At 69.2% G+C, this 55,159-nt stretch carries 53 protein-coding genes (2 of these 53 running past the window's edge); 24 read left to right on the top strand and 29 right to left on the bottom strand.

Annotated features, from left to right (window positions below; genetic code table 11):
* Both lolB and AC1DGW_RS15540 read right to left on the bottom strand, forming a co-directional pair.
* Positions 1-329, bottom strand: the 5' portion of a protein-coding gene (gene lolB, locus AC1DGW_RS15545; protein ID WP_478024721.1) for a lipoprotein insertase outer membrane protein LolB. Its footprint begins 322 nt before the window's first position; only the first 329 of its 651 coding nucleotides appear in the window; its start codon is at positions 327-329; its stop codon lies beyond the left edge, outside the window.
* Positions 326-2,014 carry a tetratricopeptide repeat protein gene (locus tag AC1DGW_RS15540; protein WP_478024719.1) on the bottom strand — a complete coding sequence of 563 codons (1,689 nt, stop codon included), beginning with the start codon at positions 2,012-2,014 and terminating at the stop codon, positions 326-328. The genes lolB and AC1DGW_RS15540 overlap by 4 nt, the downstream gene beginning before the upstream one ends.
* A 68-nt stretch (positions 2,015-2,082) precedes the next feature.
* Between AC1DGW_RS15540 and hemA the strand changes: the two genes are divergently transcribed.
* Both hemA and prfA read left to right on the top strand, forming a co-directional pair.
* Complete coding sequence (hemA, locus tag AC1DGW_RS15535; protein WP_478024717.1) at positions 2,083-3,366, top strand: glutamyl-tRNA reductase; 1,284 nt, start codon at positions 2,083-2,085, stop codon at positions 3,364-3,366.
* Entirely contained in the window at positions 3,344-4,429 is a 1,086-nt protein-coding gene (gene prfA, locus AC1DGW_RS15530; protein WP_478024715.1) for a peptide chain release factor 1, read from the top strand. Before hemA ends, prfA begins: the two co-directional genes overlap by 23 nt.
* A 62-nt stretch (positions 4,430-4,491) precedes the next feature.
* Here prfA and AC1DGW_RS15525 read toward each other — a convergent pair whose 3' ends face one another.
* Positions 4,492-5,235 carry a hemerythrin domain-containing protein gene (locus tag AC1DGW_RS15525; RefSeq protein WP_478024713.1) on the bottom strand — a complete coding sequence of 248 codons (744 nt, stop codon included), beginning with the start codon at positions 5,233-5,235 and terminating at the stop codon, positions 4,492-4,494.
* 119 nt (positions 5,236-5,354) lie between these two features.
* On the bottom strand, positions 5,355-6,425 hold the full coding sequence (locus AC1DGW_RS15520) for a hypothetical protein (protein ID WP_478024710.1): 1,071 nt from the start codon (positions 6,423-6,425) through the stop codon (positions 5,355-5,357).
* A 136-nt stretch (positions 6,426-6,561) separates the two neighbouring features.
* On the opposite strand from AC1DGW_RS15520, the gene AC1DGW_RS15515 reads away from it, so the two are divergent.
* A complete protein-coding gene (locus AC1DGW_RS15515; RefSeq protein WP_478024708.1) occupies positions 6,562-8,262 on the top strand; it encodes an O-linked N-acetylglucosamine transferase, SPINDLY family protein in 1,701 nt (566 codons plus the stop codon).
* 33 nt (positions 8,263-8,295) lie between these two features.
* On the opposite strand, the gene AC1DGW_RS15510 is transcribed toward AC1DGW_RS15515, so the two are convergent.
* The 3 genes from AC1DGW_RS15510 to AC1DGW_RS15500 are packed head-to-tail and all read right to left on the bottom strand — an operon-like array spanning position 8,296 to position 11,051.
* A complete protein-coding gene (locus tag AC1DGW_RS15510) occupies positions 8,296-8,544 on the bottom strand; it encodes a hypothetical protein (RefSeq protein WP_478024706.1) in 249 nt (82 codons plus the stop codon).
* On the bottom strand, positions 8,541-9,890 hold the full coding sequence (locus AC1DGW_RS15505; RefSeq protein WP_478024704.1) for a TFIIB-type zinc ribbon-containing protein: 1,350 nt from the start codon (positions 9,888-9,890) through the stop codon (positions 8,541-8,543). Before AC1DGW_RS15505 ends, AC1DGW_RS15510 begins: the two co-directional genes overlap by 4 nt.
* A 21-nt stretch (positions 9,891-9,911) precedes the next feature.
* Positions 9,912-11,051, bottom strand: coding sequence for an SPFH domain-containing protein (locus tag AC1DGW_RS15500; protein ID WP_478024702.1), 1,140 nt, complete (start codon positions 11,049-11,051; stop codon positions 9,912-9,914).
* A 160-nt stretch (positions 11,052-11,211) separates the two neighbouring features.
* On the opposite strand from AC1DGW_RS15500, the gene ppk2 reads away from it, so the two are divergent.
* A complete protein-coding gene (ppk2, locus tag AC1DGW_RS15495; protein ID WP_478024700.1) occupies positions 11,212-11,991 on the top strand; it encodes a polyphosphate kinase 2 in 780 nt (259 codons plus the stop codon).
* A gap of 160 nt (positions 11,992-12,151) precedes the next feature.
* Here the strand turns inward: ppk2 and AC1DGW_RS15490 are convergent, their stop codons facing one another.
* Positions 12,152-12,715 (bottom strand): TlpA family protein disulfide reductase, encoded by a 564-nt coding sequence (locus tag AC1DGW_RS15490; protein ID WP_478024698.1) that lies wholly within the window; start codon positions 12,713-12,715, stop codon positions 12,152-12,154.
* A complete protein-coding gene (locus tag AC1DGW_RS15485; RefSeq protein ID WP_478024696.1) occupies positions 12,712-13,986 on the bottom strand; it encodes a YihY family inner membrane protein in 1,275 nt (424 codons plus the stop codon). Before AC1DGW_RS15485 ends, AC1DGW_RS15490 begins: the two co-directional genes overlap by 4 nt.
* A gap of 77 nt (positions 13,987-14,063) precedes the next feature.
* Between AC1DGW_RS15485 and wrbA the strand changes: the two genes are divergently transcribed.
* The 4 genes from wrbA (at position 14,064) to ybaK (ending at position 16,067) form a co-directional block, all read left to right on the top strand.
* Positions 14,064-14,657 carry an NAD(P)H:quinone oxidoreductase gene (gene wrbA / locus AC1DGW_RS15480; RefSeq protein WP_478024694.1) on the top strand — a complete coding sequence of 198 codons (594 nt, stop codon included), beginning with the start codon at positions 14,064-14,066 and terminating at the stop codon, positions 14,655-14,657.
* A complete protein-coding gene (locus tag AC1DGW_RS15475; protein ID WP_478024692.1) occupies positions 14,654-14,998 on the top strand; it encodes a DUF2069 domain-containing protein in 345 nt (114 codons plus the stop codon). Before wrbA ends, AC1DGW_RS15475 begins: the two co-directional genes overlap by 4 nt.
* 109 nt (positions 14,999-15,107) lie before the next feature.
* Positions 15,108-15,593, top strand: coding sequence for an asparaginase domain-containing protein (locus AC1DGW_RS15470; RefSeq protein WP_055772617.1), 486 nt, complete (start codon positions 15,108-15,110; stop codon positions 15,591-15,593).
* Positions 15,594-16,067 carry a Cys-tRNA(Pro) deacylase gene (gene ybaK, locus AC1DGW_RS15465; protein WP_478024690.1) on the top strand — a complete coding sequence of 158 codons (474 nt, stop codon included), beginning with the start codon at positions 15,594-15,596 and terminating at the stop codon, positions 16,065-16,067. It begins immediately after the preceding gene.
* Between the two features lie 149 nt (positions 16,068-16,216).
* Here ybaK and AC1DGW_RS15460 read toward each other — a convergent pair whose 3' ends face one another.
* A complete protein-coding gene (locus AC1DGW_RS15460; protein WP_478024688.1) occupies positions 16,217-17,314 on the bottom strand; it encodes a branched-chain amino acid aminotransferase in 1,098 nt (365 codons plus the stop codon).
* A 66-nt stretch (positions 17,315-17,380) separates the two neighbouring features.
* Positions 17,381-17,932, bottom strand: coding sequence for a putative Fe-S cluster assembly protein SufT (sufT, locus tag AC1DGW_RS15455; RefSeq protein ID WP_478024686.1), 552 nt, complete (start codon positions 17,930-17,932; stop codon positions 17,381-17,383).
* A 107-nt stretch (positions 17,933-18,039) separates the two neighbouring features.
* On the opposite strand from sufT, the gene AC1DGW_RS15450 reads away from it, so the two are divergent.
* Entirely contained in the window at positions 18,040-18,462 is a 423-nt protein-coding gene (locus AC1DGW_RS15450; RefSeq protein ID WP_478024684.1) for a hypothetical protein, read from the top strand.
* 33 nt (positions 18,463-18,495) lie between these two features.
* On the opposite strand, the gene AC1DGW_RS15445 is transcribed toward AC1DGW_RS15450, so the two are convergent.
* Genes AC1DGW_RS15445 through AC1DGW_RS15435 form a run of 3 tightly spaced genes read right to left on the bottom strand, consistent with a single transcriptional unit; the run spans position 18,496 to position 20,706 of the window.
* The gene (locus tag AC1DGW_RS15445; RefSeq protein ID WP_478024682.1) at positions 18,496-19,935 is read right to left on the bottom strand and encodes an NAD(P)(+) transhydrogenase (Re/Si-specific) subunit beta; all 1,440 of its coding nucleotides are present in this window, start codon (positions 19,933-19,935) and stop codon (positions 18,496-18,498) included.
* Positions 19,932-20,387, bottom strand: coding sequence for a hypothetical protein (locus AC1DGW_RS15440; RefSeq protein WP_478024680.1), 456 nt, complete (start codon positions 20,385-20,387; stop codon positions 19,932-19,934). Before AC1DGW_RS15440 ends, AC1DGW_RS15445 begins: the two co-directional genes overlap by 4 nt.
* A 16-nt stretch (positions 20,388-20,403) precedes the next feature.
* Positions 20,404-20,706, bottom strand: a complete 303-nt coding sequence (locus tag AC1DGW_RS15435) for an NAD(P) transhydrogenase subunit alpha part 2 (protein WP_433853745.1) — start codon at positions 20,704-20,706, stop codon at positions 20,404-20,406.
* Between the two features lie 134 nt (positions 20,707-20,840).
* On the opposite strand from AC1DGW_RS15435, the gene AC1DGW_RS15430 reads away from it, so the two are divergent.
* From AC1DGW_RS15430 to AC1DGW_RS15420, 3 genes are read left to right on the top strand one after another with little or no spacing between them, the layout of a single operon-like run.
* Complete coding sequence (locus AC1DGW_RS15430) at positions 20,841-21,383, top strand: RNA polymerase sigma factor (protein WP_478024749.1); 543 nt, start codon at positions 20,841-20,843, stop codon at positions 21,381-21,383.
* 5 nt (positions 21,384-21,388) lie between these two features.
* A complete protein-coding gene (locus AC1DGW_RS15425; RefSeq protein ID WP_478024747.1) occupies positions 21,389-21,736 on the top strand; it encodes a hypothetical protein in 348 nt (115 codons plus the stop codon).
* A gap of 5 nt (positions 21,737-21,741) precedes the next feature.
* Positions 21,742-22,155 (top strand): DUF3106 domain-containing protein, encoded by a 414-nt coding sequence (locus AC1DGW_RS15420; RefSeq protein WP_478024678.1) that lies wholly within the window; start codon positions 21,742-21,744, stop codon positions 22,153-22,155.
* Positions 22,156-22,375: 220 nt separating this feature from the next.
* Here the strand turns inward: AC1DGW_RS15420 and AC1DGW_RS15415 are convergent, their stop codons facing one another.
* The 3 genes from AC1DGW_RS15415 to AC1DGW_RS15405 are packed head-to-tail and all read right to left on the bottom strand — an operon-like array spanning position 22,376 to position 26,201.
* Complete coding sequence (locus AC1DGW_RS15415) at positions 22,376-22,714, bottom strand: hypothetical protein (RefSeq protein ID WP_478024676.1); 339 nt, start codon at positions 22,712-22,714, stop codon at positions 22,376-22,378.
* Positions 22,715-22,718: 4 nt separating this feature from the next.
* Entirely contained in the window at positions 22,719-23,822 is a 1,104-nt protein-coding gene (locus AC1DGW_RS15410) for an NAD(P) transhydrogenase subunit alpha (protein WP_478024674.1), read from the bottom strand.
* Positions 23,823-23,879: 57 nt separating this feature from the next.
* Positions 23,880-26,201 carry a DUF1631 domain-containing protein gene (locus tag AC1DGW_RS15405; protein ID WP_478024672.1) on the bottom strand — a complete coding sequence of 774 codons (2,322 nt, stop codon included), beginning with the start codon at positions 26,199-26,201 and terminating at the stop codon, positions 23,880-23,882.
* 312 nt (positions 26,202-26,513) lie between these two features.
* On the opposite strand from AC1DGW_RS15405, the gene AC1DGW_RS15400 reads away from it, so the two are divergent.
* Genes AC1DGW_RS15400 through AC1DGW_RS15385 form a run of 4 tightly spaced genes read left to right on the top strand, consistent with a single transcriptional unit; the run spans position 26,514 to position 29,378 of the window.
* A complete protein-coding gene (locus AC1DGW_RS15400; protein WP_478024670.1) occupies positions 26,514-27,089 on the top strand; it encodes a nitroreductase family protein in 576 nt (191 codons plus the stop codon).
* A 5-nt stretch (positions 27,090-27,094) separates the two neighbouring features.
* Positions 27,095-28,024 carry a 5'-3' exonuclease gene (locus AC1DGW_RS15395; protein WP_478024745.1) on the top strand — a complete coding sequence of 310 codons (930 nt, stop codon included), beginning with the start codon at positions 27,095-27,097 and terminating at the stop codon, positions 28,022-28,024.
* A complete protein-coding gene (locus tag AC1DGW_RS15390) occupies positions 28,021-28,569 on the top strand; it encodes an NUDIX hydrolase (RefSeq protein ID WP_478024668.1) in 549 nt (182 codons plus the stop codon). The genes AC1DGW_RS15395 and AC1DGW_RS15390 overlap by 4 nt, the downstream gene beginning before the upstream one ends.
* Positions 28,566-29,378 (top strand): N-formylglutamate amidohydrolase, encoded by an 813-nt coding sequence (locus tag AC1DGW_RS15385; RefSeq protein ID WP_478024666.1) that lies wholly within the window; start codon positions 28,566-28,568, stop codon positions 29,376-29,378. The genes AC1DGW_RS15390 and AC1DGW_RS15385 overlap by 4 nt, the downstream gene beginning before the upstream one ends.
* Before the next feature lie 153 nt (positions 29,379-29,531).
* Here AC1DGW_RS15385 and pip read toward each other — a convergent pair whose 3' ends face one another.
* From pip to AC1DGW_RS15365, 4 genes are all read right to left on the bottom strand, one after another.
* A complete protein-coding gene (gene pip, locus AC1DGW_RS15380) occupies positions 29,532-30,473 on the bottom strand; it encodes a prolyl aminopeptidase (RefSeq protein WP_478024663.1) in 942 nt (313 codons plus the stop codon).
* An 80-nt stretch (positions 30,474-30,553) separates the two neighbouring features.
* Complete coding sequence (locus AC1DGW_RS15375) at positions 30,554-33,487, bottom strand: diguanylate cyclase (RefSeq protein WP_478024661.1); 2,934 nt, start codon at positions 33,485-33,487, stop codon at positions 30,554-30,556.
* 158 nt (positions 33,488-33,645) lie between these two features.
* A complete protein-coding gene (locus AC1DGW_RS15370) occupies positions 33,646-36,807 on the bottom strand; it encodes an efflux RND transporter permease subunit (RefSeq protein ID WP_478024658.1) in 3,162 nt (1,053 codons plus the stop codon).
* A 3-nt stretch (positions 36,808-36,810) separates the two neighbouring features.
* Entirely contained in the window at positions 36,811-37,926 is a 1,116-nt protein-coding gene (locus AC1DGW_RS15365) for an efflux RND transporter periplasmic adaptor subunit (protein WP_478024655.1), read from the bottom strand.
* A 102-nt stretch (positions 37,927-38,028) separates the two neighbouring features.
* Between AC1DGW_RS15365 and AC1DGW_RS15360 the strand changes: the two genes are divergently transcribed.
* The 3 genes from AC1DGW_RS15360 (at position 38,029) to AC1DGW_RS15350 (ending at position 40,855) form a co-directional block, all read left to right on the top strand.
* A complete protein-coding gene (locus AC1DGW_RS15360; RefSeq protein WP_478024653.1) occupies positions 38,029-38,694 on the top strand; it encodes a TetR/AcrR family transcriptional regulator in 666 nt (221 codons plus the stop codon).
* Between the two features lie 130 nt (positions 38,695-38,824).
* Positions 38,825-39,472 carry a protein-L-isoaspartate O-methyltransferase family protein gene (locus tag AC1DGW_RS15355; RefSeq protein WP_478024651.1) on the top strand — a complete coding sequence of 216 codons (648 nt, stop codon included), beginning with the start codon at positions 38,825-38,827 and terminating at the stop codon, positions 39,470-39,472.
* A gap of 24 nt (positions 39,473-39,496) precedes the next feature.
* Positions 39,497-40,855 carry a TolC family outer membrane protein gene (locus tag AC1DGW_RS15350; protein WP_478024649.1) on the top strand — a complete coding sequence of 453 codons (1,359 nt, stop codon included), beginning with the start codon at positions 39,497-39,499 and terminating at the stop codon, positions 40,853-40,855.
* Positions 40,856-41,147: 292 nt separating this feature from the next.
* On the opposite strand, the gene waaA is transcribed toward AC1DGW_RS15350, so the two are convergent.
* The gene (gene waaA / locus AC1DGW_RS15345) at positions 41,148-42,443 is read right to left on the bottom strand and encodes a lipid IV(A) 3-deoxy-D-manno-octulosonic acid transferase (RefSeq protein WP_478024647.1); all 1,296 of its coding nucleotides are present in this window, start codon (positions 42,441-42,443) and stop codon (positions 41,148-41,150) included.
* A 129-nt stretch (positions 42,444-42,572) separates the two neighbouring features.
* On the opposite strand from waaA, the gene AC1DGW_RS15340 reads away from it, so the two are divergent.
* Positions 42,573-43,499 (top strand): LpxL/LpxP family Kdo(2)-lipid IV(A) lauroyl/palmitoleoyl acyltransferase, encoded by a 927-nt coding sequence (locus AC1DGW_RS15340; RefSeq protein WP_478024645.1) that lies wholly within the window; start codon positions 42,573-42,575, stop codon positions 43,497-43,499.
* Here AC1DGW_RS15340 and AC1DGW_RS15335 read toward each other — a convergent pair.
* Genes AC1DGW_RS15335 through AC1DGW_RS15325 form a run of 3 tightly spaced genes read right to left on the bottom strand, consistent with a single transcriptional unit; the run spans position 43,484 to position 46,129 of the window.
* Positions 43,484-44,830, bottom strand: a complete 1,347-nt coding sequence (locus tag AC1DGW_RS15335; protein ID WP_478024643.1) for an O-antigen ligase family protein — start codon at positions 44,828-44,830, stop codon at positions 43,484-43,486. The genes AC1DGW_RS15340 and AC1DGW_RS15335 overlap by 16 nt on opposite strands.
* On the bottom strand, positions 44,811-45,923 hold the full coding sequence (locus AC1DGW_RS15330; RefSeq protein WP_478024641.1) for a glycosyltransferase: 1,113 nt from the start codon (positions 45,921-45,923) through the stop codon (positions 44,811-44,813). The genes AC1DGW_RS15335 and AC1DGW_RS15330 overlap by 20 nt, the downstream gene beginning before the upstream one ends.
* Positions 45,924-45,931: 8 nt before the next feature.
* Positions 45,932-46,129 carry a zinc-finger domain-containing protein gene (locus AC1DGW_RS15325; RefSeq protein WP_055772105.1) on the bottom strand — a complete coding sequence of 66 codons (198 nt, stop codon included), beginning with the start codon at positions 46,127-46,129 and terminating at the stop codon, positions 45,932-45,934.
* A 173-nt stretch (positions 46,130-46,302) separates the two neighbouring features.
* Here AC1DGW_RS15325 and AC1DGW_RS15320 point away from each other — a divergent pair, with 173 nt between their 5' ends.
* The gene (locus tag AC1DGW_RS15320; RefSeq protein ID WP_478024639.1) at positions 46,303-47,910 is read left to right on the top strand and encodes an N-acyl-D-amino-acid deacylase family protein; all 1,608 of its coding nucleotides are present in this window, start codon (positions 46,303-46,305) and stop codon (positions 47,908-47,910) included.
* Between the two features lie 162 nt (positions 47,911-48,072).
* Here the strand turns inward: AC1DGW_RS15320 and AC1DGW_RS15315 are convergent, their stop codons facing one another.
* The 3 genes from AC1DGW_RS15315 to AC1DGW_RS15305 form a co-directional block, all read right to left on the bottom strand.
* Positions 48,073-48,207, bottom strand: a complete 135-nt coding sequence (locus AC1DGW_RS15315; RefSeq protein WP_478024637.1) for a hypothetical protein — start codon at positions 48,205-48,207, stop codon at positions 48,073-48,075.
* Positions 48,208-48,405: 198 nt separating this feature from the next.
* Complete coding sequence (locus AC1DGW_RS15310; RefSeq protein WP_478024635.1) at positions 48,406-49,008, bottom strand: acyl-homoserine-lactone synthase; 603 nt, start codon at positions 49,006-49,008, stop codon at positions 48,406-48,408.
* Positions 49,009-49,177: 169 nt separating this feature from the next.
* Positions 49,178-49,555 carry a DUF4902 domain-containing protein gene (locus tag AC1DGW_RS15305; protein ID WP_478024633.1) on the bottom strand — a complete coding sequence of 126 codons (378 nt, stop codon included), beginning with the start codon at positions 49,553-49,555 and terminating at the stop codon, positions 49,178-49,180.
* Positions 49,556-49,697: 142 nt separating this feature from the next.
* Here AC1DGW_RS15305 and AC1DGW_RS15300 point away from each other — a divergent pair, with 142 nt between their 5' ends.
* Complete coding sequence (locus tag AC1DGW_RS15300) at positions 49,698-50,417, top strand: autoinducer binding domain-containing protein (protein WP_478024631.1); 720 nt, start codon at positions 49,698-49,700, stop codon at positions 50,415-50,417.
* A 96-nt stretch (positions 50,418-50,513) separates the two neighbouring features.
* Here AC1DGW_RS15300 and AC1DGW_RS15295 read toward each other — a convergent pair whose 3' ends face one another.
* Positions 50,514-52,805: an NADP-dependent malic enzyme gene (locus AC1DGW_RS15295; RefSeq protein ID WP_478024629.1), complete on the bottom strand. Its 2,292-nt coding sequence runs from the start codon at positions 52,803-52,805 to the stop codon at positions 50,514-50,516.
* Positions 52,806-53,046: 241 nt separating this feature from the next.
* Here AC1DGW_RS15295 and AC1DGW_RS15290 point away from each other — a divergent pair, with 241 nt between their 5' ends.
* Both AC1DGW_RS15290 and AC1DGW_RS15285 read left to right on the top strand, forming a co-directional pair.
* A complete protein-coding gene (locus AC1DGW_RS15290) occupies positions 53,047-54,282 on the top strand; it encodes an amino acid deaminase (protein ID WP_478024627.1) in 1,236 nt (411 codons plus the stop codon).
* A 24-nt stretch (positions 54,283-54,306) separates the two neighbouring features.
* Positions 54,307-55,159, top strand: the 5' portion of a protein-coding gene (locus AC1DGW_RS15285) for a GntT/GntP/DsdX family permease (protein WP_478024625.1). 503 nt of this gene lie beyond the right edge of the window; only the first 853 of its 1,356 coding nucleotides appear in the window; it begins with the start codon at positions 54,307-54,309; its stop codon lies off the right edge, out of view.

Below are 55,159 nucleotides of genomic sequence, written 5' to 3'. Positions count from 1 at the left end.
AGACGCACCGGCTGCCCGGCGCCACCGCTCAACTGCCAGCTCTGCCGCGTCACCGGCGCGGCCAGGCCGACCTGGTAGGCCCCGCCCCGCTGCTGCCAGTCGATGCGGCCATTGCCACCATTGCGACCCTTGCTGATGGCGACCCGGCCCTGGAACGACCACGCCGGCAAGGTATCCAGCACGGCCAGCCGCGCCGTTTCGAGGGCCGGCTCCACGGTCGTATGCACCTGTGCGGCCGGCGGTGCCTGCCGCGTCGCCATGGAACCGCACCCCACCAGCGCGCCGGCCAGCAGCAACGCCGCCATCCACCGCCACATCGTCGCCGTCATACGCCGAGCGCCTCGCTCGCACGCTGCAGCGCGCGGTTGTCCGGTTCCAGCCTGCGCGCCTCGTCGAAGAAGCGCTGCGCCTCCTCCCTCTGCCCGAGCATCCACAGCACCTCGCCGACATGCACGGCGATTTCCGGGTCCTTGTTCAGGCTCCAGGCGCGGCGCAGCTGCACCAGCGCCTCCTCATTGCGGCCCAGCCGGTACAGCACCCAGCCGTAGCTGTCGACGATGGCGGCATTGTCCGGCTCGGCCACGCGGGCGCGGTCGATCAGTTCCAGCGCTTCCTGGTAGCGCCGCGTGCGGTCGGCCAGGGTGTAGCCCAGCGCGTTGAGCGCGGCCACGTTTTCCGGCTCGGCGACCAGGATCTTGCGCAGGTCGGCCTCGGCACGCGGAATATCGTCGCGTCGCTCCCAGGCCAGCGCGCGCGCATAGAGCAGCGCGCTGTCGTCCGGGTAGGCGGCCAGGCCGCGGGTCAGGATGTCGACCTCGGCCTCGTCGCGCTGGTCGCGCTGCTGCAGCTCGGCCTCCAGCAGGTAGGCGTCGCGGCGCACGTCATCGTCCACCGAGGCATCGGCCTGGATGGCATGGACCTCGTCGGCCGCCTGCGCCTTCTCGCCCAGTTCGTACAGGGCATTGACCGCACGCAACCGCGCCTCGCTGCGCTGTGGGCCGCCGGGCACGCCGTAGTACCAGCCCACCGCTTCGCGGTAGCGCTTGAGGTATTCGGCGATCCGCCCCAGCAGCAGGCGCTGGTCCGGGTCGGGCTTGCCGGCCTTGGCCGAGATGTCCTGGTAGAGCGCCAGCAGCCCCGCGTCGTCCTTCTGCTTGGCCAGCAGCGAGGCGCGCATGCCCCAGGTCTGCACGTTCTGCTCGCCGATGGAGAGCACCTGCTCGGCGGCATTCGGCTCGCCGAATGCGTCGTAGGCGAAGGCCAGCGCGTTGCGCAGTTCTTCATCGCCCGCGGCCTTGGGCTCGACGCCCTTCAACAGCGCCAGCGCCTCGTCCTTCTTGCCAGCCTGGTTGAGCTGGGAGGCATGCAGCAGGGCCACCCGCGGTTCATCGGGGAAGCGCTTGACCACCTCGCCGACCATGCGCCGCGCCAGCTCCGGGCGCTCCATGCGCAGCGCCAGGCGGCCGAACTCCTGCCAGGCCTCCAGATCGTCGGGGATCGCACCGGCATCGACCAGTTCGTCCAGCACCTTCGCCGGCGCAGCCGGATCGCGGCCACCGGTAGCCAGCGCCAGCACGGCATAGCGCCAGGCCCGCGGCTCACGCGAACGCAGCACCGCCAGCAGCTCCTTGCGGGCCAGCCGGGTGTCGCCCTGGCGCAGCGCCAGCGAGGCGCGGGTGCCGCGTACCGCCAGCGAACCCGGGTCGCGCTGCGCCCACAGCGCCAGGGCCTCGGCGGCGCTGGCCTCGTCGTCGGCCAGCATGGCGATGCGGGTGGCCCGCTCGGCCAGACCGACGTCGCCGGCGCCTTCGCGCGCGGCCTGCAGATACCAGTGCGCGGCATCGGCCAGCTTGCCTGCCTGGAGGGAGAACTCCCCGGCCAGCACCGGCGTCAGCGACGCGGCCGCGGCCCGCTCCGCCGGCTGCGGCGAGGCCGCCAGCAGGGGCGAGGACGACAGGAAAAGCAGCAGGACGCTGCATGTGCGATTGAGCCGGGTTGGTCTGGAAATGGGCATCTGCGGCAATCGGGCCGTAAAATGGCGGCCATCAACAGCCAGCAGCTTATCGCAAGCAACTGAACAGAATGACCCTGTGGGTGCTCGGACTGAACCATCAGACCGCGCCGGTGGAACTGCGCGAACGCGCGGCCTTCGGCGGCGACGCGCTGTCGCGCGCGATGGCCTCGCTGCGCCAGTCGCCGCAGCTGGCCGAAGCCGTGCTGCTGTCCACCTGCAACCGCACCGAACTGTATGCCGTGGCCGAGGACAGCCAGCATCTTTCGCGCTGGCTGGAAAGCCATGCCGGCGACCTGCAGGGTTATCTGTACGAGCACCGCGACGACGACGCCGTGCGCCATCTGTTCCGCGTCGCCACCGGCCTGGATTCGATGGTGCTGGGCGAACCGCAGATCCTGGGCCAGGTGAAGGACGCCTGGTCGCTTGCGCACGACAGCGGCGCGATCGGCAACCATCTGGACCGGCTGTTCCAGCAGACCTTCTCGGTGGCCAAGCGTGCCCGCACCGACACCCGCGTCGGCGCCAATCCCATCTCCGTGGCATCGACCGCGGTGCGGCTGGCGCAGGATTCGTTCGCGCGGCTGGACGACTCCACCGTGCTGCTGGTCGGCGCCGGCGAGACCATCGAACTGGCCGCCAGGCATCTGGGCGAAGCGCGGGTGAAGCGGCTGCTGATCGCCAACCGCACCCTCGCCCACGCGCAGGAACTGGCCAGCCGCCATGGCGGCGTGGCGCTGCCGCTGACCGAACTGGAACGCCACCTGGCCGAGGCCGACGTGGTGTTCTCGGCCACCGCCGCGCGCGAGCCGGTGATCCTGCAACGGCAGGTCGCCGCCGCGCTGCGCGCGCGCCGGCACAAGCCGATGCTGCTGTTCGACCTGGCAGTGCCGCGCGACATCGAGGCCGGCGTGGGCGAACTGGCCGACGCCTACCTCTACACGGTCGACGACATGGAGCGCGCCGTGGAGGAAAACCGCCGCAGCCGTCGCGAAGCCGCCGCCGAGGCCGAGACCATCATCGACCTGCAGGTCTCCCGCTACATGGAGAACCTGCGCGCCACCCATCTGCAGGCGCCGCTCAGGCAACTGCGCGCGTTCGGCGAGACCACCCGCGCCGAGCTGCTGGAAAAGGCCCGCCTGCAGCTGGCCAACGGCAAGTCCGCCGACGAGGTGCTCGAACAACTTGCCCACGGCCTGACCAACCGCCTGCTGCACCCCCCTACCGCCGCGCTGCGGCAGGCCGCGCTGGAAGGCGACGCCGACCTGACCCGCGCCGCCGAGCGCCTGTTCCCGGCGGTGCCGGGCTACCACCACCCGATTGCAAGAACCGATGACGCCGACCCTGCGCCGTAAGCTGCTGGCCCTGGCCGAGCGCCGCGAAGAACTGGAACGCCTGCTTGCCGACCCGCACGTGGTCGCCGACAACGCGCGCTTCCGCGACCATTCGCGCGAATTCGCCCAGCTCGAGCCGGTCGCCGCCACGCTGGCCGCCGAAACCCGCGCCCGCGACGACCTCGCCTCGGCCGAGGCGATGCGCGCCGACCCGGAACTGCGCGAGCTGGCCGAGGAGGAAATCGCCGCGGCGCAGGCGCGCCTGCAGGCGCTGGACGAGGAACTTGCCCTGCTGCTGGTGCCGAAGGACCCGCGCGACGAGGGCAACCTGTTCCTGGAAGTGCGCGCTGGCACCGGCGGCGACGAGGCGGCGATCTTTGCCGGCGACCTGTTCCGCATGTACGCCCGCTATGCCGAGCGCCAGGGCTGGAAAGTCGAGATCGAATCGGACAACCCCGGCGAGCATGGTGGCTACAAGGAAGTGGTGGCCCGCGTGGTCGGCCGCGGCGCGTACTCGAAGCTGAAGTTCGAATCCGGCACCCACCGCGTGCAGCGCGTGCCGGCCACCGAATCGCAGGGCCGCATCCATACCTCGGCCGCCACCGTGGCGATCATCCCCGAAGCCGACGAAGTGGAGGACATCGCCATCAACCCGGCCGACCTGAAGGTGGATACCTTCCGTTCCTCCGGCGCCGGCGGCCAGCACGTCAACAAGACCGAATCGGCCATCCGCATCACCCATGTGCCGTCCGGCGTAGTCGTCGAATGCCAGACCGAGCGCAGCCAGCACGCCAACCGCGACAAGGCGATGAAACGGCTGAAGGCGCAGCTGCTCGATGCCGAGCGCAGCAGGCAGGCCGCGGCGCAGGCCGAATCGCGGCGCCTGCAGGTCGGCAGCGGCGACCGCAGCCAGCGCATCCGTACCTACAACTTCCCGCAGGGCCGCATCACCGACCACCGCGTCGACGGCCTGACCCTGTACGACCTGCCCAACATCATCGAAGGCGATATGGACGCCCTGGTCGGGCGCCTGCAGCACGAGCACCAGGTGGACGAACTGGCGCGGTTGTCCGAAGGCAGCTGAACCCACCGGCTTCATCCACCGCGCCGGACAGGCGCGCAGCTGCCCCGCACATCACGCGATGATCAGGCCACGCCGCGGGCTGGCGTCGCTGCCTGCGCATGCGCCAGCGCACTGCCGAGCTTGGCCCATTCGCGCTGGTCCAGGTGCGGGCGCACCGCATCGAGCACGCTGATCATCACCGGCGCCGGCGCCGCGGCCTGCATGCCGGCCAGCAGCTCGGCGCGCTCCACCGGCGTCATCGCCGGGATCATCCAGCGCATCAGCTTCATGTTCTCGGCCGGCGCGATCGAGGCCACGATGCGTCCTTCCAGCACGCGCAGTTCCTCGTCGCTGTAGCACGACCACAGCACCTGGTTGTGCTCGGTTTCCTCGATATGCATGTGCAGGAAATTCTCCGCCACGAACAGCGCCAGCTGGCGGTACAGCCCCAGTGCGGCCGCGGCCTGCGCCGGCCCGCGGCTGGCCGCGCGCAGCCCTGCCACCGCCGTGCGCAGGCGTCCGATGGCCTCGATGTGCTCGACGTGCTCGGAGGCGATGCCGGCGCTGGAGCCAGGGCGGCGCGCCTCCATCGCCGGGTGCACGAAATCGTTCTCGTGCTGCAGGTGGCTGGTACAGATGTCGGTCAATTCCAGCACGCGCTCGCAGGCGACGTGCAGTTCAGGCGCGTCGTTCACGTCGGCGCGGCCGACCGCCTGCAGCGTGTCCATCATCAGGGCGCGCAGCGCCTTGTGGATGCCGGCGTAGATATCCATGCGGGACGCATTGGCGCGGGACGAAAAAAACTGGGCTTCGGACAGATGGGTCATGATGAGGTCTTCTCTGGAGGGTGGACGCGGATACCCCGTGCCGGGGCCGCAGCGAATTCTGGAAATCCCCCCCTGCCTCCACCATTCCCCCAAGGGATACGACGTCCACGCCGCAGGGCCTATCCGTTCAGCTTGTCCTCCAGTTCCTCCCAGTCACCGGCGCCGGCGACCTCGAGAATGGTGCGCAGGTGCTTCTTGAGCGCGGCATTGCCGACCCCGGTGAGCGCGCTGCAGTCGGCGCGGGCATGGCCCAGGCCGGCCAGCGCGGCGATTTCGCGCTGCAGCGGGGACAGCGGCAGCGCCAGCACCCGGCGCACCACGTCGATCCGGCGCGGCCGCTGCAGCTGCAGCGTGAGCAGCCATTGCCCATTGCCGCCGGCGACGGCCTGCAGGGGATGCATGCGCAACTCCAGCACGCCATGCGGCACCGGGATGCTGGCCGCCTGGCCGGGTTGCAGGCCGAGGCGCTCGAACAGGTCGCGCGGCAGCGCACCGCCGGCTTCGCCGCGCATGCCGAGGCCGCGCAGGTTGGCGTCCTGCAGCAGTTGCAGCGCGGTGGCGTCGGCCAGCAGCGGCGCCAGGCTGCCGGAATCGAGCAGCACATGGCCGATGGCGCCGCTGGCGTCGGCATCCATGCGCGCGATGACCGGCGCATGGAAGAAGGCGCGCTGCATGCTGGCGCCGGCACGATCCAGCATGCCGGCCTCGTCCGGCCCGAAGGCCCCCGAAGCGGCCGAGCGGAACAGCGTCACCACGGCACGCGTGCGCCCCTGCACTTCCACCCGCAGGTCCAGCGCATGGTGGTGGCCGCTGGCGCGGATCAGCAGGTTGTAGGTATTGGAGCGGAAATAGGCCGCTTCCGGCGCGAGCAGGCGCCCCACATGCGGGCCGTGCGGCTGTGCGAGCGCGAGGACGTTGGTTTCATGCTCGCCGACGAACAGCCGCTGGAACTCATTGAGGAACAGGTTCTGCACCGATGCCGGCGAGTCTTCGTGATGGAAGCCCCCGGGCAGGCCCTGCTCGTCCAGCCAGAACAGCGCGACGGCATCGGCGCCCACCAGCGCGCGCAGCGTGGCGCAGACATCGGGCGCCACCGGAGCCAGCCCCAGGCCCAGGCGGCACAGCATGTCCAGTGCCTGCCACAGCCGCTGGCGGGCGGCGGCCGTCACGGAAGTAAGCGGCGAACTCATGGCGCATGGCTACCCGATGGGCCCGGCGCATTATCGGCAGCCCGGCGCGCCGTGTATATCAGGACACGGGTACCGCCAGCGCCCCCGTCCATCTGCGGCACAATCATGGCCCCCGCCGCTTCGTCCTCGCCCCTCCATGACCCACCCATACGACGAACGCCAGCAGCTGCGCATCGCGGTGCAGCGCCAGCCTGCCGACTTCATCGCCTGGGTGATGCTGGCCGACGCCGAGCTGGGCGCGGGCGACCTGGCCGCCGGCGAACGGGCCGCGCAGTGCGCGCTGCAGCTGCGCCACGACCATCCCGAAGCGCTGGCGCGGCTGGGACGGGCGCGCTGGATGCAGGGCCGCCACGAGGAGGCGGCCAACCTGCTGCGCCACGCCTCGCGGCAGGTGCCGCAGCACCCCGGCATCGCCCTGTGGCTGGGCCATGCACTGGAAGATGCAGGACAGCCCGAGGCCGCCGCCGATGCCTACCGTCGCGCCCATGTGCTGATGCCGGAAGAGGCGTACATGGCCGCGCAGCGCTTGAACTGGCAGCGGCGGCTGTGCGATTGGCGCGGGCTGGAGGCGTTGTCGCGGCAGGTCCGCGGCGCAGTGGCGCAGGGCAATCCCGCGGTGGAGCCGTTCGCCTTCCTCAGCGAGGACGCCAGCGCCGCCGAACAGCTGGCCTGCGCCCGCCAGCGCGCGCAGGTGATCGCCGCTTCGACGCCGCGGCTGCCGCCGGCGCCGCCGCGTACGGATGGCCCGCTGCGCGTGGGTTTTCTTTCCAACGGTTTCGGCGCGCACCCCACCGGGCTGCTGACGGTGGCGCTGTTCGAGCAGCTGCACGCCCATGCCGGACTGCAGTTGCATCTGTTCGCGCTCAACCGCGACGATGGCAGCCGCATCCGCCAGCGCCTGCAGGCGGCGGCGCATACGCTGCACGAGGTCGATGGCATGCCGCACGCGGCCATCGCCCGGCGCATCCGCGAGGCCGGCATCGATGTGTTGTTCGACCTGCGCGGCTGGGGCGGCGGCGGTACGCCGGAAGTGCTGGCGATGCGGCCCGCGCCATTGCAGATCAACTGGCTGGCCTACCCCGGCACCTCCGGCGCGCCGTGGATCGACCATGTGCTGGCCGATGGGTTCGTGCTGCCGCCGGCGCTGGAACCGGCGTTCAGCGAAAAGGTGCTGCGCCTGCCGCGCGCGTTCCAGCCGTCGGACAACACCCGCGTGGTCGCCGAGCCGCCATCGCGCCGCGAATGCGGCCTGCCCGAACGGGGCGATAACGGCGAAGGCGTCGTGTTCTGCTGCTTCAACAATAGCTACAAGCTCAACCCGCGCAGCGTCGCGCGCCTGCTGGACGTGCTGCGCGGCGTGCCCGGCAGCGTGCTGTGGCTGCTGTCCGGGCCGGGCCTGGCCGACGACCGGCTGCGCGAGGTCGCACGCCTGCAGGGCATCGACCCGTCGCGGCTGGTGTTCATGCCCAAGCTGCCGCACCCGCAGTACCTGGCGCGCTACCACCACGCCGACCTGTTCCTCGACACCCATCCCTACAACGCCCACACCACCGCCTCCGATGCGCTGTGGGCCGGTTGCCCGGTGCTGACCTCGCCCGGCCAGACATTCGCCGCGCGCGTGGCCGGCAGCCTCAACCATCACCTGGGGCTGGACGACATGAACGTCGCGGACGATACGGCCTTCATCGCCACCGCGGTCCGGCTGGGCAACGACCCGGCCGCGCTGGCCGGGCTGCGCCGACGCCTTGCCGACGCCCGCCGCGATGCCGGCCTGTTCGACATGGCCGGCTTTGCACGTGATTTCGCCGCCCTGCTGCAGGATCTGCAACGCCCGTAGGTGCGGGACAGGCCCCGCACCTGCGGATGACGGCTAACGCAGCCGTTTCACCCGCTGCCGGTAGTCGCCCACGTTGTCGCCGTCGATGCGGCGCTGCTGGGTGCCCTTCACCTCGCCGACCTTCCTGTCCGCACCGGCCACCGGCTTGGCCACGACGTCGGTTTCCTGCTCGAAGGCATGCGATTTGTCGGTATTGCGGTAGTACCGGTACAGGGCCCAGTACAGCGCGGTCGCGCCGGCCGGGCCTGCAGCCAGCAACCAGAGTCCACTGTCGTCGCTCATGAGGCAGCCACCAGGAATGCGATTGCGAGGGCTTCGATGATCGTGCCGGCGGTGAGCGCGGCCAGCAGCATCTTCCACTGCTGCACAGGTACGCTGCCCATGGTCTCGCCGGTACGGCCGTTGACCGCGATGTAGTGCAGCATGCCGCCGTTGCTGCCGGGCTGGTGGTAGGAATACAGCCACACCGGCAGGTACATCGACACCCAGCGGGTGCCATGGACTTCCAGTTGTTCCTGCTCCCAGCGCACGCCGCGATCATAGCGGCGCACCGAACGCTCCACCTGCGAACGCGCGATCGACAGCAGCTGGTCCTCCAGGCGCGGGCGCAGCTTCTCGACGTCGAGGTTGCGTTTTTCCGAGGTGAAACCGGCCAGGTAGGAGGCATTCCACTTCAACGCGTTCTTGGTGTCGAACGGCAGGATGGTGTTGATGATGTTGTTGGTGTTCGCACGCGTGTCCAGGTTGCCGCGCTCGGCGGACGACTCCAGCGGCAGGTCGTCGACGGTGAAATCCACCTGACGCTCCACCTGGTACACGTCGGCGTCATAGTAGGTCTGCTTGTTCTTCTCGGTGCCGCGGGTGTACTCGCGCGTCTTGATCTCGCCCTTGCCGGCCACCGCGGCACTGACATTGCCGTCGACGATCATGTAGGGCAGGTAGACGCCGACCACGTTCTCCGGAGTGAACTGTTCCTTGAACGCCTTGAGCGCGAACAGGCGGCGCTTGTCCACGAACTGGCGGATGCGCGCGACCGCATCGTCCTTCTTTATGTGGAACGGCAGCACCGCGTCGGGCACCGCGCCGTTGGCAATCTGCTCGTTGACCCCGAACACATGCCGGCACCAGTGGCAGCGCGCGGTCATCGTGCTTTCGGTGTTGACCGTGACCTCGGCGCCGCAGCCGCTGCACTTGAAGGTCATCAGCGCGGAGGTGTCGGCGTCGATATCGCGCGCACCGGAGGCGATGACCGTGCCCTGCAGCTGGTCGATGGCCTCGCCGAGCCCGAACTCCTCCTCCACCCGCGCGCCATGCCATTCATGGCGGCAGTACAGGCAGACCAGCACGTCGGTGCCGGCGCGGGGGCGGATGTCGGTGGCACCACACTTCGGGCAGCGGTTGAGACCGTCCTTCAGCTCGGTGGCCGACGTGTCGATGGCGACCGGGTCGGGCGCCTCGACTTCGTCGCGGATGGCCTTGGGCAGGTTCGCGGTATCCACCGGGAATGTGCCGGGCAGGGGCGGGACATCCCGCGGCGAACCCGGCCCGTCCAGCGCCGCCGCCGGCAACGGCGGCGGCGGAGGGACGGATCCGGGCAGCGGCGGCGGGCCGTTTCGGGGGTCGGACATGTTCGTCGTGCGTCCTGCCGGTTACAGGCCCAGCGCCTTGGCTTTCAGCGCGTCGTAGTCGCCCTGGGTGATCAGGCCCAGGTCCAGCATTTCCTTGGCCTTCTTGAGCTTGGCGACCGGGTCGTCCGCGGCCGGAGCGACCGGCTGCTGCATGCCGCCGACGCCGAACATCCCCGAAGCCATGCCGACGCCGACCAGCCCCGCCGCGCCGCCGTTCTCGCCGGCCGACTGGATGCCCTGGGCGACGCTGGCCTGCAGGTTGGAATTGCCGCGCGCACCGGAAAGTGCGTCGGCGCGCTGCACCGTCTTCAGCAGCTCACGGGTGTTGGCGTCGTACTCGATGGAGACGATGGCGGTCTTGACGATGGCCAAGCCACGGTCGGACTTCCACTGGTAGCCCTGCTCGACCGCCGCCGACAGGCTCTGCGCGAAACCGATCGAGTCCTGCTGCAGCTTGGTGATGCGGTTGCCCTTGCCCGGATCGTTCGTATACAGGCTGAAGGCCGGGGCCAGCGAGCCCACCACTTCGTTGAACAGCTGGCTGGCGGCGGCGTTGTCCAGGTCGGTGAAGTCGAACACCTGGCCCGGGCGCAGGTAGCTGGCCGGCACGAAGTTCTTCACGAACAGGATCGGGTCGACGATCTTCAGCGTGTACGAACCACGCGTGACCGCACCCACCTGGGTGTTGAGGAAGCCGTCATCCCAGTAGATTTCCGACTGGGTGCCGAAGCGGTTGTCCGGCAGCTCCTTCAGCGAGACGAAGAACGCCGCCTGCTGCGCACCCGGCTGGCCGCCGAATTTGAAGCGCTCCCAGCTCTGTTTGATGAAGGTGCTGACCAGGCCGTCGCCGGCGAAGATCGACTGCGAATTCGGATCGTCCGAACGCCACTCGTAACCGCCCGGCTCGGCGACGAAGCCGGTGATCGCGCCGTCCTGGAACAGCAGCAGGCCATAGCCCTCGGGCACGACGATCTTCGAGCCGTTGGTGATGATGTTGGACGAGCCGCCGGTATTGGAGCCACGCCCGGCGTTGGTGCCGCGCGGCACCGCCGCGAACAGCGCCGCGGTCGCCGGCAGGCCGTCCGGCACCGTGAAGAAGTCCTTCCACTGGTCGGCGAGCACGCCGCCGATCGCACCCTTTGCTGCCTGGACAAGCCCCATCGCACTGCTCCTGATCCATTGCCGGACACCACGCCCGGCGCATCCGCAAAACTACATGAAAACCGGTTACCGAGACATCACCGCGCACGCAGGCCAGCATGCCGCGACGGCGCCCACACGGCGACTGCGCTAGGCTCGCGTCACCAGACAGGAAATCGCCATGGGCAAGCTCAAGCGCAAGGAATACGAACGGCTGCTGGAACCGATGCAGCTGGAACTGGCCGCGATGGCGCGCTGGGTCCAGCATTCCGGCCAGCGCCTGCTGGTGCTGTTCGAGGGCCGCGACACCGCCGGCAAGGGGGGCGCGATCCAGGACGTCGCCCGGCACCTGAACCCCCGCCAATGCCGCGTCGTCGCCCTGCCCAAGCCGACCGACCGCGAGAGCACGCAGTGGTACTTCCAGCGCCACGCCGCGCACCTGCCCGCCGCCGGCGAGATCGTGCTGATGGACCGCAGCTGGTACAACCGCGCTGGCGTGGAAAAGGTCATGGGCTACTGCACCGACGCCCAGTACCAGTCCTTCCTCAAGCAGGCCCCGGTATTCGAGCGGCTGCTGGTGGACGACGGCATCCTGCTGTTCAAGTACTGGCTGTGCGTGGACCAGGAGCAGCAGGAAAAACGCTTCGCCGAGCGGCGCGAGGATCCGCTCAAGGGCTGGAAGCTGTCGCCGGTGGACCTCAAGTCGCGCCTGGAATACGGCGCCTACACCCAGGCACGCGAGGCCATGCTGGACGCCACCCATACCCGCCACGCGCCATGGACGCTGGTGGATTTCAACGACCAGAAACGCGGCCGCCTGACCCTGATCCGCGACCTGCTGGACCGCCTGCCGGAAACCGCCGTCGATGAGCCGCCGGTCGAACTGCCGCCGCTGCCGGGCAGGCCGAAGAAGGAAAAGTACGGCGGGGTGAAGCCACTGCCGTCCTACCCGCGGGAGTGAGCCGCCGTAGAGGTGGGGCTTGCCCCGCATGGGGCGCCACTGCCGGGCAGGCTAGGCACGACAAGTCCGCCGCGCCTGCCTTCCGTGGGTGCGGGGCCTGCCCCACATGATGCATTGCCGGACAAAACGCCAACCGCCATCGCGGGGCGCCATCGCTCCATCAGGCCACTTTGCCGCCGACCTCGGCGATGGTCTGCTCGATCTTCCGCGCATCGACCGGGCCGAGGAACTGCCTGGCGACCTTGCCATCGGGTGCGATCAGGTAAGTCATCGGCAGGCCGCGCGGCGTGGCGAAATCGGCCGGCGGGTTGTAGGGGTCGAGGATCACGATGGGATACGCCACCGGGTGCTTTTCCAGAAACGCGCGCATCTCGTCCGGCTCGATGTCCTCGTAGGCCAGGCCAACCACCTCGACATTGCTGCGCATCGCATGCAGCGCCGACAGTTCGGGCATCTCCTGCAGGCACGGGCCGCACCAGGTCGCCCAGAAGTTGACCACCACCCACTTGCCGCGATGGCCGGCCAGATCGAAGTCCTTGCCGTCCACGGTCTTGACCCGCAGCAGCGGCATGTCCGCGGTTTTCTCCACCACGCCCGCCGGGGCTTCGGCGGGCGCGGGCGCCGCCGGCGGCCCGGCAACGGCCGCGGGTGCCTCGGCGGGCGGCTGCCTGCAGCCGGCCAAGGCCAGCACCAACAGGGCGAAGGGAAGCAGTCGGATGGTCATCGTTCGTCTCCGGTATTGGCATAGATATCTTCCACGCGGCGCTTGAGCAGCTCGCGCAGCGGCATGCGCAGTTCGTCCAGCGCGCAACACGCCGCCTGGCCCAGCGCATCCTCGCGGAACGGCAGGTATTCCTCGGCGACCGGAATGCGCAGCTGCGAGCTCTCGTACAGTTCACGCAGGGTGATCCGCTCCAGGTCGCGGGCCAGCAGCCACTGTCCGCGCTCGTCGCGGCGCAGCAGGTTGATGGCCTCCATCTGGCACAACAGCTCCTGCAGCAGCGAATCGGTGAGCATCGGCTCCAGCGCCAGCAGTTCCTCCTCGCCCAGGCCGCGGCCATGCTCGCGCGCCTCGCGGAAGCGCCCGATCAGGCGCAACAGGCCGTACAGCTCGCAGCCCTGCGGCAGGCGCAATGCCACCGGCTGGTAGCGGAACGCGGCGATCGACGAGGCCAGCGAGGCGCCAAGCAGCACCGACACCCAGCCCAGGTAGATCCACAGCAGCAGGATCGGCACGAAGGCCACCGTGCCATAAAGCTTCTGGTAGGACTGGAAGCTGCCCAGGTACAGGCTCATGCCCCACTTCACCAGTTCCAGCATCACCACCGCCAGCAGCGCGCCGGGGACGGCATGGCGCCACTTCACGATGTGGTGCGGCACCACCCGGTAGACCAGCATCACGCAGGCGAACTCGATCAGCACCGGCGCCAGGCTCAGCGCCAGGTCGGCCAGCCAGCGGCCCTCGACCGTACCGAACAGCGGCAGCGCGAACACCTTGGCCGACACTGCCAGCGAGGCCGCGGCCAGCATCGCGCCCAGGGTCAGCACGGTCCAATACACCAGGAAGCGGGTCAGCCGCGGCCGCGCCGAGGCCACCCGCCAGATCCGGTTGAAGATCTGCTCGATGCTGTTGAGGGTGATCAGCAGCGAGGCCACCAGCGCGATGAAGCCGGCCGCGGTGAGCTGGCCGACGCTGGCCGAGAACTGCCGCAGGTAACCCTCGGCGGCGCGCGCGGCCGAAGGCACGAAGTTGGAGAACACGTAGTCGCTGAGCGCCTCACTCCAGCGGTCGAACATGGGGAACGCCGACAGTACGCCGAACACCACGATCGCCAGCGGCACCAGCGCGAACACGGTGGTATAGGCCAGCGCGCCGGCCGCCTCGAACAGGCGGTCGTCGAGGAAACGGTGCCACAGGAAACGGGCGAAACTGGCCCGGCGTCCGCGGTCACGGACCCGTTCCATCCATAGATTGAGCGAATCCAGGGGTTCCATGCGGCAAGGGTACCCGATGCAAAGCGCCGCCCGCATCGCCGATACTGCCGCTCCCTGCGTGATGAGTGGATGGTGCGATGGCGGAAATCCTGGTGCTGTACTACAGCCGTGGTGGTTCGGTGGCGCGGCTGGCGCGGCAGATCGCCCGCGGCATCGGCGAGGTGCCGGGCATGAGCGCGCGCCTGCGCACGGTGCCGCCGGTGGCCGCGGTCACCCAGACCAGCGCCCCGCCGGTACCGGAAGACGGCGCGCCCTATGTCGAGACGGCCGACCTGGCCGAATGCGACGGCCTCGTGCTCGGCAGCCCGACCCGCTTCGGCAATATGGCCGCGCCGGTCAAGCATTTCCTCGACGGCCTCGGCGCCGAGTGGGTCAACGGCACCCTGTCCGGCAAGCCGGCGGGCGTATTCACCTCCACCGCATCGATGCACGGCGGGCAGGAATCGACCCTGCTGTCGATGCAGCTGCCGCTGCTGCACCACGGCTGCCTGATCGTCGGCATTCCCTTCACCGAACCCGCCCTGAGCCACACCACCGGCGGCGGCACGCCCTACGGCGCCAGCCACGTGGCCGGCGCGCAGGACGACCCGCAGCCCACTGACGACGAGGCCCACCTGGCGCGCGTGCTGGGCCGGCGCGTGGCCGACATCGCACGGAGGCTGGCGCGATGAACGCAGCAACGACGCGACGCCCGACCCTGCTGCTGGCCTTGATCGCACTGGCCGCGCTGTACACGTATTGGTTCCTGCACGACAAACACTGGCTGGCCACGCAGCTGGTGTTCACCGGGCCGCCGCTGCTGCTGGCCATCGCCCTGCGTCTGGGCTGGCGGCTTGCACCGTTCTGGTCGGGCGTGTTGGCGCTGTTCTGGTTCAGCCACGGCGTGATGAGCGCCTGGAGCCACCCGGAAACGGCGCGGCTGGCGTGGGTGGAAATCCTGCTGTCGCTGCTGGTGATCGCCCTGGCCAGCCTGCCGGGCCTGCGCGCGCGCTTCGGCAAAAAGCCCTTGTAGGTGCGGGGCTCGCCCCGCACGGGATTTCCCGGAAAACCCCAGTGGGCCGAGCCTCATCCACGGCGCCGGCTTATCATTCGCAGCATCACCGTCTGGATTCACCGCAATGATGGAAGACCTCCTGATCGTCACCACCGGTGGCACGATCGACAAGATCTATTTCGACGACAAGTCCGACTACCAGATCGGCGACCCGCAGATCGGCATGATCCTGCGCGAGCTGGGCGTGACCTTCCGCTTCAACGTGATCCCGATCCTGCGCAAGGACTCGCTGCACATCACCGACGAGGACCGCGAACTGATCCGCGCGACCATCGCCGCGCAACCCACCCGCCACGTGCTGGTCACCCACGGCACTGATTCGATGGTGGCCACCGGCAAGGTGCTCAAGACCATCCCCGGCAAGACCATCGTGATGACCGGCGCGCTCAGCCCGGCGCGCTTCCGCGGCTCGGACGCCGAGTTCAACATCGGCTGCGCGATCGGCGCGGTGCAGTCGCTGCCCGAGGGCGTCTACATCGCCATGAACGGGCGTGTGTGGAATCCGGACAAGGTGCGCAAGAACGTCGAGGCCAACCGCTTCGAGTCGCTCTGAATGGCCAAGGGCACCCGCGCCACCGCCGCACTGGACAAGGCCGGGATCGTCCACGGCCTGCATGCCTATGACTACTCGGCCGAGGTGGACAGCAAGGGCCTGGCCGCGGCGCAGGCCCTTGGCATCGACCCGGCGCGGATGTTCAAGACCCTGATGGCGTGGGTGGACAAGCAGCCGGTGATCGCGGTGATCCCGTCCGACCAGCGGTTGTCGCTGAAGAAGCTTGCCGCCGCCTGCGCCGGCAAGCATGCGCAGATGATGGAGATCGCCGAGGCCGAGCGCCGCAGCGGCTACAAGGTCGGCGGCATCAGCCCGTTCGCGCAGCAGCGCCCGGCCGCGGTGCTGTTCGCCAACGCGGCGCAGGAACACGGGCGCATCTGGATCAACGCCGGCCAGCGCGGCCTGCTGCTGGACATCGCGCCGGCCGATGCGCTGCGCTTCCTGCAGGCCCGCTGCGCCGACCTCTGCGAGTAATAGCGCACTTGTAGGAGCGCACTTCAGTGCGCGAAGAGGCTTTCCCGGTAGAGCCCCATCGCGCACTGAAGTGCGCTCCTGCAGTACGCCCCTATAAAGCAGAAAGCCCCGCTTGCGCGGGGCTTTCCATCTGCAACGTGCGCGCGGACTCAGCCGTCCAGGCGCACCAGCCAGCCATGACGGTCCGGCAGGCGGCCGTATTGGATGTCGGTCAGCTCCTTGCGCAGCGACATGGTGACTTCGCCAGCCGGCGCGTCCAGATCGCCGACCGAGAAACCTTCGCCCTTGAGCTGGCCGATCGGAGTGATGACCGCGGCGGTGCCGCAGGCGAACACCTCGGTGATCCCGCCCGAGGCCACACCCTGCTTCCACTCGTCGATGGACACCTGCCGCTCTTCCACGGTCATGCCGCGGTCGCGCGCCAGCTGCAGGATGGATTCGCGGGTGATGCCTTCCAGGATCGAGCCCGACAGCGCCGGGGTGACCAGCTTGTTTTCCTTGCCGTAGACCAGGAACACGTTCATGCCGCCCAGTTCCTCCAGGTACTTGCCCTCGACCGGGTCGAGGAACAGCACCTGCGAGCAGCCCTGCGCCTGCGCCTGCTGCTGCGGCAGCAGCGAAGCAGCGTAGTTGCCGCCGCACTTGGCGGTGCCGGTGCCGCCCTTGGCCGCGCGCGCGTAATCGGTGGACAGCCAGATCGCCACCGGCGCCACGCCCTTGGCGAAGTACGGGCCGGCCGGGCTGGCGATCACGTAGTAGCTGGCCTTGTGCGCGCCGCGCACGCCGAGGAAGGCCTCGTCGCCGATCATGAACGGGCGGAAGTACAGGCTGGCCTCATCGGCGCCGGACACCCATTCCTTGTCCACGGCGATCAGCTGCTTCAGCGATTCGACGAAGATTTCCACCGGCAGTTCCGGCAGCACCAACCGCGCGGCCGAACGCTGCAGGCGGCGACCATTGGCGTCCGGACGGAAGGTCCACACCGAACCGTCGGCGTGACGGTAGGCCTTGATGCCCTCGAAGATCTCCTGCCCGTAGTGCAGCACGGCCGCGGCCGGGTCCAGCGCGATCGGGCCATACGGCATCACCGCCGCGTCATGCCAGCCGCCATCCTTGTCCCAGCGCACGGCCACCATGTGGTCGGTGAAGTGCAGGCCGAAACCCGGCTTCTCCAGGATCTTGGCGCGCTCTTCGGCGCTGCGCGGGTGGTCCGAACGGGTGACGTGGAAGCTCAGAGACTGGGACACCGGATGTTTCCTTCCAGATTGCGGATGTTGAAGCCGGCCCGCCTGCGGTCCGGCGCGTTGGACACCTTACAGCATGCCCGTTTCGAGCCGTGCCGCCTCGGACATCATGTGCTTGCCCCACGGCGGGTCGAACACCAGTTCGACATCGGCCTCGGCCACGGTCGGGATCATTTCCAGCTTGCTGCGCACGTCGTCGACCAGGATCTCGCCCATGCCGCAACCGGGCGCGGTCAGAGTCATCCTGACGTCGACCTCGCGCTTGCCGTCATCCAGGTGCTTGATGTCGACGTCGTAGATGAGCCCGAGATCGACGATGTTGAACGGGATCTCCGGGTCGAAGCAGGTACGCAGCTGCTCCCAGACCAGCTTTTCCACATCCTCGTCGCCGGCGCCCTCGGGCAGTTCCAGTCCCGGCGGCGACTCCTTGCCGATGGCGTCGCCGTCCTTGCCGGCGATGCGGAACAGGTTGCCTTCGACGAACACGGTATAGCTGCCACCCAGCGCCTGGGTGATATAGCCGTAGCTGCCGGCCGGCAGGGTCACGCTGTCGCCCTGCGGCACCATCACGGCCGGGCAATCGCGTTCGAAATGGACGGGTTCGCTGCTGCGGGAGTACATGTGGATCGATATGGGGACGCGGACGCTACCCGCAAGAAGGCCATTTTAGCCGACTGGGCGGGCCGGCCGCTGAAGGGCTATGCTGCGTGACCTTTCCGGGAATCCCCATGTCACCTGCCCCAACGCCGGCCAGCCGCACCCAGCACTGGCTCTGGCCCCTGCTGTTGTTGCTGGGAAGCGTCACCCTGGCCATCGCCTGGCTGATGGTCGCCCTGGCCACCGGCTCGCAGGCCGGCTGGATGGCGATCGCCGCCGCTGCGGAAGCGGCGTGGATGCTGCGCCTGGGCACGCTGCCGGGCGGCAAGGCCCGGATCGTCCTGGCGATGCTGGCAACCCTGCTGATCGCGCTGGCCGCCAACTGGGGCATCGCCGCCACCTATATCGGCGGCCCGATGGGCCTGGTGCCGTGGGAATCGGCGCTGCGCCTGGGCCCGCATCTGGCCTGGACCCTGATCGGCCTGGCCAACGGCACCGCCGAAATCCTCTGGCTGCTGACCGGGCTGGCGGTCGCGTGGTGGCTGGCGCGCTAGCGCGCGCGGTGGGCGGCAACGCCCGCCCTGCGCTCAGTGCCCGCCGTCCAGCGCCTTCAGTTCGCTGACCAGCGCGCCCGCCGCCTCGGCGCCGTCGCCGTACAGCATGCGGGTGTTGTCGGCGTAGAACAGCGCGTTCTCGATGCCGGCAAAGCCCGTGCCCTTGCCGCGCTTGATGACGATGGTGTTCTTCGAATTCACCACGTCCAGGATCGGCATGCCATAGATCGGGCTGGCCGGGTCGGTCTTGGCGACCGGGTTGACCACGTCGTTGGCGCCGATCACCAGCGACACGTCGGTGGTGGCGAACTCGGGGTTGATGTCGTCCATGTCGGCGATCAGGTCGTAGGGCACGCCGGCTTCGGCCAGCAGCACGTTCATGTGCCCGGGCATGCGCCCGGCGACCGGGTGGATGGCGAACTTCACCTTGACCCCGCGCTCGATCAGGCGCTGCGCCAGTTCCCAGATCTTGTGCTGGGCCTGCGCCACCGCCATGCCGTAGCCCGGCACGATCACCACCCGCTCGGCGAAGGCCATCATCGCCGCCACGTCGGCGGCCTCGATGGGCTTCTGGCTGCCACTGATTTCCGCCGCGCCCTGCCCGCCGCCACCGAAGTTGGAGAACAGCACGCCGCTGATCGGCCGGTTCATCGCCTTGGCCATCAACCGGGTCAGCAGGATGCCGGCCGCGCCGACCATCATGCCGGCGATGATCAGCGCCTCGTTGCCCAGCACATAGCCCTCGAACGCCACGGCCAGGCCGGTGAAGGCGTTGTACAGCGAGATCACCACCGGCATGTCGGCACCGCCGATGGGCAGGGTCATCAGCACGCCCAGCGCCAACGCTGCCACGAAGAAGGCGATGATCGCCACCGGCTGCAGGCTGACCGCCGCCCACACGCCCAGCGCCACCATCGCCACGGCCACCAGCAGGTTGAACGCCTGCTGCCCGGGGAAGGTGACGCGCTTGTCCAGCCGGCCATCGAGCTTGGCCCAGGCGATGATCGAACCGGACAGCGACACCGCGCCGATGGCCGAGCCGATGATCGCCAGCGCCAGTACCGTGGCCGAGGGCTGCCGTGCCGCGAGCGCGGCGATGGCCTCGGCGCTCCAGTGGCTGGTGTCGCGGCCGGCCACGTCGGCGAAGCGCAGCAACTCCACCGCGCCGATGGCCGCGGCCGAGCCGCCGCCCATGCCGTTGTACAGCGCGACCATCTGCGGCATGTCGGTGATGGCGACCTTCTTGGCCGACACCCACGCCAGGCCGGTGCCCAGCACCAGCGCCACCAGGATCAGCGCGAGGTTGTGCAGGCCCGGCAGGAAGAACGTGGCGACGGTGGCGAGCAGCATGCCCACGCCCGCCCAGTGGATGCCGCTGCGCGCGGTCTTCGGCGAGGCCATGCGCTGCAGGCCCAGCAGGAACAGCGTGGCGGCCACCAGGTAACTCGCCTTCACCAGCAACGTCATGCTCATGCCGCCTCCTCCAGAACCGTCGTTTCCGCCACGGGAGCGCGCCTGTCGCGGCGGTGGTGCTCGCGCATCTCGATCGCCGTCTTCAGCAGCCCGATCATGCCCATGCCGAAGGCCACCAGGCCCAGCGACAGCTGCGACAACGCCGCCGACTCCGCCAATGCCGCGCCCAGCAGGCCGAGCACGATCGGCAGCAGCGCCTGCGCGGTCAGCAGCCAGAGCATCCAGTACCCCTTGCGCGGGTCTTCCCACACATCGCGCGAGACCTTGTTCTGGGTCCGGGTCGGGTCCTGCAGCGAAGACATGCCGATGCCGACGCCGGCATACAGCAGGGAACTGTTGAGGGCGTCGAGCAGACCGTCCAGGCCCCTGAACAGCGGCAGCGCGGCATAACCCATCGCGACCAGCAGGGCCGGATACTGCAGGTAGCTGAGCCACTGGAAGACCTGCCGCACTCGAACCGCCGCGCGGTCATTTGTCCCGCCCTTCCGGCTTGCGGGAGCTCTTGAACATCTCCAGCATGCGCTCTGTGACGACATAGCCGCCGGCCGCATTGCCCGCCCCCAGGGCGACGGCGATGAAGCCGATGGCCTTCTCCAGCGTGGTGTCGGCATGGCCCAGCACCACCATCGCGCCGATCAGGACGATGCCGTGGATGAAGTTGGAACCGGACATCAGCGGCGTGTGCAGGATCACCGGCACCCGCGAGATGATCACGTGGCCGGCGATCGCCGCCAGCATGAAGATGTACAACGCCACGAACCCGTCGCTCATTGCTGCCCTCTCCGAGGCCGGAACTGCCCGTCCCGCATCATAACCATGCGATGAACGCCGGCGCGACCGTTGCCATGTCAACCAATCCGCCCGTCGCGCGTTATCCCTGCCAGGACCGACCGGAACGCTACCCTGTGCTGGTGACCAGCCCACCCCTGACGCCCGTTGCCACCCCCGCCTCGCTGGAAGCCTTCCTGGCCGGCGTCGGGCCGCGCGCGTTCCGCTTTGCCGAGGCCGGCCTGCGCCAGCGCGACGACGCGCTGGATGCGGTACAGGATGCGATGGAACGCATGCTCGGCTATCGCGACCAGCCGGCCGGGGAATGGACACCGCTGTTCTGGAGCATCCTGCGCCGGCGCATCATCGACCTGCAGCGCCGGCGCGGCTTCCGGCTGAAATTCTGGGCGCCGGCGCAGGACGAGGACGGCCCCATCGACTGGGCCGACGACAGCCCCGGCCCGGCGCAGCGGCACGAGCAGCGCGAGGACTACGCGCGGCTGGTGCAGGCGCTGCGGCAGCTGCCGGCGCGCCAGCGCGAGGCATTCAGCCTGCGCGTGCTGCAGGAACTGGACGTGGCGACCACGGCGCGGATCATGGGCTGCTCGGAAGGTTCGGTGAAAACCCATCTGTCGCGCGCGCGCGACGCATTGCAGAAACAACTGGAGGCCACGCGGTGAACCGCCTGCCCACATCCCGGCACGACGACTTCGACCGCTCGCTGCGGCAGCTGCAACAGCATGCCGAAGGCGCGGTTTCCCCGGCCACACTGGCGCGCCTGCGCCAGGCGCGGCAACAGGCCACGGCCGGCGCGGATGCCTCGCCGTGGCGCCGCCGCGGCTGGTGGCTGGCCACCGCCTGTTCGGTGGTACTGGCCGTCACCGTGGCGGTGCAGTTCAACCGCACGCCACCGACGCTGCCCCCCAGCGTGGCGGCCGATGCCGGCGACGACCCGTCCGATGACACGCTGCTGTTCGACGAAAGCCCCGAGCTGTACCTGTGGCTGGGTTCGGACGCCCTGGCGATGGAGTAAGAACCATGAATACCCGTCTTTCCCTGCTGCCACTGCTGCTGGCCTTCGCCGTTCCGGCATTCGCCCAGCAACAGCCCCTGCCCGAATGGGACCAGCTCACCCCGGCCCAGCGCGAGACCCTGATCGCGCCGATGCGCGACCGCTGGAACGCCTCGCCCGAGCACCGCCAGCGCATGTACGACCATGCCCGCGGCTGGCAGCAGATGAGCCCGGAGCAACGCATGCAGGCACGGCGCGGCATGCACCGGTTCCAGAGCATGTCGCAGCAGCAGCAGCGCGAGGCTCGCGCCCTGTTCTCGAAGATGCGCACCATGGACAAGGCGCAGCGCGAACAGCTGCGCGAGCAGTGGCACCGGATGACGCCCGAGCAGCGCCAGCAGTGGATGGAAGCCAACCCGCCACCGCCGCGCGACAGGTAGCCGCCCCATCCCGTCATCGCCTGGCGGGCAATCGCCTGACGGGCAAATGCCGCACATCGCCCGCGGTGTGGAAGGAGCGGCGCCGCGTCCCCGCTCCCGCCGCCGGACGCGGGCGGCGTCACCGCTGGCCAGGCCGGGCTCACGCGCCCATCGACACCGGAAGCAGTCCCCCACCCTTTACGGCAGCAGCCGTTGCGCAAGCCGCGGCCGACAGGGGCCGTCAGCGTCCGGCGGACGGCATCTGCGCTTCGATGGTCACCAACCATTGCCGGCGGCTGAAGAGGACGAAACGGTAATGGCCCTCATCGGTCGCCACCGACAGCGAGTTGGGGACCAGCGGCAGCACGCCGAAAAGACGGGTCCAGCAGGGCCGCGCACCATGTATCCGCGCCAACGGGATCTCCGTATCCCCGTCCTGTACGTTGAATCCGTGCGAACGGAACAGCAGCCGCCGGTCGGTCAGGAACAAGTAGCCTCCGACCGCTTCCATACCGCGCTGGAGATTGGCCGCGCCCTCGCGCAACAGCGTCTCGCCGGCAGCCAGTTCGATCCCGGGCATCGGCTCAGACCGGGGGGATTTCGCCGGTGGCCGGGCGCTCGGGCCACACCGTCTTGATCAGCAGTTCATCGTTCCAGTCGAAGACAAGCGCGCCGTCCTTCAAGAACAGCGAGACGAAATTGAGCACGTTGCGCGCGTACATCTCGCTGGCGTGGATGGCGCCCATGCTGGGCAGGTCGAGCGGGCCGGCCACGGTCACGCCGTTCACGTCGATGGTTTCGCCGGGCCGCGTCGCCTCGCAGTTGCCGCCGGTTTCGGCGGCGAGGTCGACGACCACGCTGCCCGGGCGCATGCCCGCGACCATCGCCGCGGTGACGATCTTCGGCGCCGGGCGGCCGGGCACGGCGGCGGTGCAGATCACCACGTCCACGCCCTTCAGGTGTTCGGCCAGGCGTCGCTGCTGCTCGGCACGCTCGGCGTCGGTGAGCTGGCGCGCATAGCCGCCCTCGCCGGCGGCGCTGACCCCCAGGTCCAGGAACCTGCCGCCCAGCGACTCGATCTGCTCGCGGGTTTCCGGGCGCACGTCGAAACCTTCCACCTGCGCGCCCAGGCGCCTGGCGGTGGCGACGGCCTGCAGGCCGGCCACGCCGGCGCCGACCACCAGTACTTTCGACGGGCGGATGGTACCGGCGGCGGTGGTCAGCATCGGGAAGAAGCGCGGCGTCAGCTGCGCGGCGATCAGGGTGGCTTTGTAGCCGGCCATGCCGGCCTGCGAACTGAGCACGTCCATGGCCTGCGCGCGGGTGGTGCGCGGCAGCCGCTCCAGCGGGAACGTCACCAGCTGCCGCGCCTGCAGGGCCGCGGTACGCGCGGCGTCGGCCTGCGGATGCAGGGTGCCGACCAGCACCGCGCCGGGCTTGAGCTGCCCGATCAGCTGCGGCGACGGCGCCTGCACGCACAGCACCAGGTCGGCGCCATCCACGGCATCGTCGATCTGCGCGCCAGCGTCGCGGTAGGCCTGGTCGGTGAACCCGGCGGCAAGGCCGGCACCGGCCTGCACCTGCACCTTCGCCCCGGCCGCCAACAGCTTCCTCACCGTCTCCGGCGTGGCCGACACGCGCCGCTCGCCCGCCGCGGCTTCCTTCAACACCCGTACCTCAACGGCCATGCCCGTCCCCGATGCGCAGTGGAATACGCACCGGATCGTAGCAAAGCGGGTCGGGTTTCAGTGCACCGTGGGCGTCTGCGGATCGAGCCGGTCGATCACGCCCTGCATGGCGCTGTCGAACGCGCCGTCGTCCATGTGCGGGCGCAGGCGGCCGAGCCGCTCCATCACCACCAGCTCCTCCGGCGAGGCCACGCAGAAGCGGATGCCGCGGCGGTTGACGAACAGCAGGCGCGAGGAGATCGGGCTCACCCAGGACAGCTTGCCGGCCTGCACCTTGCCGTCCTTGTCGATGAAGTCCAGCCAGGTGCCGATGTCCATGGCGCGGAAGCGGGCGGCATCGACATGGTCGACGCTTTCCGGGCGCGCCTCGCTGCCCAGGTCCAGCGCCGCCGATTCCTGCGCGGGCGGCGTGGGCAGGCTGACCTGCGGCAGTTCGGGCAGCGCGCGCTCCAGTTCCGGGCGCGCCTCGGCGATGGCCTGCAGCGTGTCATGCAGCGCATCGACCGCGCCGACGCTGCCTTCGCCGTGCAGGCCGACACTGGCGAACACCTTGCGCAGGCCCGGCTGGATGGACTGCAGCCATGGCTTGCCGACCACATGCCGGCGCGCCTCGGCCACTTCCTCCAGCAGCACATCGGCCAGCGCCAGCGTTTCGCCGACGGATTCGCCGTCGTCGCCTTCGCGCAGCAGGCTCATGGTCAGGTGGTGATTCCAGGGCTGGCGCAGGAAGCCTTCGATCGCCGCCGGCAGCGGCGCGCCCTGCAGCCGGCGCTCCAGCTCGGCCTGGGCGCGCAGGCGCGCCATCTCCAGCTTCTCCTGGCCGCGCTGGGTCTCGGTCGCGCGGCGTTCGGCGATCTCGATGCGGCGCCGATGCTGGGCCAGGAAGTCGCGGAACTCCTCTTCCAGGGTCAGGAAGATCGCCAGGTTCTCGTTGAACTCGGCGATCAGCCGGTCGATGATCTCCTCGACCTTGCCCATCAGCGCGCGCTCGGCCTGACTCTCACCGGCGTTGCCCTCGCAGGCCTCGGCCAGCGAGTTGAGCAGGCGCCGCGCCGGATGGGTCTTCTGCACGAACATGCGCCGGTCCAGCAGCGCGACCTTGACGAAGGGCACCACCAGGCGGCCGATCAGCTCGCGCGAGCGGCCCTCCAGTTCACGTTCGTCCAGCATCACGTCGAACAGCATGCCGACCAGGTCGATGGCGTCCTCGTCCTGCGGGTCCAGCCGCGCCTGCCCCGGATCGACGCCGAGACGGGTGGCGCCGGAAATCACTTCGTTCTTGAGCCGCTGCGCCAGCGATTCGCTCTGGTCGCCCACCGCCGCGCGCAGGGTCGCCGTCGGCGTGGCCTGCAGCAGCGAGAGCACCGACATCATTTCGTGCTGGCTCAGCGGCCGATGCTGGCCGACCGCCACCTGCGCGGCAGCGGTGGCATCCTCGCGGACATGACGGGTCTGCGCCAGCAGTTCGTGCAGCGCCTCCAGGATCATGTTCTGGCCGCCCGGCGACGAATCGCCTTCATAGCCGCCGCCATGGCCACCGTGGCTGCCGGCCTGCAGTTCGCTGCGATGCCGTGCCCAGCGTTCGGTGAAACGGCGCGCCCAGGCCGGGGCATGCTGCGGATCGGAAAAGTCCTCATCCTCGCCAGGCGCCATGCCGGCCTCGGCTCCGGCCGCACGCGCGGGACGCGGCGCGGCAGCCGGACGCTGCGGCTGCGGCTGCGAGATGCCCGGCATCACGCCGGCCTGCGCCAGGCGCTCGTCCACCTCGCGGTAGATGCGCCCCACCTGCACGGCGAATTCCCGTTCGCACAGTTTGATCAGCACCAGGCGGACCTCGGCGGCCAGGTCGCACACGCCGAATGCCTCGTGCACGGCCACGCCGATGTGCTCCGGGCCGATCGGGTTGGTGTCGATATCCAGCGTTTCCACGCCGCTGATCCAGGCCAGGCGGCGGTCCAGCCGCGCCAGCACCGGCTTCCACTCGCGCAGCACCACCGCGGCGAAATTGCGCACCGCCAGCCGCGACTCCAGTTCGTGCTCGGATACCAGGCTCAGCCCCGCGTCCCCCTGCCCGGTCTGGGCCAACACGGCCTCGGCCGACAGCGGAGCGGCGGCTTCCAGCGATGCCCAGGCTTGCCGCAGATGAGTGGCGAAACGCGCGGCGATGTCCTCGCGGTGCCGGCGCAGCTCGCGCATGCCGTCAAGGAAGACCAACTGCGACGCGCCCGCGGTCTCGGCACGGTCGAACAGGGCATCGTCGAACCCGGCCAGCACCCGGGTGAAGGTGGCCGACAGGGGCGGCAACGCGGCTTCGCGCGACAGCGCCAGCAGGTCCGGATTATGGCCAGGGCGCTCTGGAAGATGCGGCTGGGACATCATGCGCAGTGGCTCCGCACCTTCGCAGGCGCTGCTCCTGTAGGAATCGTATGGAAGAAAGCGGACAGCCCCCCGGTTTCCGCCCACGCATGGTAGGGGGAGAAGCTGAACAGGGCCAGTGATGCAGTCCGCACTTTGTACCTCGCCGCCGGCAACCCGGCATGTCGCGCCATGCTAAGCGCACCGCGGTGAATTGGCGAGAAATCCGCCAGGGAACGCCATCGACGGACTGCTCATATCCGCCGCCGCCCGCGACCGGCAGGCGTCCGCACCCCGGTGTCTATAATCCACGGCCGTCTTCCTCGCGTACGCACCATGTCCGATTCCTGCTTCCTGCAAGCGCTGGGCCAGCGCCGCTCGGTCCCTTCCCTGCAACTGGGCGAGCCGGCGCCGGACGAGGCCACCGTGCTGCGGATGCTGTCCGCCGCGGTACGGGTGCCCGACCACGGCAAGCTGGTGCCGTTCCGTTTTCTCCGCCTGCAGGGCGATGCCCGCCATGCCCTGGGCGACTACCTGGCCAGGCGCAGCCGCGAGCGCACCCCGGACGCCTCACCGGCGGTGATCGAGAAGGACCGCCAGCGCTTTTCGCACGCGCCGCTGATCCTGACGGTGATCGCGCGCCTGCAGGACAACCCCAAGGTGCCCCGGCAGGAACAACTGCTGACCGCCGGCTGCGTGTGCTTCGCCCTGCTGCAGGCCGCGCAGGGTTTCGGCTTCGGCGCGCAGTGGCTGACCGCCTGGATGGCCTATGACGAAGGCGTGGCCCGCCACCTGGGGCTGGCCGGCAACGAGCACATCGTCGGTTTCATCCATATCGGCACGCCGAAACTGCAGGTGCCCGAGCGCGAGCGCCCGGATCCGGCCGGCCTGCTGGAGGACTGGCGGCCGTGACGGACATGGCGCCGGGCCGGCCGCTCTATCTGGTCGATGCCAGCCTGTACGTGTTCCGCGCCTGGCACTCGATGCCCGACAGCTTCCAGGACGCGCAGGGCTGGCCGACCAACGCCGTGCACGGTTTCGCCCGCTTCCTGCTGGAACTGCTCGAGCGCGAGCGCCCGGCGCACATTGCCATTGCCTTCGACGAAGCGCTGGACAGCTGCTTCCGCCACCGCATCTATCCGGCCTACAAGGCCAACCGCGAGCCGGCGCCGGAAGCGCTGCGCCGCCAGTTCGCGCACTGCAAGGCGCTGTGCGCCGCACTGGGCCTGGACGTGCTGGCCGACCGCGACTACGAGGCCGACGACCTGATCGGCAGCGCGCTGCACGCGGGGCGTGGCCATGCCCTGCGCGGGGTGATCGTCTCGGCCGACAAGGACCTGTCGCAACTGCTGCTGGAACACGACGAACAGTGGGATTACGCCCGCAACCAGCGCTGGGGCGCGGCCGGGGTCAAGGCGCGACATGGCGTGCACGCGCACCAGATTGCCGACTACCTGGCGTTGTGCGGCGATGCGGTGGACAACATTCCCGGTGTCAGCGGCATCGGCGCCAAGTCGGCAGCGGTGCTGTTGGCCCACTTTGGCAGCCTCGACGCGCTGCTGGAACGGATCGATGAAATCCCGTTCCTGCGCCTGCGCGGCGCCGCGCAGATGGCGGTGCGCCTGCGCGAACAACGCGAACTGGCGCTGCTGTTCCGGCAACTGACCACCATCGCCCTCGATGCGCCGCTGGCCCCGGCCACGCCCGGTTTCACCCGCGGCGCGGCCGACGCCGACATGCTCGCCGGCCTGTGCGGATCGCTGCGCTTCGGCCCGCTGACCCGGCGCCGGCTGCTGGCCGCCGCAGGACTGGAAACCGCTTCTCCTGCCGCCAACGAGTCCGCATGAGCCAGAACACCTCCGAACCCCGCGTCGTCTATGAAGGCCGTTACCAGCGCATGGTCGTGCGCGGCACCTGGGAATACAGCGAGCGCACCCATGCCGGCGGGCTGGCCGCGATCATCGTCGCCGTCACCCCGGACGACGAGGTGTTGTTCGTCGAGCAGTTCCGCGTGCCGCTGCAGGCGCGCACGATCGAGATGCCTGCCGGGCTGGTCGGCGACATCACCGCCGGCGAGTCGATCGAGGCATCGGCGATCCGCGAGCTGGAGGAGGAAACCGGCTGGACCGCCGACCACGCCGAGGTGTTGATGATCAGTCCCACCTCCTCCGGCGCCAGCAGCGAGAAGATCGCCTTCGTGCGCGCCACCGGCCTGCGCCGGGTCGGCGAAGGCGGCGGCGACGACAGCGAGGACATCACCGTGCACCACGTTCCGCGCAACCGCGCCGCGGCATGGCTGGTGGAGAAAATGGGCCAGGGCTTCGAACTGGACGCAAAACTCTGGGCCGGCCTGTGGATGATCGAGCACCACCTGGACGGCCGCCCGCGATGAGCCGGCTCGACAGTCCCGCCGATCTCCTGGACCCGCCACTGCTCGGCGCCCAGGACCCGCCCCCGTTCACCGTGCACAACCCGCATGGCGGCTCGCCCTTCCTGCTGCTCGCCGATCACGCCGGGCAACGCGTTCCGGCGGCGCTGGACGACCTCGGCCTGTCGCAGGCGGAACGGGACCGGCACATCGGCTGGGACATCGGCATCGCCGGCACCACCCGCGCGCTGGCGCGGCGGCTGGACGCCTTCGCCATCGAACAGACCTATTCGCGGCTGGTGATCGACTGCAACCGGCCTCTGGCCTCGCCGACGCTGATGCCGGAAACCAGCGACGGCACGGCCATCCCGGGCAACGCCGGCCTGGGCGGATCGCAGCGGCAGCAGCGCATCGACGCCATCCATGCGCCCTACCACGCGCGCATCGCCACCGAACTGGACCGGCGTCGCGATGCCGGCACGCCGACGCTGCTGGTGATGATGCACAGTTTCACCCCGGCGATGAACGGCGCCGCCCGCCCTTGGCATACCGGCGTGCTCTACCACCGCGATGCGCGTTTCGCCCATGCGCTGCTGCAGGCGCTGCGCGACGAAGGCGACCTGGTGGTCGGCGACAACCAGCCGTATTCGGTGAGCAGCACCAGCGACTACGCGGTGCCGGTACATGGCGAAGGCCGCGGGCTGGTGCACGTGGAACTGGAAATCCGCCAGGACCTGATCGCCGACCCCGCCGGCCAGCAGGCCTGGGCCGAGCGGCTGGAGCGGGTTTTCACCGCCTTGCAGCCAGCGCTGCTGGCATACGCCACCGCGTAGGAGCGCACTTCAGTGCGCGACGGGGCCTTCCCGGTAGAGCCACATCGCGCACTGAAGCGCGTTCCTGCGAGGACTGTCATGCGCTGGACGCGGGGCAAGCCCCGCATCCACGACAACGGTGATACCGGCCACTGGCCGGTACCCCGCGAAGACTCAGGCGAAGCTGTCGGTGGCGCGCACCAGGGCGTCCACGTTCTCGGCCTCGAACGCGGAATGGCCCGAGGCCGGACTGATGTGCAGCTGCGCCTTCGGCCAGGCCTTGTGCAGCTCCCAGGCGTTGGCCAGCGGGCACACCACGTCGTAGCGGCCATGCACGATCACGCCGGGGATGTCGGCGATGCGGTGCGCGTCGCGCAGCAACTGGTTCTCGACCTCGAAGAAACCGCCGTTGACGAAGTAGTGGTTCTCGATGCGGGCGAAGGCCAGTGCGAACTGCGGGTCCTCGTGGCTGTTGATGAAGTCGTCGTCCACGTGCAGGAAGCTGGTGGCGCCTTCCCACACGCTCCAGGCCTTGGCCGCGGCAAGGCGGGTGGCCTCGTCGTCGCTGGTCAGGCGGCGGTGGAATGCCGAGATCAGGTCGTGCCGCTCCACCGGCGGGATCGCGTTGATGTAATGGTCCCAGGCGTCCGGGAACAGGCGGCTGGCGCCTTCCTGATAGAACCATTCAAGCTCCCAGCGGCGCAGCATGAAGATGCCGCGCAGGACCAGCTCGGTCACCCGCTGCGGGTGGGTTTGCGCATAGGCCAGCGCCAGGGTCGAACCCCAGCTGCCGCCGAACACCTGCCAGCGGTCGAGCTTGAGGTGCTCGCGCAGTTTTTCGATATCGGCCACCAGGTCCCAGGTGGTGTTGTCCACCAGATCGGCGTGCGGTGTGGACCGCCCCGAGCCGCGCTGGTCGAACAGGATGATCCGGTACTTCGCCGGGTCGTGGAACTGGCGCATCTTCTCCGTGCAGCCGCCGCCGGGACCGCCATGCAGCATCACCACCGGCTTGCCGTCGGGGTTGCCGCACTGTTCGTAGTACAGCGTGTGACGCTCATCGACCTTGAGCGTACCGGTGTCGTAGGGCGTGATGGCGGGATAAAGCGTGCGCATGCGCTGACTCACTGGCTTGGAGAACACCCGATTGTAGAGCGGGCATCGCCCTGCCGGGGTTTTACCGGGCCAGCCCGTCGTTACAGGCCGCAGACCCGGTTGCGGCCCTCGCGCTTGGCGCGGTACAGCTGGCGGTCGGCGGCGGCCAGCAGGGTGCGTGGGGACTCCTGCCCCGGGCGGCACTCGGCCACGCCGATGCTGGCGGTGACCACCAGCCCCGGTGCGATCTCGTCCATGCGCTGCCGGGCCAGCGCCAGGCGCAGCGCCTGCAGCCGTTCCAGCGCCTGCTCCAGGTTGACGCCGCGGAGCACCGCCAGGAACTCCTCGCCGCCATGCCGCGACACGAACTGGTCGCCGTCCAGTTGCAGGCGCAGCAGCTCGGCCACCTCGCGCAGCACCCGGTCGCCGCTGTGGTGGCCATGGCGGTCGTTGATCTGCTTGAAATGGTCGATGTCGATCAGCGCCACGCACAGCGGCTCGCCGCGGTCGCCGGCACGTTCCAGCGCCTGGCGCAGGTGGAGTTCGGCCGCGCGCCGGTTCGGCAGGCCGGTCAGCACATCATGCGTGGCCTGATGCTCCAGCTGCTGCAGCAGCCGGTCGCGCTCGATGCCGGCCAGTTCCAGCGCGCGGTTCTTGTCGCTCAGTTCTTCGGTGCGCGCGGCGATCACCCGGCCGAGCCGCTGTTGGCTGCGCCGGTAGCTGGCCGTGCGCAGCCAGAAACCCAGCACCACGGCGGCCGCCAGCGCCAGGCCGGCCAGCACGCGCGAGGAGGTGCGCTTCCACAGCGGCGGCACCACGTCCAGTTCCATCACCGCCGTACCGACTTCGGCCTGCCGCGACCAGTCCAGCGGCAGCGCCATCGCCTGCACTTCCAGGCGGTGGCGACCCGGCGGCAGGTTGGTATAGACCGCCTCGGTACCGGTTCCGGCTTCCACCCAGTCGCCATCGAAGCCATGCAGGCGATAGCGGTAACGGATCTTGTCCGGCGCGCGGAAGCTCAGCGCGGTGTAATCCACCGCAAGGCGGCGGGCGCCCGGCTCCAGCCGGAGGCCATCGGCCGGGGCCTGTTGCACGCCGTCCACCGACACGCTTTCGAACACCACCGGCGGCGCCTTGCCGTCATAGCGGCCCGCGATCCGCGGGTCGATCAGGCCCAACCCGGCCGAGGTCGGGAACGCCAGCGCGCCATTGCTGGCGCGCCAGCCGGCCGGCATCGATGCGCCGTTGCCCTGGCTGCCCGGCATGCCGTCGCTGTGGTCGATCACATGCACGGCCAACTGCCGCCGGGTGCCGGCGTCGATCTGGTCCAGTTCCTTGCGGGCGATGCGGAACACGCCGATGTTGCTGGGCAGCCACAGGTTCCCGGCCTGGTCGTCGATGATGCGGAACAGCTTGTCGCGCGGCAGCCCGTGGCGGTGGTCATAGACCCGGAAGGCGCCGTCGCGCATGCGCAGCAGGCCGCGGTCGCTGGCAATCCACAGGTCGCCGCCCGGATCGCGCAGGAAGTCGAACACGTACTGCGCGGGAATATCGTCCTCGGCGCTCCAGGTCCGCAGCACGCCGTCGGGCCCCAGCGCGGCCATGCCGCCGGTGGTGCCGATCCACAGCGTCCCGTCGCCATCGCGGTACAGCGCCTGCACCACTGCCGAAGGCTGCCCCTTGCTGTCCAGCCGCAATTGCAGGCGTCCATCCCGGTAATGGCTCAGGCCATGGGTACCGCCGATCCACAGGCCGCCGTCGGGATCGGCGAGCAGGGCACGCACGATGGGCTCGCCGTGGGTGCCGAGCCGGATCCGCTCCTTCACCCTGCCCTGCGCATCCAGCCGGAACACACCCTTGTCATAGGTGCCCGCCCACAGCGTGCCGTCGCGCCAGGCCAGCGCCAGTACCGACGGATCGCGGCCACTGCCATCGCCCAGCCGCACCGGGTGCATGCGCTGCTGGTACCAGCGGTCCAGGCCGTCGGCGTGACCGATCCACAATGAGCGGTCCTCGCTCTGCAGCACCACGCGGACGTAGTCGCTGCCCAGCCCATCCTTGCGGGTGAAGCCGACCGCGGCGACTTCCGCCACGCGGTGCAGGCCATCGGTGCTGCCGCTCCAGATCAGGCCCTCGCGGTCGGCGAGCAGGGCCGGGCTCACCGGTCCGGTGACGGCCAGGCGCTCGTCGCCGTCGCCATTACCGGCATGCCGCAGCAGATCGCCACTGGACAGGCTCATCCAGACCGCACCGAACGCGTCGCGCAGGACCGCCTCGACGCGCCTGCCCGCCTGCAGGTGTTCGACCCTGCCGTCGCCATCGCGCCAATACACGCCGTCGTCGGTCGCCAGCAGCCAGCCACCGGCACCGTCGCCGGCGATGCCGCGCACGGCATGCGTACCCGCCCAGCCGGTGGCCCAGGGCATGGCGCGCCCGCCCTGCAGCCGGTAGGCGCCGGTATCGGTGGCGACCAGGAGGGCGCCATCGCCGCCGTGCGCCAGCCCATTGACCCTCACCCCAGGCAGGCCGGCGTCAGCCCCCACGTCGCGGATGCGGCCTTGGGCGTCCATCCGCAGCAGACGATTGGCCGAGGCGATCCACAGGCTGCCATCGGCATCGCGCAGCAGCGCGGCGACCGGCAGGCGTCGCGCTGCAGGCTCGCCCAGGTGCTGCCAGCGCCCGTGGTGATAGCGGAACACGCCGTCGGCCGCGGTGCCGAACAGGACGCCGCCATCGGCCTCGGCAAGGATGAAGAACACCCCCGACAGCTCCGCGCCGGGCGTGTTCTGACGGTCGAAAACGGTGAAATGGCGTCCGTTGAAGCGGACCACGCCTTCCCAGGTGCCAGCCCAGATGAAGCCATCGCGGTCCTGCGCCAGCGCATGCACCAGGTTGTGCGGCAGGCCATCGGCCATGGTCCAGTCGCTGACCATGTAATGGCGGCCATCCGCGGCCCGCGCCGCCGGCAGGCAGGCCAGGCAGGCGAACACCAGGACGACGCACCAGCGCCAGGGCGCCGGCCAGGCGGCGCGCATGCGGGAACTCCTGCCCCGGGCGATCTCGATACTACGGGCCAACAGAACCGTCCCCCTTCGCGGCTTGGCGCGGCGGGCCACAGAAGCCCGCCACGCGACGCCAATCTACCACCGCGGGAGCGCACGCATCCGCCGACAAGCGCCAGCGGATGCGTCGTTCAGCTTGCCGCTTCGTCCGGCCGCACCCGGAACCAGGCCGCATACAGCGCCGGCAGGAACACCAGGGTCAGCACCGTGCCGACGATCAGCCCGCCCATGATCGAAATCGCCATCGAGCCATAGAACGCGCTGCGCGAGAGCGGGATCATCGCCAGCACCGCGGCCAACGCGGTGAGCACGATCGGGCGGAAACGGCGCACGGTGGCGTCGATGATGGCGTGCCAGCGGTCGTGGCCGGCGTCGATGTCCTGCTGGATCTGGTCCACCAGGATCACCGAGTTGCGCATGATCATGCCCGCCAGCGCGATAGTGCCCAGCAGCGCCACGAAGCCGAACGGCACGCGGAAGATCAGCAGGAACAAGGTCGCGCCGATGATGCCCAGCGGCGCTGTGACCAGCACCATCGCCGCGCGCGAGAAGCTGCGCAGCTGCAGCATCAGCAGGGTCACCACCACGATCAGGAACAGCGGCATGCCGGCCTTGATCGAGTTCTGCCCGCGCGCCGAATCCTCCACCGTGCCGCCGACTTCCAGCAGGTAGCCGTCCGGCAGCGCGGCGCGGATGCCGTCCAGGGCCGGCAGGATCTGCCCGGTGACTTCCGGCGGCAGCAGGCCGTCGGCGATATCGGCGCGCACGGTGACGGTGGGCAGACGGTTGCGATGCCAGATGATGCCGTCCTCGAACACGTACTCAAGCCTGGCCACCTGCGACAACGGCACCGCGGTGCCGCTGGGCGTGGGAATGGCCAGGCTGGCGAGCAGATCGAGCTGTGCGCGTTCGTCATCCGGGCCGCGCAGCAGCATGCCGATCTGGCGGTTGCCTTCGCGGTAGGTGCTGACCTGCATGCCCGACAGCGAGCTGCTCAGGAAATGCGCGATCTGTGCGCTGCTCACGCCCAGCGCGCGGGCGCGGTCCTGGTCCACCACCAGCCGCACCACCTTGCTCGGCTCGGACCAGTTGAGGTTGACGTTTGCCACGTGCGGGTTCTGCCGCACCTTGTCGGCTACCTGCCGCGCGATGGCCTGCACCCGGTCGATGTGCTCGCCGGACACGCGGAACTGCACCGGATAGCCCACCGGCGGACCGTTCTCCAGCCGGGTCACGCGCAACTGCACGTCGTTGAACTGTGGCACCACCTCCTTCAGCAGCCAGTCGCGCACTTCCTCGCGCGCATGGATGTCCTGCGCCAGCACCACGAACTGGGCAAAGTTGGTCGCCGGCAGCTGCTGGTCCAGCGGCAGGTAGAAGCGCGGCGAGCCGCTGCCCACGTAGCCGACATAGTTGGCGATGCCTTCGCGCTGTTTGAGCAGTTCCTCCAGCTTGTGCGCCTGCGCCTGGGTCGCGGTCAGCGACGCGCCTTCGGCAAGTTCGATGTCCACCATCAGTTCTGGCCGGGTCGAGTCCGGGAAGAACTGCTGCGGCACGAAGCGGAACATCGCCAGCGAGAACACGAACAGGCCGATGGTGGCCAGGATCACCAGCCAGCGGCGGCGCAGGCAGGCATCGAGGAACGTCCGGAAGCGCTGGTAGAACGCGCTCTTGTACGGGTCGTGGTCGTGCGCCAGTTCCTTCGGCCGCACCAGGTTGGCCAGCGCGGGATTGCGGTCGGCCCAGCGCAGGCGCAGCGCATGCAAGCGCCCGGCAAGGCTGCCCGGCCGGGGCGGCTGCGGGTTGTGCAGGTCCGGCAGCATCTTGTCGCCCAGGTACGGAATGAACAGCACCGCCGCGATCCACGACACCACCAGCGCGATGGTCACCACCTGGAACAGCGAGCGCGTGTATTCGCCGGTGCTCGAGGCGGCGGTGGCGATCGGCAGGAAGCCGGCGGCGGTGATCAGCGTGCCGGTCAGCATCGGGAACGCGGTCGATTCCCAGGCGAAGCTGGCCGCGCGCAGGCGGTCGTAGCCCTGCTCCATCTTGGTGGCCATCATCTCCACCGCGATGATCGCATCGTCCACCAGCAGGCCCAGCGCCAGCACCAGCGCGCCCAGCGATATCTTGTGCAGGCCGATGTCGAACTGGTGCATGACGAAGAAGGTCATCGCCAGCACCAGCGGGATCGACACCGCCACCACCAGCCCGGTGCGCCAGCCCAGCGAGAAGAAGCTGACCAGCAGCACGATCACCACCGCCTCGGTCAGCACCTTGACGAACTCGCCCACCGAGTCCTCCACCGCGTGCGGCTGGTCGGAGACCTTGCGCAGTTCCATGCCGGCCGGCAGCGTCTTCTGCAGGCGCGCGAACTCGTCGTCCAGTGCCTTGCCGAGCTTGAGGATGTCGCCGCCGTCCTTCATCGCCACGGCGATGCCGATGGCGTCCTCGCCCATGAAGCGCATCTTCGGCGAGGCCGGATCGGCAAAGCCGCGCTTGACCTGGGCGATGTCGCCCAGGCGCACGGTACGGTCGCCGGCGCGGATCGGGAACGCGGCGATGTCCTGGACCGACTGGAACTGGCCGGTCACGCGCAGCTGCACGCGGTCGCTGGCCGTCTCGAACCAGCTGGCCGGGGCGATCGCGTTCTGGTCGGCCAGCGCCTGCTGCACCTGCTGCAGCGACACGCCCAGCGTGGCCAGCTTGGTATTGGACAGTTCGATCCACACCTTCTCGTCCTGCAGGCCAAGCAGGTCGACCTTGCCGACGTCGGCCACGCGCTGCAGTTCCAGCTGGATGCGGTCGGCGTAGTCGCGCATCAGCGCATAGTCGAAGCCCTTGCCGGTCAGTGCGTAGATGTTGCCGAAGGTGTCGCCGAATTCGTCGTTGAAGAACGGCCCGACCACCTCGGCCGGCAGTTGCGAGCGGATGTCGCCGACCTTCTTGCGCACCTGGTAGAACAGCTCCGGCACGTCCTTCGACCGCATCGAATCGCGCGCCATGAAGATCACCTGCGATTCGCCCGGCCGCGAATACGACTGGACGAACTCGAACTGCCCGGTGTTCATCAGCGCCTTCTCGATCGGCTCGGTCACCTGCCGCGAGACCTGCTCGGCGGTGGCGCCGGGCCAGGCGGTCTGCACGACCATCGCCTTGAACGTGAACGGGGGGTCCTCGGACTGGCCGAGGTGCTTGTAGGACCAGGCGCCGATGACCGCCAGCGCGATCATCATAAACAGCACCAGCGGGCGGTTGCCCAGCGCCCATTCGGAGAGGTTGAAGCGGCGCACGGGTCAGTCCCCCTGCTTCGCGGCGGCTTGCATCACCGGCTTGTTGCTGCGGTCCACCGCCGTCACCGGCTGGCCTTCGCGCAGCAGATGGCCGCCTGCGGCGACCACCCAGTCTTCCGCCTTCAGGCCCGACAGCACCGGCACGCTTTCCGCACCGTAGGCGCCAAGCATCACTTCGCGCAGGTGCAGCGTGCCCTTGGCCGGGTCCACCACCCACACGCCGGCCTGCTGCTGTGTCTTGCCCGGCTGCACCGCCGCCAGCGGCACGCCGAGCGCGCCGCCCTTGCCGTGGGCCACGTAGACCCGCGCGCTCTGCCCCAGCTCCACCGCATCCAGCGCTTCGGCCGCCAGGCTCACGCGCGCGGCATAGGTGCGCGCCTGCGCATCGGCGGCCGGCGCGATCTCGCGGAGGGTGCCGGGCCAGCGCTTGCCTGGGCTGTTCCACAGTTCCACCTCCACCGCCTGGCCTACCGCGAAATCGCGGATGCCGCTTTCCGGCAGGGCGATGGCGACCTCGCGGGCACCGTCGGCGGCCAGCGCATAGATGGTCTGGCCGGCGGCGACGACCTGCCCGGCTTCGGCCTGGCGGCTGGCGATCACGCCATCGGCGGGCGCGCGCAGCTGCGCATAGCCGGCCTGGTTGCGGGCCACGTCCAGGTTGGACCGGGCCGCATCGGCCTGGCCCTGCGCCGCCTTCAACGCGGCGGTCTGCGCATCCAGCGCCGAACGGCTGACCAGTTGCTGCCCAGCCAGCGCGGCATAGCGCTTCTGCTCGTCGCGCGCACGCACCAGGTCGGCTTCGGCGGCGGCGTACTGCGCCTGCGCCGCGCGCGCCTGCAGCGCGTAATCGGCCACGTCCAGTTCGGCCAGCAGCTGGCCCCTGCGCACCCGCTGGCCGGCATCGACCTCGCGCCGCAGCAGGTTGCCGCCCACCCGGAACGACAACGCCGCTTCCTCGCGCGCCCGCACTTCGCCCGGATAGGCGGTGATGGCATCGCCACTTCCCTGGGGGTGGACGACCAGGACCGGTACGGCATGTGCGGGGGCGGGCTCGGACTTGCCGCAGGCGGCCAGCAGGGCCAACAACAGGGAACCGCCAATCCATCGAGCAGTGTTCATGGGTGAGGATCGCAGGGAGGGGAAGGGGATGGCGGGTTCACCGCCATTACTGAACGACGCGGTATAGTATAAATACAAAACCAATTGGTCTAGTATTCACGCATGTCTTCGCATCAGCCTTCCCCCACCTCCGGCAAGCCCGCACCGCGCGGCGCCGGTCCCGGCCGCCCCAAGGACCTGGGCAAGCGCGCCGCGATCCTGGAAACGGCCAAGGAAATGTTCATCGAACTGGGTTTCAACGGCGTGAGCATGGACGGCATCGCCGCCGGCGCAGGCGTTTCCAAGCTCACCGTCTACAGCCATTTCGGCGACAAGGAGACCCTGTTCTCCGAGGCGATCCAGGCCAAGTGCGTGGAAATGATGCCGGACGAACTGTTCGTGACCGACAGCGAAGGCCCGCTGCGCGACCAGCTGCGTGGGATCGGGCACGCCTTCTTCGCCCTGATCAGCAGCGACGCGGCCATCGCCACCCAGCGCATGATGATGACCCCGGAGACCGACGACCGGATCCGCCAGATGTTCTGGCAGGCAGGCCCACAGCGCACCGAGATGGCGCTGTCCGAGTTCCTCGGCGCCCGCGTGGCACGCGGCGAACTGGCCATCGACGACCTGCACCTGGCCGCACGCCAGTTCTTCTGCCTGATCAAGGGCGAACTGCATGCGCACATGATGTGCGGGCTGTGCCCGGCGCCGGAGCAGCGCGACGCCGACGCCCATATCGCCACCACGGTCGATTTCTTCATCCGCGCCTATGCGCCCCGCCCGTAACCTGAACGAACCGGAGGTCGTGATGACTTCCGGCACTGCGGACCTGCCGCGGGCACGGCGATGCTTGCCCCGCACTGCCCGCGCCAACCGGTAAAATGGCCGGCCCACTGCGCCGGATTGACGAGAAACCATGACGATCGATTACTCCCACGCCCGCGAAATGATGGTCGAACAGCAGGTACGTCCCTGGGACGTGCTTGACCTGCGCGTGCTGGACGTCCTGGCGCGGCTGCCGCGCGAAGCCTTCGTGGCCGAGTCGCACAAGGCGCTGGCCTATGCCGACATCGAGCTGCCGCTGGGCCATGGCCAGAAGATGATGAAGCCGGTCGTCGAAGGCCGCATGCTGCAGGCGCTGGACCTGCAGCCGGGCGACGAAGTGCTGGAAATCGGCGCCGGCAGCGGCTTCATCAGCGCCTGCCTGGGCGAGCTGGCCCGTGAAGTGCTGAGCCTGGAAATCCAGCCGGAACTGGCCGAGCGCGCCCGCGGCAACCTGGATGCGGCCAAGCTCGGCTCCAACGTGCGCATCGAAGTCGCCGACGTCCTGCAGTGGCAGACCCAGCGCCACTTCGACGCCATCTGCATCACCGGCGCGGTGGATACCGTGCCGGCGCATATCCTGAAGTGGCTGCGCCCGGGTGGCCGCCTGTTCGTCATCCAGGGCCGCTCGCCGGTGATGGAAGCGGTGCTGGTCAAGGCCGACGGCAGCGTCCAGTCCCTGTTCGAAACCGACATCGACTATCTGCAGGGTGCCGCCCCGGCCCCGCAGTTCCACCTCTGATCCGCTACATCCAAGGAAGCCGCAATGATCCGCCGATCCCTCGCCCTTGCGCTGGCTGTCGCCCTCTCGCCGCTGGTGGCCAACGCCGCCGATCTGCTGCAGGTCTACGAAATGGCCCGCAACGGCGATCCGCAGCTGGCCTCCGCAGAGTCCAACCGGCTGTACACCAAGGAAGGCCAGGTGCAGGCGCGCGCCGCTCTGCTGCCGTCGCTTGGTGGCACCGCGTCGCTGAACCGCACCCGCACCTCTCTGGAAGGCGTCAGTGGTTCGACCACCTCCACCGCGCGCCGCTACAGCATCAGCGGTGAGCAGACCCTGTTCAACTGGAGCCAGTTCGCCAACCTGCGCGCGCAGCGCGACATCAGCAAGGCGGCCGACTTCGACCTGGAATCGGCGAACGACGACCTGATCGTGCGCACCGCCACCACCTACTTCAACGTGCTGGTGGCGATCGAATCGCTCAGCGCCGCGCAGACCAACGAAGCGGCGGCCAAGAAGCAGTTCGACTACGCCGACAAGCGCCTGGAAGTCGGCCTGGCGCCGATCACCGACGTGCACGAAGCCCGCGCCCAATACGACCAGGCGCGCGCCAACACCATCCTTGCCCGCAACACGCTGGCCGACGCCTACCAGGCGTTGACCGAACTGACCGGCCAGCCGGTGCAGGGCCTGCGCAGCCTGCCGGAAGATTTCCGTCCGGAACTGCCGGCCAATCGTGGCGACGTCGACAGGCTGGTGGCCGATGCGATCACGCAGAACCCGGCGCTGAAGGCGCAGGAGCTGAAGGTCAACGCCGCCGAATCCAGCGTCTCGGCCGCCCGCGGCGGCCACTACCCGACCCTGTCGCTGGGCGGCAGCTGGGGCAAGAGCGCCAACTGGGGCGACAGTGTCGGTGCGTCGTCTTCCGGCCCGGATGCGACCACCAACTCGATCGGCCTGACCCTGAACGTGCCGATCTTCGCCGGCGGCGCCACCCAGTCCTACGTGCGCCAGGCCCTGGCCCAGCGCGACATGGCCCAGGACGGCTACGAGCAGCAGAAGCGCGCGCTGGACCGCAACACCCGCAACGCCTACCAGGCGGTGGTGGCCGGCATCAGCGAAGTGGAAGCGCGCCGCCTGGCCGTGGTATCGGCGCAGAGCGCCTACGACGCGTCGCAGGTCGGCCTGGAAGTCGGTACCCGTACCGTGCTGGACGTGGTGCAGAACCAGCGCACCCTGTTCCAGGCCAAGCTCGACTATGCGCAGGCCCGCTATAACTTCCTGCTCAGCCGCCTGCAGCTCAGCCAGGCCATCGGCGGGCTGGACGTGGCCGAGGTGCAGGACGTCAACCGCCTGCTGACCCAGGACGCCGAAGCGCAGCTGGCACCGGGCAGCATGCAGTAATCCCTGCCTCCCACCGGCGGGGAAACGGAAAGGCGGGCTTCGGCCCGCCTTTTTCGTGTCTGCCAATCGATTTGCCGGCTCCGCGTGGCGGGGAATGGAGCGAGGGCCGCTTCGGCCCCCTCCAGCGCGGGCATGACAGGATCAGGCAGGAGCGGATTCATCCATGATTGCCGCTGAAGCCTGGGCGCGCAGTCACCGCCCGGGCGCTGCCGCGATCTCCGGTCCGCCCCTTTCCCGGCAGCAGCCATGCGGGGCAAGCCCCGCATCTACACAACGGGCAGCACGCCACTACTCACTCAGGCGCCGGCAAACGCGGCCCGATCAGTTCCAGCGTCCGCTCCAGCGCGCCGCGGCCATTGGCGACCAGTTCGGCGCCCGCTTCGACCATCTTCCGGCGGGCAGGCGCATCGCCCAGCAGATGGAGCAGCTCGTCGCCCAGCCGGGCGACGTCATCGCGGATGCTCAACGCCCCGGCTTCGCTCATGCGCCGCGAGATCTCGGCGAAATTGTGCAGGTGCGGGCCGGTGATCACCGCCGCGCCCATCGCCGCGGGCTCCAGCAGGTTGTGCCCGCCGATGGCCTGCAGGCTGCCGCCGACGAAGGCCACCTGCGCGCAGGCGAAGAACGGCATCAGCTCGCCCAGCGTGTTGATCACGAACACCTGCGTGTCCGCACCCGGCCAGTGCTCGGCGCTGCGCGTGGCCACGCGCCAATCCTGCGTCCGCACCAAGGCTTCGACCTTGCCGAACCGTTCCGGATGCCGCGGCGCCCACAGCAGCAGGGCATCGGGATACTGCTCCAGCACGCGCGCATGCAGGTCGATGACCGCCTGTTCCTCGCCGTCGTGCGTGCTGGCGGCGATCCAGACCGCGCGTCCGGCCGGCACATGCGCGTGGAAGGCGGCGAGCAACGGCGCCGGGTCCGGCGGATGGATATCGAACTTCAGGTTGCCCAGCGCGCAGACCTGCTCTTCCCGGGCGCCCAGCACGACGAAACGGCGCGCATCCTCGCGCGACTGTGCGGCCACGCAGGTCACCGTGCGCAGCGCGCGCCCGACCAGCGGCCGCAACAGGCGGTAGCCCTTCAACGACCGTGCCGACAGCCGCGCATTGAGGATGTACACCGGAATCCGGCGATCGCGGCAGCCGAACAGCAGGTTCGGCCACAGCTCGGTTTCCAGGATCAGCGCCAGGCTCGGGCGGAAATGATCGAGGAAGCGGCCGGCGCTGCCCGGCACGTCGTACGGCAGGTAGACGTGGTCCACCGCATCGCCCCACAGCGCGCGTACCCGCTGCGAGCCGGTCGGGGTGATGGTGGTGATGACCCAGCGGATGTCCGGCCGCTGCCGTCGCAGCGCATCCACCACCGGCGCGGCGGCATTGACCTCGCCCACCGACACCGCATGCAGCCAGACACAGGGCCGGCGGCCGCTTTCCGGGTAGGACGCATAGCGTTCGTCCCAGCGCTTGAAGTACTCGCGCACGCGGAAGCCGCGCCAGACCAGGTGATAGACGGTGATGGGCAACAACAGGTACAGCAGGGCCGAGTACAGGCCCCGCAGCAGCAGTTCGACGGGATCCTTGCGCATGCGGCGAGGATACCTAGGAGCGGGGAACGAGTGGAGAGGAACGAGGAAGAAGTAGAAGCGGGCGCACCGATGCTATGGCTTTCACTCGTTTCTCGTTCCTCCCCACTGGTTCCTCATTAGAATCCCCCCATGTCCGACACCCCCACCACCGCCACCCGCCCGTCGCCATGGCAGCCCCGCCACTGGCCGACGTTCACCTGGCTGGCGCTGGCCATGCTCGGCGCGCGCCTGCCCTGGTTGCTGCAGCGTGCGATCGGCCGCGGCATCGGTTGGCTGGCGCTGCACCTGGCCGGCTCCCGCCGGCACGCCGCCGAAGTGAACATCCGCCTGTGCTTCCCCGAACAGGACGAGGCCTGGCGCCGGCAACTGCTGCGCGACAGCTTCGACGCGCTGGGCGTGGGCATCTTCGAATTCGCGCGGGCCTGGTGGGGAGGCATCGACGCCATCCGCCCGCGTGTGGAGATCGAAGGGCTGGAGCACCTGCGGGCGCTGCAGGCCGAAGGGCGCGGCGTGCTGCTGGTCTCCGGGCACTTCATGACCCTGGAGATGTGCGGACGCCTGCTGTGCGATCACGTCCCGCTGGCCGGCATGTACCGCCGCTACCGCAACCCGGTGATGGAATGGGCGGTCAAACACGGCCGCCTGCGCTATGCCTGCGCGATGTTCGCCAACGAAGACATCCGCGCCACCGTGCGGCACCTGAAGAAGGGCGGCTTCCTCTGGTACGCGCCCGACCAGGACATGCGCGGCAAGGACTCGGTGTTCGTGCCGTTCTTCGGCATGCCTGCCTCCACCATCACCGCGACCCACCAGTTCGCACGCCTGACCGGCTGCGCCGTGGTGCCCTTTTTCCATCGCCGCGAAGGCGGGCGCTACCTGCTGAAGATCGCCCCGCCGCTACCGGACTTCCCCACCGACGACGCCGTCGCCGACACCGCGCGCGTCAATACCGCCATCGAGGAGATGGTGCGCGAGGCACCCGCCCAGTACCTGTGGATCCACCGCCGCTTCAAGCGGCAGCCGGAAGGACGCAGCTGCTACTACGAGCGCGACTGAGCGTTTGTCGGCGACCGCTGCGCCGGATTCGCCAGCAGGGCGCCGGCGAACAGCGCCGCCAGCAGCAGGGTCGCCCCGCCCCAGAACGCCGAATAGAACGCCAGGTGGGTATTGAACGGGAACACCGTCACCGCCAGCGCCAGTGTCGCCGGCCGGGCCCGCGCGCGTGCCTCCTCATCCGCATAGCGCCACGCGCGCCAGGCCATGGCCGCGCCGGCCAGCCACAGCAGCAGGCCCAGGATGCCGGTCTCGGCCAGGACTTCGAGCACCAGTTGATGCGCATGCAGGGCCGGCCCGGCGCCCCACGCCGCGTACTGCCCCGGCGCCGGATCGCATTGCGGCCAGGCGTTGCGGAATTCGCGCGCACCCACGCCATTGAACGGATGGGCGCGCACCATGCACAGCGCCGCGGACCATATCTGGCTGCGGCCGGACAAGGCCGCATCCACGCCCGCGGCATCGCCGGTCAGCGCCAGCGTGGTACGCGCCACGCGTTCGCGCACCTGCGTGGAGAGCCCCGCCAGCGCCACCGCGCCGAGCACGCCGGACAGCAGCAGCAGGGCCATGCCCTTCCTGCCCAGCAGGCGCCAGCCGGAGACCAGCACCACCAGCGCATAGGTGATCCAGGACGCACGCGAACCGGCGAGCACGATAACCATGCCGGTCGACACCACCGCCAGCAGCCAGCCCCAGCGCCCCCATCGCGCGGCAGCGGCGAACAGCAGGAAGGGAGCAAGGCTGGCGAGCACCTGGCCGAATTTCAGGTTGCACGGCCCGAACACGCCGCTGAGCCGATCGGCCTGTGCCGCTTCCCCGGCGCTGCACAGGCCATGCCCGTTGATCAGCCACTTGAGCTGGTCCATCGACCAGAACAGCGGACTGGTGCCGAGCGCCGCCTGCGCCAGCGCATCCACGATCCACACCGCGACGACGACGCCCAGCCCGGTGAAGGTGGTGCGGCGGCGCGCGTCGGTCGCCACCGCGATGGCGACCAGCCACATGAAGGGCAGATGGCGCAGCCCCGCCGCCACCCGGCCCCATGCCCTGGCCGGATCGTCCGCATCCAGCGCGGAAACCAGTTGCGGCAGCCAATAGGCCAGGAACAGCGTGCTGGTCAGCGCCCACGCCGGAACGCTGAGCAGCGGACGCCCGTCGGCCCGGAAGCGCAACTGCAGCAGGCGGACCACCGTCGCCAGAGCCCCCAGCGCCAACACCGCTTCGGCGATGCCCGGCGCCGGCCACAGCGCGACGAAGGCGATCACCCAGGCCGGCGCCCACTTCCCCGGGAGCGCTGGAGGCGGCGGGGAGGATTCAACCGACAAGTTCGCCATAGGTATCCAGCGTCGCGCGCTGCATCGCCCGCAAGGTGTAAGGAATCCGCCGCGGCAGAGCCGGCGGTTGCCGCAGCAGTTCGATGGCACGCGCCGCCAGGGCCGCCGCGTCGCCCCGTGGCACCGCGCCGGTGGGCTGCAGTTCGGCCAGCAGTTCGCCCGCGCCGCCGTGATCCCAACCCAGCACCGGGCGGCCCACGGCCAGCGCTTCCAGTACGGTGCGACCGAACGCCTCGGGCTTGTCCGACAGCTGCAGCACCAGGTCGCTGGCCGCATAGGCCTGTGCGATCCGTGAGGTCGGTTCGGTAATGGCCACCGCATCGGCGATGCCCAGCGCCGCGGCCTGCTGTTCGAGTTCGCGCACGTAGCCCTCGCGCCCGGGCTCGCGCGCGCCAGGCATCCACAATCGCGCCGGCATGCCCTGCTGCCGCAGCGCCGCCAGCAGGCGCAGCGCGTGCGCGTGCCCCTTGAGGCGGGTGCCGCGACCGGGCAACAGCAGCAGGGGAGCGTCGCCGGCCAATGCCGGATGCAACGCCTCCACCGCCAGCCGTGGGCGACGATCGGCGGGCGCGACGTGCGGGAACTGCGCCAGGTCCACGCCGCGCGGAATCACCCGCAGGCGCTGCGGATCGGTGGCGGGGTAATGCGCGAGCAGGTAGCCGCGCACGGTCTTCGACACGCAGATCACCCGCTCGCCGCTGGCCATGATGCCGCTGTAGCGGCCCGGCGAATTCAGCCCGTGCATGGTCGTGACCCAGTGCGGGCGCCGCTCCCGCGGCAGGCCGCGCAGCGCGTGCCAGCCCAGCCAGGCCGGCAGCCGCGAACGCGCATGCACGATGTCGGCGCCGGTTTCGGCGAACAGCCGCCGCAGCGACACCACGTGGCGCAGGGTCAGCAACGACTTGCGGCCGATGTCCAGCGCCAGATGCTCGGCGCCACTCTCCAGCAGCGGCTCGACCAGGCGGCCGCCGGCCGAGACCACGATGGCGCAGTGCCCGGCCTCCACCAGCGCCTGGGCGATTTCCAGCGTCGAGCGCTCGACGCCGCCGGAGTGCAGCGCCGGCAGCAACTGCACCACGGTCAGGCGGCGCATGCGGGCGTTCAGTCGACCAGCACGAACACCGCGCCGCAGTACGGGCAGGCGGCTTCGCCGTTGGGCTCGTTCTCGATCGGCAGGTAGACCCGCGGATGCGAGTTCCACAGCGCCATTTCCGGCGTCGGGCAGCTCAACGGCAGGTCGGCACGGTGCACGTTGTAGCGCTTCTGCGCGTTGGCGGGCGCGGCGGCGGTATGGCTCATGACGTCATTCACACAGGAAAACCGGGACCGGCCAATTCTAGCAGCGCCGGACACGGGCATGAGCCTGGCCGGGCATAGCCGGACGCCATGCCCGTCGCCACTTTTTTCAATGGCCCGGACGGCGATGCCCTCCTATGGTGACCCGGCATCCATCGCGTCGTCCGGGAGTCGCCGTGCCGCCCATCGTCCGTCTTGCCGCCGCCATCGCCGTGCTGTCGTTCTGCCTATCCGGGCGGGCATCGGCTCCGCAGCCGGCAGACCTGGTGATCGCCGGCGGGCGGATCCACGATGGCGGCGGCGGTCCTGCCGTCATCGGCGACGTCGTCATCGTCGGCGACCGGATAGTCGCCGTCGGACCCGGTGCCGGCAGGCACTACGCGGCCGCGCGCAGCCTCGACGCCACCGGCAGGATCGTCGCGCCCGGCTTCATCGACCCGCATACCCATCCGTACACCTACATCCGCTCGGATGACCCGCTGATACGCCGCAACGCGCCGTGGCAGTACCAGGGCGTGACCACCATCGCCCACGGCGTGGATGGCGGCGGCACGCCGGAAGTGGCCCGCGAAAGCGAGGAATTCGCGCGTGCGGGCGTGGGCACCAACCTTGTTCCCTACGTGGGTTTCAGCCCGGTGCGGCGCGCCGTGCTCGGCCACGCCGCGCGCGCACCGACGCCCGCGGAACTGCAGCGCATGCGCGATCTGGTGGCGCAGGGCATGTGCGAGGGCGCGGTCGGCTTTTCCACCGGCCTGTTCTACGCGCCGCAGAGTTTCGCCGGTCGCGACGAGGTGGTGGCGCTGGCGCGCGAGGCGGCGATCCGCGGTGGGCTGTACGACACGCACCAGCGCGATGAGTCGTCCTACGACATCGGCCTGCTCGCCTCCACGCGCGAAGCCCTGTCCATCGGCCGCGAAGCGGGGCTGCCGGTGCATATCGCGCACCTGAAGGCGCTGGGCAACGACGTGCATGGCCTGGCGCCGGAACTGGTGGCGCTGGTGGAGCAGGCGCGCGCGCAGGGGCAGCGGGTCACCGCCGACCAGTATCCATGGTTGGCATCGGGCACCGGCATCACCGCCGCGCTGCTGCCACGCTGGGCCGTGGATGGCGGCAACAGCGCGCTGTGGGAACGGCTGCAGGATCAGGCGCAGCGCGAACGCATCCGCGCCGCGATGCGTGGAAACCTGCAGCGCCGCGGTGGCGCGGAGGCCTTGCTGCTCATCTCCGCCGATCAGCAATGGACCGGCCGGACGCTGGCCGCGATGGCCGGCGAATGGAACCTCGATCCGATCGATGCGGCGCTGCGCATCATCGAAGATGGCATCCGCCACCCCGACCGGAACAGCGGCTCGGTGGCCTCGTTCAACATGGACGAAGACGATGTGCGTCTGCTGATGCGCCAGCCATGGATGGTGACCAGCTCGGACGGCAACGATGGACATCCCCGGCAATACGCCAGCTTTCCGCTGAAGTACCAGCGCTACGTGCGCGAACTCGGCGTCTTGAGCACGGAGGAATTCATCCACCGCTCCACCGCGCTGACCGCCCGCATCCTAGGGCTGGCGGAACGCGGCGAACTGCGGCCGGGTTTCTTCGCGGACGTGGTGGTGTTCGATCCGGAGCAGTTCATGCCGCACGCCGATTACCTGCACCCGCGCGAACTGTCTTCCGGCATCGCCCTGCTGCTGGTCAACGGCCGCATCGCCATCAAGGACGACGTGCAGACCGAGGCGCTCGCCGGCCGCGTGCTGCGGCATTCGCCGCCACCGGGCACCTGCCCATGACACCACAGCGGTAATGACGCAGCGTCCGCCAATCCGCTTCGCACATCGATCCAGGCGCCCCATGCCGTGAAGCGTCCCCGCGCCCGCATCCATGCAACAACCGCAGGGCGTGGATTCCATGCCCACCGGCGGTCCGGGACACCGGACGCCGGGGGCTCCCGATCAGGACAGAATGCCCAGCAGTCCACCCACGCCGATGCCGACGACGGTACCGACAAAGAGACCTGCCAGGAACTGCAGCCGCAGCGGATCGGAAACGCCATACCTGCCGTCGTGGTCCGAACTCTTCTTGAACATGCCTCATCTCCCGATATGAACAGAGCACGGAGGGGCGCGCTGACTGCGCGCGAAAGCGGGACCCCTTCCCGCCGCCAACCTCCCTGTTCCCTCCGCATGGCGTTCCCCGCCGATCGAAAAGGCTCCCCCCTCTCCTGCCTCTCGAAGGCTCTCCGGCCTCACGCGGATTTCACCCGAGACGCGCCGTTTCCGTAACTGTCAGAACTGACAGGTTTCGCCTGTTTGCCGCGATTCCCGCACGGGGCGCCCCGCCAGTTCGATCCAGCAGGCGAAGGTGGGATGGCCTTCGATCATCACCGGCGGCGCGGCGCGGTGGACATGGAAGCCGGTCCGGCGCAGCAACCGCTCCATCGCCAGCGGCGAGACCGTGATGAGTCGTTTCCCGCCAAGGCTTTCCACGTAATCGGCGGCCAGCTGCAGGATCTCCACCGCCAGCGCGGACGGCCGCAGCGTGGAAATGCCAGTGCGCGCGCCGCGCAGGTCCATCACCGCGAAGCGCGACAGCTCCCATACCTCTTCCGAGCAGGGCGGCGGCAGGCCGTTCATCAACTCAGGGAACATCCCACCCAGCAGATAGGGGCCGGTGGTCGGCAGCAGGCGCGCATAACCGACGATGTCGTGCTGTTCGTCGCGGACGATCACGTGCACCGTTTCCGGCTGGTCAAACCGGTCGCGCTCGATTCCCGGCGGCGTATCCATCTGCCAGCCCAGCGTTTCGATGAAGACCCGGTAGCGGTATTGGCCCAGTGCCTCGTTGAGCAGCGGCGACAGATCGTTCGCACTGGCAAGGATGAATTCCATGACGCATTCCCCTGTTCCTGATGGATGGGAAATGAGTCTTGCAATGCAGCACAGGCCTGATAACTGTCAGGATTGACAGGTCGCCAGGTGTTTCCAGCGAAGGACGGCACACTCTCCATACGGCCGACACACGGACCGGATGGAAGCTGTGGCCGGACCGGACCGGGCGTCAGCGGAAACCGATGGCGTCCAGCACCACCGGCTTCCACTCCAGCGCCTCGACCAGCCGCCGCAGGCAGCGCGCCGTGTGGTCGGGTCCGATGTCCCTGCCCTGTTCATCCACAAGCATCACGTTGCTGCGCGGAGTGTCCCGGCAGGTGGCGGATACCGGACGGGCCAGGGTATCGATATGCCAGTCCCAGCCCACCGAGACGGCCGGCACCGAGGTGGTGGCCCATTCGGTATAGCCGCTGATGTCCGAATGCACCGCACCCATGGCACCGGTGCATTCGGCCTCGTCCAACCCCGACACCAGGTGCACGAGCCGGATCTGGTCCAGCGCCCCGCGCCGAAGGCGGATGTAACCATCATCGTCAATCATTATCATGCGGCCTTTGGCAGTGCAGGCAGCAGTGGTGCACTGCGCCGGGCGGTTGGGTTCCCCAATCTAGATGCCCGGCGCATGCGCTGGAAACTGTCAGTGCTGACAGTAGCGCTGGACCGGGATCACGATTTCATCGAGGGCGGAAATGGAGGCGTGGCGGGAAGACCAACTCAATGCGCTGCTGGCGCCCGGTGGACAGGAAGACCTGTTCGGCACGGTCGCCGGGCTGGTGCGTGCACTGGGCTTCGAACATTGCGCCTATGGCATGCGCGCGCCCCTGCCGCTGGCGCAGCCGGAGATCGTGATGCTCAACGATTACCCGGATGCCTGGCAGAAGCGCTACCAGGACAATGCCTACCTGCTGGTCGATCCCACCGTCCGCCAGGGCGCGGCATCGCTGGATCCCTTCGCCTGGTCGAACTCCGACGATCCGCTCGATCCAGCGGCCGCGTTCTGGGAGGATGCGCGCCTGCACGACATCACCTGCGGCGTGTCGCTGCCGGCACTGGCGGCGAACAGCGTGCGCGGCATGCTGACCGTGACCCGAGGCGGGGAAAAGCTCGCCCCCCAGGAACTGCGCGCCAGGTGGCCGCAACTGCTCTGGCTGGGCCAGGTCGCCCACCACGGGCTCGCGCGGGAAATGCTCGTGCGCTGGCGCGCGACCTCACGCGAAGCCATGAGCGAACGCGAGATCGAGATCCTGCGCTGGGTCGCCGAAGGCCACACCAACCGCCAGATCGCCGCGCGCCTCAACATCACCGAGCGCACGGTCAACTTCCACCTGAACAACGCCATGGCCAAGCTCGACGTCGGCAACCGCACTGCCGCGGCGGTGCGCGCGGTCGTGCTGGGCATCATCGCCTGATCCGGCCACGGGCCGGCCGGGAAAACGGATCGCGATCCGCAGATGCGACAAGGCCGGCATGCGCCGGCCTTGTCGTTGCTGCCCTGCCGCCGCGGCTCAACTGCCGCGTTCGGCATCCATCTGCTTGCGGATCTGCGCATCGACCGCGGCGATGGCGGTCATGTTGAGGATGCGGCGGGCGCTGGCGCTGCTGGTAAGGATGTGCACCGGCTTGGACGTGCCCATCAGGATCGGGCCGATCGCCACGCCGTCGGTGAACACGCGCACCAGGTTGTAGGCGATGTTGGCCGCCTCCAGGTTGGGCAGCACGAACAGGTTGGCGCGGCCCTTGAGCGTGCTGTTGGGCAGCAGCTTTTCGCGCAGCGCCTCGTCCCAGGCGGTGTCGCCCTGCATCTCGCCGTCCACGTTCAGGCGCGGGTTGCGCTTGAGCAGCTGCTCGCGCACCTGGCGCATCTTCAGCGCGTCCTTCGAGTCATGGCTGCCGAAGTTGGAATGCGACAGCAGCGCAACCTTCGGCTCGATGCCGAACAGCTTCATGCGGTAGGCCGCCTGCAGCGTGGACTCGACGATCTGCTCGACGCTCGGGTCTTCCTGCACGTGGGTATCGACGAAGAAGAAAACGCCCTGCGAGTTGATCACGCCGGTCATCGCCGAGGTCGAGCTGACCCGCGGCTCCAGCGGAATCACGCTGCGCACGTAGCCGAGCTTCTTGTGGAACCGGCCGACCACGCCGCTGAGCATGGCGTCGGCTTCGCCGCGCGCCACCATCACCGCGGCGATCAGGGTCGGGCGCGAGCGCAGCAGGTTCTTGGCCGCGGCCACGGTCACGCCGCGGCGGCCGGTCAGGCCGTGGTAGTACTGCCAGTAGTCGTTGAAGCGCGGATCGTCGTTGATGTTGGTGATCTCGAAATCCACGCCCGGCTTCATGCGCAGGCCCAGGCGCTCGATACGCGACTCGATCACGTCAGGACGGCCGATCAGGATCGGGAAGGCCACACCCTCGTCGATCACGTTCTGCACCGCGCGCAGCACCACCTCCTCCTCGCCTTCGGCATAGACCACGCGCTGCTTGTCGGCGCGCGCCTGGTCGTGCACCGGCTTCATCAGCAGGCTGGTGCGATAGACGAACTGCGCCAGCTTCTCCCGGTAGGCGGCCATATTGTCGATCGGGCGCGTGGCCACGCCCGAATCCATCGCCGCCTGGGCCACGGCCGAGGACAGCTCCACCAGCAGGCGGCGGTCGAACGGGCGCGGAATCAGGTAATCGCGGCCGAAGCTCGGCGTGTCACCGCCGTAGGCCGCACCGAGATCGGACGCTTCCTTGCGGGCCAGCGCGGCGATGGCCCGCACGCAGGCGACCTTCATTTCCTCGTTGATGCCGGTGGCGCCGACGTCGAGCGCGCCACGGAACAGGTACGGGAAGCACAACGCGTTGTTGACCTGGTTCGGGTAGTCCGAACGGCCGGTGCCGATGATTGCGTCCGGACGGGCCGCGCGCACCACTTCCGGCATGATTTCCGGAGTCGGGTTGGCCAGGGCGAAGATCACCGGATCCGGCGCCATGGTCTTGACCATCTCGGCGGTGAGGATGCCCGGGGCCGACAGGCCCAGGAAGATGTCCGCGCCCTCGACGATCTCGGCCAGGGTGCGCTTGTCGGTGTCGCGCGCATAGCGCGCCTTCTCCGGATCCAGCCCTTCGCGGCCCTTGTAGATCACGCCGTCGCGGTCGAAGGCCAGCACGTTCTCCGGCCTGACGCCCAGCTCCACCAGCATGTTCACGCAGGAGATGCCGGCCGCGCCCATGCCGGTGGTGGCGACCTTGACCTCGCCGATCTTCTTGCCGGTGATGTCCAGCGCGTTGAGGATGGCCGCGCCGACGATGATCGCGGTGCCGTGCTGGTCGTCGTGGAACACCGGGATGTTCATGCGCTCGCGCAGCTTGCGCTCGACCACGAAGCATTCCGGCGCCTTGATGTCTTCCAGGTTGATGCCGCCGAAGGTCGGTTCCAGCGAGGCGATGATGTCGACCAGCTTGTCCGGGTCGTTCTCGTCCACCTCGATGTCGAACACATCGATGCCGGCGAACTTCTGGAACAGCACGCCCTTGCCTTCCATGACCGGCTTGCCGGCCAGCGGACCGATGTTGCCCAGGCCCAGCACCGCGGTGCCGTTGGAGATCACCGCGACCAGATTGCCGCGCGCTGTCAGCTCGCTGGCCGCGGCCGGATCGGCAACGATCGCTTCGCAGGCATACGCCACGCCCGGCGAGTACGCCAGCGACAGGTCGCGCTGGGTGAGCATCGGCTTGGTGGCGGCGACCCGGATCTTCCCCGGCGGCGACATGCGGTGATAGTCGAGGGCGGCCTGCTTGAAATCTTCTTTGGACATCGACGGGACTTGCTATGGCTGAATGCCCGATTCTAGCGACTCAACGACGACATGAACCGTTTCATCCGGGACTGTATTCAGGACGGCATGCCCGATTCGCCATGCTGCCATGCAGCAATGTACGAAAATATTTTTCATAGAACCAGTTATCTGCTACATAGACACCTCTCCAGACGGGAGGACGGGGACACCATGAAAGTGATCCGGCATGGATAAAAAACTATTTCACGCTGCGCCCGCCATGCTTCGTGGCAAGGGCCTCGGCGCCAGCGTCAGTGTGCTGCCGGCAACGGACGCCGGCAGCAAGGGCTGGTCGATCCTGCGCGAACAGGTGAGCCTGCCCGCCGCCGTCCTGCTGCGCTCGGCGCTGCTGCACAACCTGGAATGGATGCGCCGCTTCGTCGCCGCCTACGGCGTGCAGCTGGCGCCGCACGGCAAGACCACGATGAGCCCGGAACTGTTCCGCCTGCAGCTCGACGCCGGTGCCTGGGGCATCACCGTGGCCACCGCGCCGCAGGCACGCGAGGCGTGGTTGGCCGGCGCGCGCCGCCTGCTGGTCGCCAACCAGCTGGTCGGCCCGGCCAACATGGCCATCGTCGCCGACCTGCTGGACGCCGGCGATACCGAGGTGTTCTGCCTGGTGGACTCGGCCGACAACGCCGACGCGCTGGGCCGCTGGTTCGACGCGCGCGGGCTGCGCCTGGACGTATTGCTGGAAATCGGTATTGCCGGCGGCCGCACCGGCGTGCGCGACGATGCGCAGGCGCAGGCGGTGGTCGAGGCCGTCGCACGCTGGCCGCAGGCGCTGCGGCTGGCCGGCGTGGAAGTCTACGAGGGCGTGGTGGCTGATGAGGCCGGCGTGCGCGCGGTCCTGCGCCGCAGCGTGGAAACCTTCCAGCGCCTGCGCGACGACCACGCCTTCGGCCGCATCCCGGCGCTGCTGTCCGGCGCCGGCTCGGCCTGGTTCGACGTGGTCGCCGAGGAATTCGCCACGCTGTCCGGCGACGCCGCCGCCGAGATCGTGCTGAGGCCAGGCTGCTACCTCACCCATGACGTCGGCGCCTACCGACAGGCCGCCAACCGCATCCATGCAGGCAACCCGGTCGCACGGCGGATGGGCACCAGCCTGCAGCCGGCGCTGCGGCTGTGGGCCTACGTGCAGTCGCGGCCGGAACCCGACAAGGCCATCGTCGGGCTGGGCAAGCGCGACGCCGCGTTCGACGCCGGCTTCCCGGTACCGGCGCTGCACTACCGGCCGGGCGACGCCGCACCGGGCGACGCCGCCGCGCATTGGCAGGTGACGGCGATGATGGACCAGCACGCCTTCCTGCAGGTGCGGGCCGACGACGACCTGCGCGTGGGCGACATGCTGTGCTTCGACATCTCGCACCCGTGCCTGACCTTCGACAAGTGGCGCCACCTGCTGGTGGTCGACGACGACCACACCGTGGTCGATGCCGTCACCACGCAGTTCTGATCTGCCCGCCCCGGACCGGTACGCATGAGCCATGGACACCTGCTGCTGATCTACGCCGTGCTGGCGATCCTCGCGTTGATCGTGCTGATCGCCCGCTACCGGCTCAATCCCTTCATCAGCGTCACCGTGGTCTCGGTGGGGCTGGCGCTGCTGGCCGGCATGCCGGCGCCGGAAATCCTGCCCGCCTACGAACAGGGCGTGGGCAAGACACTGGGCCACATCGCGCTGATCGTGGCGCTGGGCACCATGCTCGGCAAGATGATGGCCGAATCCGGCGGCGCCGAGCGCATCGCGCGCACGCTGATCGCGCGCTTCGGCACGAAGAACGTGCACTGGGCGATGATGCTGATCGCCTTCTGCATCGGCCTGCCGATCTTCTTCGAGGTCGGCTTCGTGCTGCTGGTCCCGATCGCGCTCAACGTCGCCCGCCGCACCGGCGTACCGCTGCTGCTGGTCGGCCTGCCGATGGTCGCGGGCTTGTCGGTGGTACACGGGCTGGTGCCGCCACACCCGGCGGCGATGCTGGCCGTGCATGCCTACGGCGCCGATGTCGGCCGCACCGTGTTCTACGCGCTGCTGGTGGGCCTGCCCACCGCCGCGCTGGCCGGGCCGCTGTTCGCCAGGGTGGTCGCACCATGGGTGAAACTGCCGGCGCACAACCCGATGGAAGCCGCGCTGCTGGACGAGGGCCACAGCCGCATCCCCGACGACCAGCTGCCCGGCTTCGGCATCACCCTCGCCACCCTGCTGCTGCCGGTGGCGCTGATGCTGCTGGGCGGCTGGGCCGACCAGATCGCCACGCCCGGTTCGCCCCTCAACCACGGCCTGCGCTTCATCGGCCACTCGGTGGTGGCGTTGCTGCTGGCCACACTGCTCA

This window comes from Stenotrophomonas sp. 05N423 (assembly GCF_056397145.1).
This window is presented reverse-complemented; position numbering and strand designations above follow the sequence as displayed.

Bases quoted from the DNA above. Each gene is read 5' to 3' on its own strand.
- sufT (WP_478024686.1), bottom strand. From the start codon at position 17,932: ATGTACTCCCGCAGCAGCGAACCCGTCCATTTCGAACGCGATTGCCCG.
- AC1DGW_RS15305 (WP_478024633.1), bottom strand. From the start codon at position 49,555: ATGATAATGATTGACGATGATGGTTACATCCGCCTTCGGCGCGGGGCG.
- ppk2 (WP_478024700.1), top strand. From the start codon at position 11,212: ATGGGCAAGCTCAAGCGCAAGGAATACGAACGGCTGCTGGAACCGATG.
- AC1DGW_RS15500 (WP_478024702.1), bottom strand. From the start codon at position 11,051: ATGGGGCTTGTCCAGGCAGCAAAGGGTGCGATCGGCGGCGTGCTCGCC.
- AC1DGW_RS15485 (WP_478024696.1), bottom strand. From the start codon at position 13,986: ATGGAACCCCTGGATTCGCTCAATCTATGGATGGAACGGGTCCGTGAC.
- AC1DGW_RS15400 (WP_478024670.1), top strand. From the start codon at position 26,514: ATGTCCGATTCCTGCTTCCTGCAAGCGCTGGGCCAGCGCCGCTCGGTC.
- AC1DGW_RS15525 (WP_478024713.1), bottom strand. From the start codon at position 5,235: ATGACCCATCTGTCCGAAGCCCAGTTTTTTTCGTCCCGCGCCAATGCG.
- AC1DGW_RS15335 (WP_478024643.1), bottom strand. From the start codon at position 44,830: ATGGCGAACTTGTCGGTTGAATCCTCCCCGCCGCCTCCAGCGCTCCCG.
- AC1DGW_RS15540 (WP_478024719.1), bottom strand. From the start codon at position 2,014: ATGCCCATTTCCAGACCAACCCGGCTCAATCGCACATGCAGCGTCCTG.
- AC1DGW_RS15360 (WP_478024653.1), top strand. From the start codon at position 38,029: ATGTCTTCGCATCAGCCTTCCCCCACCTCCGGCAAGCCCGCACCGCGC.
- AC1DGW_RS15330 (WP_478024641.1), bottom strand. From the start codon at position 45,923: ATGCGCCGCCTGACCGTGGTGCAGTTGCTGCCGGCGCTGCACTCCGGC.
- AC1DGW_RS15405 (WP_478024672.1), bottom strand. From the start codon at position 26,201: ATGATGTCCCAGCCGCATCTTCCAGAGCGCCCTGGCCATAATCCGGAC.
- AC1DGW_RS15290 (WP_478024627.1), top strand. From the start codon at position 53,047: ATGCTTCGTGGCAAGGGCCTCGGCGCCAGCGTCAGTGTGCTGCCGGCA.
- AC1DGW_RS15515 (WP_478024708.1), top strand. From the start codon at position 6,562: ATGACCCACCCATACGACGAACGCCAGCAGCTGCGCATCGCGGTGCAG.
- AC1DGW_RS15490 (WP_478024698.1), bottom strand. From the start codon at position 12,715: ATGACCATCCGACTGCTTCCCTTCGCCCTGTTGGTGCTGGCCTTGGCC.
- AC1DGW_RS15470 (WP_055772617.1), top strand. From the start codon at position 15,108: ATGGAAGACCTCCTGATCGTCACCACCGGTGGCACGATCGACAAGATC.
- wrbA (WP_478024694.1), top strand. From the start codon at position 14,064: ATGGCGGAAATCCTGGTGCTGTACTACAGCCGTGGTGGTTCGGTGGCG.
- ybaK (WP_478024690.1), top strand. From the start codon at position 15,594: ATGGCCAAGGGCACCCGCGCCACCGCCGCACTGGACAAGGCCGGGATC.
- AC1DGW_RS15325 (WP_055772105.1), bottom strand. From the start codon at position 46,129: ATGAGCCATACCGCCGCCGCGCCCGCCAACGCGCAGAAGCGCTACAAC.
- AC1DGW_RS15510 (WP_478024706.1), bottom strand. From the start codon at position 8,544: ATGAGCGACGACAGTGGACTCTGGTTGCTGGCTGCAGGCCCGGCCGGC.
- prfA (WP_478024715.1), top strand. From the start codon at position 3,344: ATGACGCCGACCCTGCGCCGTAAGCTGCTGGCCCTGGCCGAGCGCCGC.
- AC1DGW_RS15295 (WP_478024629.1), bottom strand. From the start codon at position 52,805: ATGTCCAAAGAAGATTTCAAGCAGGCCGCCCTCGACTATCACCGCATG.
- AC1DGW_RS15300 (WP_478024631.1), top strand. From the start codon at position 49,698: ATGGAGGCGTGGCGGGAAGACCAACTCAATGCGCTGCTGGCGCCCGGT.
- AC1DGW_RS15415 (WP_478024676.1), bottom strand. From the start codon at position 22,714: ATGCCCGGGATCGAACTGGCTGCCGGCGAGACGCTGTTGCGCGAGGGC.
- AC1DGW_RS15410 (WP_478024674.1), bottom strand. From the start codon at position 23,822: ATGGCCGTTGAGGTACGGGTGTTGAAGGAAGCCGCGGCGGGCGAGCGG.
- AC1DGW_RS15350 (WP_478024649.1), top strand. From the start codon at position 39,497: ATGATCCGCCGATCCCTCGCCCTTGCGCTGGCTGTCGCCCTCTCGCCG.
- AC1DGW_RS15365 (WP_478024655.1), bottom strand. From the start codon at position 37,926: ATGAACACTGCTCGATGGATTGGCGGTTCCCTGTTGTTGGCCCTGCTG.
- AC1DGW_RS15315 (WP_478024637.1), bottom strand. From the start codon at position 48,207: ATGTTCAAGAAGAGTTCGGACCACGACGGCAGGTATGGCGTTTCCGAT.
- AC1DGW_RS15375 (WP_478024661.1), bottom strand. From the start codon at position 33,487: ATGCGCGCCGCCTGGCCGGCGCCCTGGCGCTGGTGCGTCGTCCTGGTG.
- AC1DGW_RS15395 (WP_478024745.1), top strand. From the start codon at position 27,095: ATGGCGCCGGGCCGGCCGCTCTATCTGGTCGATGCCAGCCTGTACGTG.
- AC1DGW_RS15310 (WP_478024635.1), bottom strand. From the start codon at position 49,008: ATGGAATTCATCCTTGCCAGTGCGAACGATCTGTCGCCGCTGCTCAAC.
- AC1DGW_RS15355 (WP_478024651.1), top strand. From the start codon at position 38,825: ATGACGATCGATTACTCCCACGCCCGCGAAATGATGGTCGAACAGCAG.
- AC1DGW_RS15420 (WP_478024678.1), top strand. From the start codon at position 21,742: ATGAATACCCGTCTTTCCCTGCTGCCACTGCTGCTGGCCTTCGCCGTT.
- AC1DGW_RS15505 (WP_478024704.1), bottom strand. From the start codon at position 9,890: ATGTCCGACCCCCGAAACGGCCCGCCGCCGCTGCCCGGATCCGTCCCT.
- waaA (WP_478024647.1), bottom strand. From the start codon at position 42,443: ATGCGCAAGGATCCCGTCGAACTGCTGCTGCGGGGCCTGTACTCGGCC.
- AC1DGW_RS15390 (WP_478024668.1), top strand. From the start codon at position 28,021: ATGAGCCAGAACACCTCCGAACCCCGCGTCGTCTATGAAGGCCGTTAC.
- AC1DGW_RS15475 (WP_478024692.1), top strand. From the start codon at position 14,654: ATGAACGCAGCAACGACGCGACGCCCGACCCTGCTGCTGGCCTTGATC.
- AC1DGW_RS15445 (WP_478024682.1), bottom strand. From the start codon at position 19,935: ATGAGCATGACGTTGCTGGTGAAGGCGAGTTACCTGGTGGCCGCCACG.
- AC1DGW_RS15520 (WP_478024710.1), bottom strand. From the start codon at position 6,425: ATGAGTTCGCCGCTTACTTCCGTGACGGCCGCCGCCCGCCAGCGGCTG.
- AC1DGW_RS15340 (WP_478024645.1), top strand. From the start codon at position 42,573: ATGTCCGACACCCCCACCACCGCCACCCGCCCGTCGCCATGGCAGCCC.
- AC1DGW_RS15435 (WP_433853745.1), bottom strand. From the start codon at position 20,706: ATGAGCGACGGGTTCGTGGCGTTGTACATCTTCATGCTGGCGGCGATC.
- hemA (WP_478024717.1), top strand. From the start codon at position 2,083: ATGACCCTGTGGGTGCTCGGACTGAACCATCAGACCGCGCCGGTGGAA.
- pip (WP_478024663.1), bottom strand. From the start codon at position 30,473: ATGCGCACGCTTTATCCCGCCATCACGCCCTACGACACCGGTACGCTC.
- AC1DGW_RS15385 (WP_478024666.1), top strand. From the start codon at position 28,566: ATGAGCCGGCTCGACAGTCCCGCCGATCTCCTGGACCCGCCACTGCTC.
- AC1DGW_RS15450 (WP_478024684.1), top strand. From the start codon at position 18,040: ATGTCACCTGCCCCAACGCCGGCCAGCCGCACCCAGCACTGGCTCTGG.